General features: G+C 67.6%; 54 protein-coding genes, 4 tRNA genes and 1 riboswitch (2 of these 59 only partly in view). Of the genes, 27 read left to right on the top strand and 31 right to left on the bottom strand.

Annotated elements, in window-relative coordinates:
- The 3 genes in view from ACK8HH_RS03805 to ACK8HH_RS03795 are tightly spaced (at most 51 nt apart) and all read right to left on the bottom strand, a layout consistent with a single transcriptional unit that may run on beyond the window.
- On the bottom strand, positions 1-140 hold the 5' end (the start) of the coding sequence (locus ACK8HH_RS03805; RefSeq protein WP_006894582.1) for a phosphatase PAP2 family protein. 514 nt of this gene lie to the left of the window's left edge; only the first 140 of its 654 coding nucleotides appear in the window; it begins with the start codon at positions 138-140; the stop codon falls past the left edge of the window.
- 51 nt (positions 141-191) lie between these two features.
- A complete protein-coding gene (locus ACK8HH_RS03800) occupies positions 192-2984 on the bottom strand; it encodes a sacsin N-terminal ATP-binding-like domain-containing protein (protein WP_006894580.1) in 2793 nt (930 codons plus the stop codon).
- Entirely contained in the window at positions 2965-3747 is a 783-nt protein-coding gene (locus tag ACK8HH_RS03795; protein WP_039866704.1) for a DUF3027 domain-containing protein, read from the bottom strand. The genes ACK8HH_RS03800 and ACK8HH_RS03795 overlap by 20 nt, the downstream gene beginning before the upstream one ends.
- 142 nt (positions 3748-3889) lie before the next feature.
- On the opposite strand from ACK8HH_RS03795, the gene ACK8HH_RS03790 reads away from it, so the two are divergent.
- Complete coding sequence (locus ACK8HH_RS03790) at positions 3890-5686, top strand: MFS transporter (protein WP_062367385.1); 1797 nt, start codon at positions 3890-3892, stop codon at positions 5684-5686.
- Between the two features lie 76 nt (positions 5687-5762).
- On the top strand, positions 5763-6350 hold the full coding sequence (locus ACK8HH_RS03785) for a DUF2771 family protein (RefSeq protein WP_346074703.1): 588 nt from the start codon (positions 5763-5765) through the stop codon (positions 6348-6350).
- 22 nt (positions 6351-6372) lie between these two features.
- Here ACK8HH_RS03785 and ACK8HH_RS03780 read toward each other — a convergent pair whose 3' ends face one another.
- Positions 6373-6792 (bottom strand): cold-shock protein, encoded by a 420-nt coding sequence (locus ACK8HH_RS03780; protein ID WP_006894574.1) that lies wholly within the window; start codon positions 6790-6792, stop codon positions 6373-6375.
- A 116-nt stretch (positions 6793-6908) separates the two neighbouring features.
- Between ACK8HH_RS03780 and ACK8HH_RS03775 the strand changes: the two genes are divergently transcribed.
- The 3 genes from ACK8HH_RS03775 to ACK8HH_RS03765 all read left to right on the top strand — a co-directional run bounded on the left by ACK8HH_RS03775 (position 6909) and on the right by ACK8HH_RS03765 (position 8742).
- Positions 6909-7118 (top strand): hypothetical protein, encoded by a 210-nt coding sequence (locus ACK8HH_RS03775; RefSeq protein WP_006894572.1) that lies wholly within the window; start codon positions 6909-6911, stop codon positions 7116-7118.
- A complete protein-coding gene (locus tag ACK8HH_RS03770) occupies positions 7115-7645 on the top strand; it encodes a flavin reductase family protein (RefSeq protein ID WP_006894569.1) in 531 nt (176 codons plus the stop codon). Before ACK8HH_RS03775 ends, ACK8HH_RS03770 begins: the two co-directional genes overlap by 4 nt.
- Positions 7646-7908: 263 nt before the next feature.
- Positions 7909-8101: riboswitch (cyclic di-AMP (ydaO/yuaA leader) on the top strand.
- Between the two features lie 8 nt (positions 8102-8109).
- On the top strand, positions 8110-8742 hold the full coding sequence (locus tag ACK8HH_RS03765; protein ID WP_006894567.1) for a transglycosylase family protein: 633 nt from the start codon (positions 8110-8112) through the stop codon (positions 8740-8742).
- Positions 8743-8889: 147 nt separating this feature from the next.
- Here the strand turns inward: ACK8HH_RS03765 and ACK8HH_RS03760 are convergent, their stop codons facing one another.
- Complete coding sequence (locus ACK8HH_RS03760; protein ID WP_006894566.1) at positions 8890-9072, bottom strand: hypothetical protein; 183 nt, start codon at positions 9070-9072, stop codon at positions 8890-8892.
- 46 nt (positions 9073-9118) lie between these two features.
- Between ACK8HH_RS03760 and ACK8HH_RS03755 the strand changes: the two genes are divergently transcribed.
- The 5 genes from ACK8HH_RS03755 to ACK8HH_RS03735 all read left to right on the top strand — a co-directional run bounded on the left by ACK8HH_RS03755 (position 9119) and on the right by ACK8HH_RS03735 (position 15571).
- Positions 9119-11458: a helicase-associated domain-containing protein gene (locus tag ACK8HH_RS03755; RefSeq protein ID WP_412475553.1), complete on the top strand. Its 2340-nt coding sequence runs from the start codon at positions 9119-9121 to the stop codon at positions 11456-11458.
- 49 nt (positions 11459-11507) lie between these two features.
- The gene (locus ACK8HH_RS03750) at positions 11508-13160 is read left to right on the top strand and encodes a DNA repair helicase XPB (RefSeq protein WP_006894564.1); all 1653 of its coding nucleotides are present in this window, start codon (positions 11508-11510) and stop codon (positions 13158-13160) included.
- Positions 13161-13244: 84 nt separating this feature from the next.
- Positions 13245-13697: a hypothetical protein gene (locus tag ACK8HH_RS03745; RefSeq protein WP_006894563.1), complete on the top strand. Its 453-nt coding sequence runs from the start codon at positions 13245-13247 to the stop codon at positions 13695-13697.
- 33 nt (positions 13698-13730) lie between these two features.
- Positions 13731-14888 (top strand): pyridoxal phosphate-dependent aminotransferase, encoded by a 1158-nt coding sequence (locus tag ACK8HH_RS03740; RefSeq protein WP_039866699.1) that lies wholly within the window; start codon positions 13731-13733, stop codon positions 14886-14888.
- A 53-nt stretch (positions 14889-14941) separates the two neighbouring features.
- Entirely contained in the window at positions 14942-15571 is a 630-nt protein-coding gene (locus ACK8HH_RS03735; protein WP_006894559.1) for an alpha-ketoglutarate-dependent dioxygenase AlkB, read from the top strand.
- Between the two features lie 11 nt (positions 15572-15582).
- On the opposite strand, the gene ACK8HH_RS03730 is transcribed toward ACK8HH_RS03735, so the two are convergent.
- The 8 genes from ACK8HH_RS03730 to ACK8HH_RS03695 form a co-directional block, all read right to left on the bottom strand.
- On the bottom strand, positions 15583-16452 hold the full coding sequence (locus ACK8HH_RS03730; RefSeq protein WP_006894557.1) for an oxidoreductase: 870 nt from the start codon (positions 16450-16452) through the stop codon (positions 15583-15585).
- 1 nt (position 16453) lies between these two features.
- Positions 16454-18181, bottom strand: coding sequence for an adenylate/guanylate cyclase domain-containing protein (locus ACK8HH_RS03725; protein WP_101841614.1), 1728 nt, complete (start codon positions 18179-18181; stop codon positions 16454-16456).
- A gap of 75 nt (positions 18182-18256) precedes the next feature.
- Entirely contained in the window at positions 18257-18811 is a 555-nt protein-coding gene (locus ACK8HH_RS03720) for a YceI family protein (RefSeq protein WP_006894554.1), read from the bottom strand.
- Positions 18812-18962: 151 nt separating this feature from the next.
- Positions 18963-20126, bottom strand: a complete 1164-nt coding sequence (locus ACK8HH_RS03715; RefSeq protein ID WP_006894553.1) for a zinc-binding dehydrogenase — start codon at positions 20124-20126, stop codon at positions 18963-18965.
- Between the two features lie 93 nt (positions 20127-20219).
- A complete protein-coding gene (locus tag ACK8HH_RS03710) occupies positions 20220-22976 on the bottom strand; it encodes a hypothetical protein (protein ID WP_101841615.1) in 2757 nt (918 codons plus the stop codon).
- Positions 22977-23200: 224 nt separating this feature from the next.
- Positions 23201-23274, bottom strand: a tRNA-Phe gene (locus ACK8HH_RS03705).
- A gap of 33 nt (positions 23275-23307) precedes the next feature.
- A tRNA-Asp gene (locus ACK8HH_RS03700) sits at positions 23308-23381 on the bottom strand.
- A 45-nt stretch (positions 23382-23426) separates the two neighbouring features.
- Positions 23427-23499 (bottom strand) — tRNA-Glu (locus tag ACK8HH_RS03695).
- A gap of 640 nt (positions 23500-24139) precedes the next feature.
- Here ACK8HH_RS03695 and ACK8HH_RS03690 point away from each other — a divergent pair.
- From ACK8HH_RS03690 to ACK8HH_RS03680, 3 genes are read left to right on the top strand one after another with little or no spacing between them, the layout of a single operon-like run.
- Entirely contained in the window at positions 24140-25378 is a 1239-nt protein-coding gene (locus ACK8HH_RS03690; RefSeq protein WP_412475552.1) for a hypothetical protein, read from the top strand.
- Between the two features lie 4 nt (positions 25379-25382).
- Positions 25383-25592 carry a hypothetical protein gene (locus tag ACK8HH_RS03685; protein WP_412475551.1) on the top strand — a complete coding sequence of 70 codons (210 nt, stop codon included), beginning with the start codon at positions 25383-25385 and terminating at the stop codon, positions 25590-25592.
- Positions 25589-25987, top strand: a complete 399-nt coding sequence (locus ACK8HH_RS03680) for a hypothetical protein (RefSeq protein WP_412475550.1) — start codon at positions 25589-25591, stop codon at positions 25985-25987. Before ACK8HH_RS03685 ends, ACK8HH_RS03680 begins: the two co-directional genes overlap by 4 nt.
- A gap of 322 nt (positions 25988-26309) precedes the next feature.
- Here ACK8HH_RS03680 and ACK8HH_RS03675 read toward each other — a convergent pair whose 3' ends face one another.
- Positions 26310-26567, bottom strand: a complete 258-nt coding sequence (locus ACK8HH_RS03675; protein WP_412475549.1) for a helix-turn-helix domain-containing protein — start codon at positions 26565-26567, stop codon at positions 26310-26312.
- Between the two features lie 109 nt (positions 26568-26676).
- Here ACK8HH_RS03675 and ACK8HH_RS03670 point away from each other — a divergent pair, with 109 nt between their 5' ends.
- The 4 genes from ACK8HH_RS03670 (at position 26677) to ACK8HH_RS03655 (ending at position 28348) form a co-directional block, all read left to right on the top strand.
- The gene (locus ACK8HH_RS03670; protein WP_412475548.1) at positions 26677-26973 is read left to right on the top strand and encodes a hypothetical protein; all 297 of its coding nucleotides are present in this window, start codon (positions 26677-26679) and stop codon (positions 26971-26973) included.
- A 22-nt stretch (positions 26974-26995) separates the two neighbouring features.
- Complete coding sequence (locus ACK8HH_RS03665; RefSeq protein ID WP_412475547.1) at positions 26996-27361, top strand: hypothetical protein; 366 nt, start codon at positions 26996-26998, stop codon at positions 27359-27361.
- Between the two features lie 565 nt (positions 27362-27926).
- Positions 27927-28229, top strand: a complete 303-nt coding sequence (locus ACK8HH_RS03660) for a hypothetical protein (RefSeq protein WP_412475546.1) — start codon at positions 27927-27929, stop codon at positions 28227-28229.
- Positions 28226-28348, top strand: a complete 123-nt coding sequence (locus ACK8HH_RS03655; protein WP_412475545.1) for a hypothetical protein — start codon at positions 28226-28228, stop codon at positions 28346-28348. Before ACK8HH_RS03660 ends, ACK8HH_RS03655 begins: the two co-directional genes overlap by 4 nt.
- A 115-nt stretch (positions 28349-28463) precedes the next feature.
- Here ACK8HH_RS03655 and ACK8HH_RS03650 read toward each other — a convergent pair whose 3' ends face one another.
- On the bottom strand, positions 28464-29864 hold the full coding sequence (locus tag ACK8HH_RS03650; RefSeq protein WP_067476669.1) for an IS1380 family transposase: 1401 nt from the start codon (positions 29862-29864) through the stop codon (positions 28464-28466).
- A 270-nt stretch (positions 29865-30134) separates the two neighbouring features.
- Positions 30135-31157 carry an IS30 family transposase gene (locus ACK8HH_RS03645; protein WP_412475205.1) on the bottom strand — a complete coding sequence of 341 codons (1023 nt, stop codon included), beginning with the start codon at positions 31155-31157 and terminating at the stop codon, positions 30135-30137.
- A 680-nt stretch (positions 31158-31837) separates the two neighbouring features.
- Here ACK8HH_RS03645 and ACK8HH_RS03640 point away from each other — a divergent pair.
- The 5 genes from ACK8HH_RS03640 to ACK8HH_RS03620 all read left to right on the top strand — a co-directional run bounded on the left by ACK8HH_RS03640 (position 31838) and on the right by ACK8HH_RS03620 (position 37792).
- Positions 31838-32047 carry a hypothetical protein gene (locus ACK8HH_RS03640; protein ID WP_412475544.1) on the top strand — a complete coding sequence of 70 codons (210 nt, stop codon included), beginning with the start codon at positions 31838-31840 and terminating at the stop codon, positions 32045-32047.
- A gap of 93 nt (positions 32048-32140) precedes the next feature.
- Positions 32141-34279 carry an AAA family ATPase gene (locus tag ACK8HH_RS03635; RefSeq protein WP_412475543.1) on the top strand — a complete coding sequence of 713 codons (2139 nt, stop codon included), beginning with the start codon at positions 32141-32143 and terminating at the stop codon, positions 34277-34279.
- Positions 34280-34674: 395 nt separating this feature from the next.
- Positions 34675-35454: a hypothetical protein gene (locus ACK8HH_RS03630; protein WP_412475542.1), complete on the top strand. Its 780-nt coding sequence runs from the start codon at positions 34675-34677 to the stop codon at positions 35452-35454.
- 243 nt (positions 35455-35697) lie between these two features.
- On the top strand, positions 35698-36330 hold the full coding sequence (locus ACK8HH_RS03625) for a recombinase family protein (protein WP_412475541.1): 633 nt from the start codon (positions 35698-35700) through the stop codon (positions 36328-36330).
- Position 36331: 1 nt separating this feature from the next.
- On the top strand, positions 36332-37792 hold the full coding sequence (locus tag ACK8HH_RS03620; protein ID WP_412475540.1) for a tyrosine-type recombinase/integrase: 1461 nt from the start codon (positions 36332-36334) through the stop codon (positions 37790-37792).
- Here ACK8HH_RS03620 and ACK8HH_RS03615 read toward each other — a convergent pair.
- The 3 genes from ACK8HH_RS03615 to ACK8HH_RS03605 form a co-directional block, all read right to left on the bottom strand.
- Positions 37773-38540, bottom strand: a complete 768-nt coding sequence (locus ACK8HH_RS03615) for a DUF4145 domain-containing protein (protein ID WP_412475539.1) — start codon at positions 38538-38540, stop codon at positions 37773-37775. The two genes, ACK8HH_RS03620 and ACK8HH_RS03615, sit on opposite strands and share 20 nt — an antisense overlap.
- Before the next feature lie 3 nt (positions 38541-38543).
- Positions 38544-38616, bottom strand: a tRNA-Lys gene (locus ACK8HH_RS03610).
- A 70-nt stretch (positions 38617-38686) separates the two neighbouring features.
- On the bottom strand, positions 38687-39577 hold the full coding sequence (locus ACK8HH_RS03605) for an alpha/beta fold hydrolase (protein ID WP_006894489.1): 891 nt from the start codon (positions 39575-39577) through the stop codon (positions 38687-38689).
- Between the two features lie 110 nt (positions 39578-39687).
- On the opposite strand from ACK8HH_RS03605, the gene ACK8HH_RS03600 reads away from it, so the two are divergent.
- A complete protein-coding gene (locus ACK8HH_RS03600; RefSeq protein ID WP_006894488.1) occupies positions 39688-40623 on the top strand; it encodes an alpha/beta fold hydrolase in 936 nt (311 codons plus the stop codon).
- Here the strand turns inward: ACK8HH_RS03600 and ACK8HH_RS03595 are convergent.
- Together ACK8HH_RS03595 and ACK8HH_RS03590 are read right to left on the bottom strand one after the other, a co-directional pair.
- Positions 40620-41528 carry a copper resistance D family protein gene (locus ACK8HH_RS03595; protein WP_412475538.1) on the bottom strand — a complete coding sequence of 303 codons (909 nt, stop codon included), beginning with the start codon at positions 41526-41528 and terminating at the stop codon, positions 40620-40622. The two genes, ACK8HH_RS03600 and ACK8HH_RS03595, sit on opposite strands and share 4 nt — an antisense overlap.
- Before the next feature lie 5 nt (positions 41529-41533).
- Positions 41534-42067, bottom strand: coding sequence for a copper resistance protein CopC (locus tag ACK8HH_RS03590; protein WP_006894484.1), 534 nt, complete (start codon positions 42065-42067; stop codon positions 41534-41536).
- A 100-nt stretch (positions 42068-42167) separates the two neighbouring features.
- On the opposite strand from ACK8HH_RS03590, the gene ACK8HH_RS03585 reads away from it, so the two are divergent.
- Entirely contained in the window at positions 42168-44189 is a 2022-nt protein-coding gene (locus ACK8HH_RS03585; RefSeq protein ID WP_006894483.1) for an NAD(+) synthase, read from the top strand.
- A 26-nt stretch (positions 44190-44215) separates the two neighbouring features.
- Positions 44216-44686 carry an FABP family protein gene (locus ACK8HH_RS03580; RefSeq protein WP_006894481.1) on the top strand — a complete coding sequence of 157 codons (471 nt, stop codon included), beginning with the start codon at positions 44216-44218 and terminating at the stop codon, positions 44684-44686.
- 118 nt (positions 44687-44804) lie between these two features.
- On the opposite strand, the gene tuf is transcribed toward ACK8HH_RS03580, so the two are convergent.
- From tuf to ACK8HH_RS03555, 5 genes are all read right to left on the bottom strand, one after another.
- The gene (gene tuf, locus ACK8HH_RS03575; RefSeq protein WP_006894480.1) at positions 44805-45995 is read right to left on the bottom strand and encodes an elongation factor Tu; all 1191 of its coding nucleotides are present in this window, start codon (positions 45993-45995) and stop codon (positions 44805-44807) included.
- Positions 45996-46196: 201 nt separating this feature from the next.
- Positions 46197-48302 carry an elongation factor G gene (fusA, locus tag ACK8HH_RS03570; protein ID WP_006894479.1) on the bottom strand — a complete coding sequence of 702 codons (2106 nt, stop codon included), beginning with the start codon at positions 48300-48302 and terminating at the stop codon, positions 46197-46199.
- 97 nt (positions 48303-48399) lie between these two features.
- The gene (rpsG, locus tag ACK8HH_RS03565; RefSeq protein WP_006894478.1) at positions 48400-48870 is read right to left on the bottom strand and encodes a 30S ribosomal protein S7; all 471 of its coding nucleotides are present in this window, start codon (positions 48868-48870) and stop codon (positions 48400-48402) included.
- A 5-nt stretch (positions 48871-48875) separates the two neighbouring features.
- Positions 48876-49247 (bottom strand): 30S ribosomal protein S12, encoded by a 372-nt coding sequence (gene rpsL, locus ACK8HH_RS03560; protein ID WP_006894477.1) that lies wholly within the window; start codon positions 49245-49247, stop codon positions 48876-48878.
- Positions 49248-49601: 354 nt separating this feature from the next.
- Positions 49602-50279: a FadR/GntR family transcriptional regulator gene (locus tag ACK8HH_RS03555; RefSeq protein ID WP_045537598.1), complete on the bottom strand. Its 678-nt coding sequence runs from the start codon at positions 50277-50279 to the stop codon at positions 49602-49604.
- A 57-nt stretch (positions 50280-50336) separates the two neighbouring features.
- Here ACK8HH_RS03555 and ACK8HH_RS03550 point away from each other — a divergent pair, with 57 nt between their 5' ends.
- On the top strand, positions 50337-51599 hold the full coding sequence (locus ACK8HH_RS03550) for a CynX/NimT family MFS transporter (RefSeq protein WP_045537600.1): 1263 nt from the start codon (positions 50337-50339) through the stop codon (positions 51597-51599).
- Here ACK8HH_RS03550 and ACK8HH_RS03545 read toward each other — a convergent pair whose 3' ends face one another.
- From ACK8HH_RS03545 to ACK8HH_RS03525, 5 genes are all read right to left on the bottom strand, one after another.
- Entirely contained in the window at positions 51600-52325 is a 726-nt protein-coding gene (locus tag ACK8HH_RS03545; protein ID WP_045537602.1) for an anti-sigma factor, read from the bottom strand.
- Entirely contained in the window at positions 52318-52872 is a 555-nt protein-coding gene (sigK, locus tag ACK8HH_RS03540) for an ECF RNA polymerase sigma factor SigK (RefSeq protein ID WP_045537604.1), read from the bottom strand. Before sigK ends, ACK8HH_RS03545 begins: the two co-directional genes overlap by 8 nt.
- 65 nt (positions 52873-52937) lie before the next feature.
- Positions 52938-54242, bottom strand: a complete 1305-nt coding sequence (locus ACK8HH_RS03535; RefSeq protein ID WP_009680155.1) for a class I SAM-dependent methyltransferase — start codon at positions 54240-54242, stop codon at positions 52938-52940.
- 1 nt (position 54243) lies between these two features.
- On the bottom strand, positions 54244-55023 hold the full coding sequence (locus tag ACK8HH_RS03530; protein WP_009680156.1) for a DUF1365 domain-containing protein: 780 nt from the start codon (positions 55021-55023) through the stop codon (positions 54244-54246).
- Positions 55020-56309, bottom strand: a complete 1290-nt coding sequence (locus ACK8HH_RS03525) for an NAD(P)/FAD-dependent oxidoreductase (RefSeq protein WP_009680157.1) — start codon at positions 56307-56309, stop codon at positions 55020-55022. The genes ACK8HH_RS03530 and ACK8HH_RS03525 overlap by 4 nt, the downstream gene beginning before the upstream one ends.
- A 97-nt stretch (positions 56310-56406) precedes the next feature.
- On the opposite strand from ACK8HH_RS03525, the gene ACK8HH_RS03520 reads away from it, so the two are divergent.
- Positions 56407-56810, top strand: the 5' end (the start) of a protein-coding gene (locus ACK8HH_RS03520; protein ID WP_045537615.1) for a cryptochrome/photolyase family protein. The gene runs 1039 nt beyond the window's last position; 404 of the gene's 1443 nt are visible here — the first part of the coding sequence; its start codon is at positions 56407-56409; the stop codon falls past the right edge of the window.

The raw sequence follows: 56810 nt of genomic DNA, 5'->3' as shown, positions 1-56810 counted from the left end.
ACCAGCACCCCGATGACCACCAGGACCACCGTCAGGGTGTCACCGAGGACGGTGAGGAACTGCATAACCGAGGTCAGCGGTTCGTGCCGGGAGTGCACCACCCAGTCGGTGATGCGTTCGTCGATCGGGAACTGCTGCACTACTGCCTCGCTGGTGTCTCTGGAGGGAACTCGTCGTTCGCGGCTCGCCGCTCACGGTACTGGCTCATCGTCCGCCCGCCCCCGACATCGGCTCAGATGCACCGTCCCGTCGTCGTCCACCCACAGGGGCACGCGCCGCCGGTCGTCGGTCTCACCGGTCACCGTGACATGGAGATCGTCGTGGAGCCGCACGCGGTGGGGCGCGGGCAGTCCGGCCGCCGCGGACAGCCGGACGGCGTCGGCGGAGTCGGGGTCGACGGACTCGCCGCCCTGGTCCGGGATCACCCGGTAGACCTCGGCCGCGGTAGGTGCATCGAGGAGATCGGCCAGCAGAGCGGCTGAATCGGCGTCGGGCGGGATCGCAGGCAGGACGGCGCGACCGGCGGGCACCACGCTCATCCACCACGGCGCCCCGACCACCACGGGATCGTCGGAGACTTCGCCGGAGACCGTCCGGGCGCCTCGGGGCGGTTCGACGTCGTCGACCGCGAACGCCCCGGAACGCACGGCACTGATCAGCGCGGCATGGGCACGGACTGCGACGCCGGGTGCGACCGTCCGTGCCGGATCGGCGAGCCTTGCCAGCCAGTCGGCCGCGTCGTCGGCGTCGTCCGGCTCACCGGCGGCGAGGAGTCCGGCGGCCGCCACGGGCACCTCGACGGGGTCGAACAGCCCGCGCAGCGACGTCTCGTCGACCGATCGGAGACCCCGTAGCGCCGTGCCGTCGATCTCGGCGTATCGGCGCAGCCACCACCGCGTGTACCCGCCGGTCAGCGCGGACGCGGTGTCGGGGTCGTCGGCCAGCAGCGCGAGAGCGGCCGGCCACTGCCGAGGGTCGACGAGGTCCAGGTCGCGAACGGCGATCAGTTCTTCGGGCGGCACCTCGTGCTCCTCCCACCATCGCTCCTCGTCGGGCAGGTCGTGATCCGGCGCGACGGGCGCGTCGTCGCGCACGAGCGTGAATCCCCATCCGACGCCGAGTCGGCGCAGAGCCGTCGGCCCGTACGTCTCGACCACCGAATCGGCGACGGTTCCGAACGGAGAGTCGTCGACCAGCACCTGCGCCAGCGGGCTGTCGGGCAGCAGGAGTTCGTCCGCCGGCCACCGCTCGCCGTCGGCTCCGAGCAGTTCCAGACCGCCGAGTTCGGCCGGCGCGCGACCGGCGTCGGGCAGTCCGAGGATCCTGAGCACCACGTCGGTCACGGCGTCCGGGTCGGCAGCGCGGTCGTCGGAATCGGGGCCGGCGTCGAGCTCCGCGATCAGCTCGGGCAGCGCCAGAGCCGCCGCGGGCGAGATGCGCGTGAGTCCGAGGCGGTCCAGGAGCGGGTCGTAGGCGGCGGGATCGACGGTCGGCACCCAGCTCGGGACGGGCGGATCGTCGAGCCCGTCCAGCCCGTCGATGAGAAAGAGCCCGCGGCACCCGACGTTCATGCGGCCGTCGGCGCGCGGAACCGGCAGCGTTCCCAGTTCCTCGGCGGTCCGTGCGTCCGGGACCATCGGCGCCAGCGCCGCGTAGAGCCGCGACCACCATGCGGTGTCCTCGCCGCCGGCACCGGACAGCAGCTCGGCCAGATCGGCCAGGCCGAGGCGCCGAGCGCCCAACCCCACCAGCAGCGACGCCGTCACCCGGTCACTGACATCCGGATGCGCCAACGGTTCGAGAAGGTCGCCGAGCAGCGCCGCGAGGTCGGCCGTCAGGCCCGGGAGCACCCACGCCCGTTCGGGCGAGAGCGCCTCCCCGGTGGCAGACGGCAGCCACCGGGCAGTGCGCAGCCGGTCCCGGACCGCCTCCCGGAGCACCGCGTCCACCCGGCCCGATGCGAGCGCCGGCGGGGGAATCACCGCTTGCTTCTGGTCGTCGGGAACCAGTGCCGCGAGTTCGGGATAACCCGCGGCCGCCGCCTCGACGTCGGCGTCGGGATGCAGTTCCCGGCGATCGGGCGTCAACGGCAGGTCGGCGATCACGCGCGCGGGAAGGGTCAGTTCGATATCCGTGGCGTTGGGGCTGCGCAGCGCGTCGCCCGACAGCGGCCGTATCCGTCCGTCCCGGATCGGCACCAGCCATCGGGCGGTGGCGGCTCGCGCGATCAGCCAGCGCCGGTGCTCGGTGCCGTCGCGGGTGATGACGACGGTGTCGCCGTCGGCCAGACGCTCGTAACTCCGCCCGGCGACGTCGATCCGCGCGAGCGCCTCCAGTTCGAGCAGGAGGTCGGGCGCCTGGTGCTGCGCCGCCGACACGATCGCGGCCGCGGCCTCCTCGTCGGCCGTCTCCAGCACCACCTCGGTGTCGAATCCCGCAGCGGGCTGGGCCGCCGAGGGCCAGGCCAGTCGCTGCGCGGGGACCCGATCAAGATCCAGCTCCGAATCGGGATCGTCGATCAGCGCGCGGATCTGTCCGCGAGTCCGATCGGCGTCGAACTCGATCGATCCGCTGCGTGAGGCGAGGGTGACGCGCGCGGCGAGCGACGTGGCACGGAAACCCATGCCGAAGCGGCCGACGGTGGTCCCGCCGTGGATCAGCGGGCTCTTCGGCGACACGCGCAGCGCCGTGAGCGACCGGACTCCGGCGGCCGTCAGCGGCGCACCGGTGTTCGCGACGTGGACGGTGGCGCCGTCGGCCCACACCGCCACTCGGCCGTCGATGCCGGCCAGGCTCGCCGCGTCGGCCGCATTGGCCGCGAGCTCGGTGAAGAGGCGGTCGCGGTAACCGATCTCGAGAAGTTCCGCCTCGGCCGCAGCGTCCTCGGCCAGACGGGTGGGCGACGACAGCCAGCCCTGCAGGGTGCTCCGGCGCAGGTCCGCGGTCCCGAACGGATCCGCGGGATCAGTCTCCGGCCGGGGCATCGCTCGCCGGAACGGCCGGCAGCGTCACGACCTCGACGGCACCGTCGTCGAAGGCGTCGTAGGCCGGGCTGCCATTGCCCGGTGCGGGCCGTACGTCCGAATGCGCGCCGCAACCGTACTCCGCGGAGACCGCGCGGCCGTCGGCGGACAGCTCGTTGGCGCAGACGCCGAAGGCGCCGTGGAGCGCTCCGGCGAGGGGCAGGTAGAAACCACAGGTCCCGCACGAGTGCCGGGCGTTGCGGGCCATCGCCGAATCGGGACCGAATTCGCCGTCGTACCAGCGCTGGGCGGCGTCGGCGCGGCCCTCGAAGGAGAGCAGGCGCTTGCGTCCGAGGCCGATCTCCGCCGAGACCTGCCCCACCTGATCCCGGTCGATGGGATCGACGTCGAGGGTGTCGATCTGCCCGGGGACCAGCCGCGGATCGTCGGCGGGCGCGGCCAGCAGATCGCCGGGACCGAGATCGCCCGGCGCGACGCGATCCACCCAGGGAACCCATTCGGGGGCGAGCAGAGCGCCGTCGCCGGGGAGCAGGACGGTCTCGCTGACCGTCAGTTCCCTCGACTCGGGCGCACCCGCGACGACGACGCACCACTGCCAACCCCGGTAGCCGGGGACTTCGGCGGCGAAGTAGTGGGTGGCGGCGTACTCGCCCTCCGAGCGCGCCCCCAGATGCTCACCAGGCGTTTCGCCGTCGGCGATCAATGCTTCGCGCGCGAAGGCGACAGCATCCACCAGGGCGCCGTTCTCGAATGCAACACTCACCCTTCCAGTGTGCAATAGCGGCCCGGGGTAATGCACGTCAGGCACCTTTCGCAGACGATTCGCGGGATCGGCGAGGCACGCACGAAGCATCGGGCGCCGCCTGTTCCCAGCCTTGTCCGCGTCATAGGGAACAATTGATGACGTGAATCCTCGTCAACCCGGTGACAACCGCCCCCACGGCGGTGACCGGCAGCAGTCTCCGCGGTCTCCGCGGCGGCCGGCGCCGCATCCCGGCCAGGCGAACTACCCGGCCGACCCGCGACCGCGCGTGCCCACCCGACCGTTCGAGTCCCGCGAACGTCCGGCCAGCGAGGGCTATCTGCCTCCGCGCACCCGCAACCCGCATCTGCCCCCGCTCGACCCGCAGACCGAACCCGTCGACCAGCCGACCACCCGGATCAAGCCGGAGGCCGGCGCGCAGGACCGTCGCCGCGGCACCGAATACGTTCCACCCGAGAAGGTCACGGTGGTCCGGGTCTTCGCGCGGCGGTCGAAGTACTTCACCGCCCGCGGCGTGAACATGGTGCATCGCGCGGCGACGGCCGACGGCGCCGACCGGTCCGGACTCACCGCGCTCACGCTGCCGGTGATCGCCAACAGCGCCGTCGACGCCGCGATGGCGGTCGCGCTGGCGAACACGCTGTTCTTCGCCGCGGCCACCGGCGAATCGAAGGTCAACGTCGGCCTGTACCTGGCTTTGACGATCGCACCGTTCGCGCTCATCGCACCGCTGATCGGGCCGCTTCTGGACCGGCTGCAGAACGGGCGGCGAATCGCGATGGCCGCGACCTTCGGCCTCCGCGCGGTCCTCGGGTTGCTCATCATCGTGAACTCCTCGTGGGACTCCTCATCCGGGCAGCTCACGTACAAGCCGTGGGTGCTCTATCCGTGCGCCCTCGGGCTCATGGTCCTGTCGAAATCGTTCGGGGTGCTCAAATCGGCCGTGGCACCGCGCGTGCTGCCGCCCTCGATCGATCTGCCCCGCGTCAACTCCCGGCTCACCACGTTCGGCCTGATCGGCGGCACCATCGTCGGCGGCGGCATCGCGGGCGCGCTCGAGATGGTGCTCGGCAAGTTCCTCCCCTTCCACGTTCCGGGCGCGATGATCTGGCTGGTGCTGGTCGCCGCGATGGGCGGCTACTACTGCATGAAGATCCCGTCGTGGGTGGAGGTGACCGAGGGCGAGGTCCCGACGACGATCACCTACCGCGGCAGTCCGGACGCCGAGGCCCCCACCGAGCGGGCCCACAAGCCGAGCCTCTCGAAGCGGTTGGCGGCCAAGATGCGCCAGCCGCTGGGCCGTTCGGTGGTGACCGGACTGTGGGGCAACGGAACCATCCGCATCCTGACCGGGTTTCTCACCCTGTACATCGCCTTCTACGCCAAGGCGCAGGACCACCTGGGTTCCGGCTGGGCGCAGCTGATGATGCTGGGTGCGGTGGGTGCCGCCGCCGGCGTCGGCAACGCCGCCGGAAACGGCCTCGGCACGCGGATCGAGCTGCGCAATCCCACCGCGATCGTCGTGTGGTCCACCGCGGCCACATTCGTCGGATGTCTGCTGGCCGCGATCTTCAACTCGCTGATCTTCGTCGTCGTCGCAGGCTTCATCGGCTCGGCGACCAGCGCCATCGCGAAGGTCTGCATGGACTCGAGCATCCAGGACGATCTACCGGAGGAGTCCCGGGCGTCCGCATTCGGCCGGTCGGAGACGGTGCTCCAACTCTGCTGGGTCTTCGGCGCCACCCTGGGTGTGCTCCTGCCCACCGAGCTGTGGATCGGCTTCACCGTGGTCACCGTGTTCGTCGGCATCGGTCTCGTCCAGACCTTCCTGACCAGCCGCGGTTCCACGATGGTGCCGGGCTTCGGCGGCCGCCGCCCCGATCACGCGGCCCCGACGATGCCGATCGAAGTGCCCGACCATCTGCGCGCACCGCGCTGAGCCGCGGCCGACACGCCCCTGATCGAGCCCGCACATCCCCCAGCCCCCGCCCCCCTAACCGAAGGACGTATTCGACGTGTTGCAACCGGGAGACAAGAAGGCCCTCGCGATCATCGGAGCCGTGGTGGTCGCGGCCCTGGTGATCATCGCCGGCGCCACCACGCTGCTCGTCCGGGGACACGAGAAGCCGCTGCCGACCATCTCGTTCCAGGCCGGCGACCACCTGACCCGGGCCGAACCGTCGTACTGGTGCTCGGTGAAGATGGACGACTGCCGACTCGTCGACCGGAACGGCAAGTTCAAGCTCCGCACCTACGACCACCCGGTCGCCATCGGCGAGCGGGTGACCCTGAGCGTTCCGAAGGAGATCTCAGACGGGCCGTGGACGCTCATCGCCGAATACGCGACACCACGGGGCATCGCACGCGTGATGTGGCTGCACCTGCCGGGCACCACTTTCACGCAGATTCTGCACAGCGAACCCGATCGGGTGCTGATGGGCGTGGAGGTGTCGTCGATCTCGGCGTACCGGGAGAAGACACCCGGCCAGGACAACGACTCGCTCGACGTCGACCTGTCGATCCGCGGCACCTTCTCGATCCGGACTCTGCCGGTCGACTTCCGCATTCCGAACACCGCGACGCTGCCCGACCAGCGCGGCTAGCTCGGCCGGACGGAGGCCCGCCTCAGCGGTCGAGTTCGCGTGTGACGCCGCGGACGACCTCCGAGATCCGCTGGGCGGTCTTCCGGTCGGGATAGCGGCCGTTGCGCAGATCCGGCTGCACCTTGCCTTCGAGCAAGGTGATGAGATCGGCGATGAGCCCGTGCAGTTCGTCGGGCGAGAGACGCTTCGCGTCCCGCTCGCGGCGTGCCGCCTCGCGCGTGTTGCGCGCCACACTGGGCGCCGGTTCGAGGACCGTGACACGCAGCGCCTGCGGGCCGCGGCGTCCCGCCGCCATGTCGAACTCCACCTTCTGTCCGACCTTCAGCTCCGAGACGTCCGAGGGCAGCGCGTTGGCCCGGACGTACACATCCTCGCCGTCGGTCTGCGACAGGAACCCGAAGCCCTTCGCGGAGTCGTACCACTTCACCCGGCCGGTCGGCACAGTGCTCACCTTCACAACTGATCTGGTCTGCCACAGACAAAAGCGCCTTGGCCCGATGGCAGTCCGAGCGGAGGCGCGCTGCAACAGATTCTAGCGTTCGGGCTACCGTTGACGCCATGCAGACCCAGAAGTCCTCACGCTTGCTCGGGGTCGCCGTCGTCATGTTCGGCATCGGGATGATCGCGAGCATCGCCCTGCTGTTCCCGGCGGTCCGGGACACCGGGACGGCCGTCGTCACGACCGTCTACGTTCTGGCCATGGGCGCACCGCTGGGATTGCTGCTCGGGATCGTGTTCGCCCTGCTGTCCGGCCGGCGCAGCCGGTGAACCGCATCGACCCGGACCGGCCGCTGCGGCCCGTCAGCGACGAGACCGAACTCAAACGAGCTTTCAGTTGCTTCCCGTCCGGCGTGGTGGCCGTGTGTCGCACGGGCGACGATCCAGGGGGCGACCCGATCGGGATGTCCGCCAGCGCCTTCACCACCGTCTCGCTCGATCCGCCGCTGGTGTCGGTGTGCGTCCGCAACGGCTCCACCACCTGGCCCGCACTGAGGGGCGGCACCGTCGGCGTGAGTGTCTTCGCCGCGCACCAGGGCGACGTCTGTCGCAGGCTCGCGGGGCCGCCGGAGGACCGGTTCACCGGGGTACGCCCCATCGCCGACGACTCGGGCGCGGTCTTCATCCCCGGCGCCGCCGCCCACCTGGCATGCACGGTGTTCTCAGAGATCCCCGCGGGCGACCACCTCGTGGTGCTTCTGACGATCGACGCCCTGCGCTGCGACCCGAACGTCGAACCACTTGTCTTCCACGCCAGCAGCTTCCGCGCGCTCGAAGCTCGACGCGCGCAATCCTGACATACCGGCGTGTCGGAACTCTCAATCAGGATGTGACCTTTGTCACATAACAACCCGATAACAAACGGGATACGGGACGGGTATCAGTGCCGTGAGCAGCACGGACGTGCCACGACGCCCGATCGGCCGCTTCACGCCACCTCAGAGCACCTCTTCGCATCAGATGTTCTCGCGGGCCCGACGACGTAGTGTTCATGACGGCCGCCACCCAGGCGACCACCCGAACGCCCGTTCCGCCGGTCGCGCCCAACCTCGCTCCGCCGGCAGGACACCCGCTGATGCAGTTTCAGGAGCGAGGACGGGGGACCCACAATCCTCCGGGAACCGGTCGATCACCTCGGTGGTCGGCCTTGGGGTTAAGCCCGGCAGACGTCGCACCCAGTGACGCGAGCCGGACCGGGCACCTCTCAGCCCGAACCCGACAGCTCACCTCGTAGGCGCGTGGAGAGAGGAAACGAAGACATATGTCCGGACGTCACTCGAAGCAGACGACCAATACCAAGACTTTCGCGAAGATCGCCCTCACGTCGGCCATCATCGGCGGCGGCGCGGCCCTGATGGGCGGCGGTCACGCCTCGGCAGCGACCGATTCCGAGTGGGATCAGGTCGCACAGTGCGAGTCCGGCGGCAACTGGGCCATCAACACCGGCAACGGCTACCAGGGCGGCCTGCAGTTCAGCCCGAGCACCTGGGCGGCCCACGGCGGCACCCAGTACGCACCGAGCGCCGACCAGGCCACCCGCGAGCAGCAGATCGCCGTCGGCGAGCGCGTTCTCGCCACCCAGGGCAAGGGCGCATGGCCCACCTGCGGCGGTCCCCTCTCGGGCCCCACTCAGCGCAGCGCCCCGGCCACCCCCAAGCCGGCCAACCCGCTCGCACCGAAGCAGCAGGACGCCCCGAAGACCGGCCTGGCCAAGTCTGCCGACGCCAAGAACACCGAAGAGGCCAAGCAGCAGATCGACAAGGTCGTCAACGACTCCAAGGTGAGCCCCGAGGTGCGCAGCGCCTGGAAGGCCGCCAAGGACTCCGGCTACCAGCTCACCCCGGACCAGCTGAAGCTGTACAACCAGAACAAGGGCCTGATCAACCTCCCCTGATCACCCGAGAAGTTCATCCGAGAAGACCTCCGCTTCGGCGGGGGTCTTCTCGCATTTCGCGACCGCCCCCGCACCGACGTGATACATGGCGCACGAAAACCGGCCGGACCACACGGTCCGGCCGGTCTCGGCAGAGCTCAGGTCAGGTCAGCGGTTGACGACGGTCTTCGACTGGATGTACGGCAGGCTGTCGACGGGCTGCGGCAGCTCGTAGTAATCGCCGAACGGCGAGAGCGCACCCGCCAGGTGAGAGGTGAACTCCGTCACCGCGTGCTGCTCACCGATATCCGTCGGCCAACCGTTGTCCACGTATCCACTCTTCTTAGCCACGGCCTCATTGTGCCATGCCCGCTGAACCGGCGGTACAGTTGTCCGAATGAGTCCCGACCTGCCGCTGCGCGGGTTGGCCGACGATCTCGCCGAGCGGTCCGACGATGCGCTCGTCGAGTTGCTGATCGCCCGGCCCGACCTCGCTTCTCCCCCGCCCCGCGGCACCGGTGTCCTCGCCCAGCGCGCGCTGTCGGCGGCGTCGATCTCCCTGGCGGGCGAAGGGCTCGACCTTCTGGCGGTCGCAGTGATCGAGGCCTTTCTCGACGCGTCCAGTGCGATCGGCGAACGCAAGGAACTCCTCGGGCCGGTGAGCCGGGACGCGATCGTCGCCCGTCTCGGTCGGCGGGCGCGGCGCGGCGACGTCGACGCGCGTCTCGACCAGATGGTCACCCGTGCACTGCTGTGGGGCACCGGGCCGCGTCGACGCGGCAGGCACACCGACTGGATCGCCGGGGCGCATCTGCCCGCCGCCCTGCCGTGGCGGGCTCACAATCTGCTCGGCCCCATCGCGGAGTCGACTCCCGCGCAGATCCGCGAGCGCATCGAATCGGCCACCGAGCGGCCCAGGGAACTGCTCACCACACTCGCCCAGGGGTCGTCTCTCGGGCGCAGTCGCGACGCCGCACCGGATGCCGATCCGAGCGCGCCGGTGCCCACCCTCATCTCCCTCGGTCTGCTCGCACGGATCGATGAGCAGACTGTGGAGCTTCCGCCCCAGGTGGGACAACTGCTTCGCGGTCAGCCGCCGCTCGAGACCGCGGTCCTGCGGGAACCGCCACTCACCGGTGCGGACGGCCCCGGGCGGTTCGACGCGAAGGCCGTCGACGCCGCGGGGGCGGGCGAGGCGCTCGAACTGCTCCGTCACTCCGGCGATCTGATCGAGGCGCTCGGCACCGCGCCGGCGGCCCTGCTGCGGTCCGGCGGCCTGGGCATCCGCGAACTCCGGCGCCTCGCCAAGACCACCGCCCTGAGCGTGAGCCGCGTCGGCCTGCTCGTCGAGCTGCTGGCCAGGCAGCGGCTGCTCGACGCGGGTGCGCCCGACTCCGACGCGGGCGACCACCTCGCCGACGACGTCTTCGCGCCCACCGGCGCCGTCGACGCCTGGGCGCATCTGAGTTCCGGGCGACGATGGCTCGGCATGGCGCGGGCGTGGCTCGATCTGCCGCGGCAGCCCTGGCAGATCGGCGACACCGACCGCGAGGGGAACACCCTCGCGGCGCTGTCGTCCGAACTGTTCGACGCCACCGCCGCGGCCTCGCGCCGCGCGGTGCTGGCTCCGCTCGCCGACGCCGAGCCCGCCCACCCGGTGTCCCCCGAAGCGCTGACCGCGGTACTCGGATGGCGTCATCCGCGCCGTCTCCGCCGGCTCAACGTGCACGTGGTGTCCGAGACCCTGCGCGAGGCGACCGAACTCGGACTCGTGGCGCACGGCTCGCTCACGACCGCCGGGCGGCTGCTCCTCGACGTTCCCGCCGACGCCGAGTCGGCGGCCGACGTGCTCGCGGCGATGGACGCGTCCCTGCCCGACCTCATCGACTACTTTCTGGTCCAGGCCGACCTGACAGTCGTGGTGCCCGGGCCGCTCGATCCGGACGTGGCCGACCGGCTCCGGTTGATCGCCGACCTCGAATCGGGCGGTGCCGCCTCGATGTACCGGATCACCGAAGACAGTGTGCGGCGCACGCTCGACACCGGCCGCACCAGCGCCGAGATCGCCACGTTCCTCCACGAGCACTCACGGACGCCCGTGCCGCAGTCGCTGACATATCTGATCGACGACGTCGCCCGCAGACACGGCCGGCTGCGCGTGGGCGTGGCGGCGTCGTTCATCCGCTGCGACGACACCGCGACGCTCACCGAGGTGCTGCGCAGCGAGGCCGCGACCGAGCTGGCCCTGCGCGCCCTGGCCCCGACGGTCGCGGTGTCGGCGGCACCGCTGCGCGATGTGATCGACCGGCTGCGCGCATCGGGGTTCAGCCCCGCGGGCGAGGACTCCTCCGGAGCGCTGATCGACCTGCGCAGCCGAGGCGTCCGCGTCCCGGCCCGCGGTGCGGCGTCGTCCCCACCGCATCGACGCGCCGCTCTCGGTCCCGGTCAGGCGCACGCCGTCGTCTCCCGGATGCGGACCGCCGACCGCGCCGCCGGACCGGTCGCCGCGGCCTCGGCGTCGGGTGCCGCCGGCGAGACCGTGTCCACGCTGATCCAACTGGCCCTGCGCACCGGGAGGCGCCTGCGCATCGGTTATGTGGACGCGCAGGGCGCGGCGAGTCGGCATGTGGTGCACGCCCGTTCGCTGGCCGCCGGACAATTGGTGGCCGACGAGGAGGGCGGCGAGCCCGACCTCCGGTTCGCGCTGCACCGGATCACCCGGGTCGAGGTGCTCTGACTCCCGACGGCAGGTGGCCGCACCGCGCCCGAACCTGGACAATGGACCGGTGACCGACGGACCTCTCATCGTGCAATCGGACAAGACCCTCCTGCTGGAGGTCGACCATCCGGGGGCGGCCGCCGCGCGGGCCGCGATCGCACCCTTCGCCGAACTCGAGCGCGCTCCCGAGCACGTCCACACCTACCGGGTCACTCCGCTGGCACTGTGGAACGCGCGGGCCGCCGGCCACGACGCCGAGCAGGTGGTCGACGCCCTCGTCACGCACTCGCGTTTCCCGGTTCCGCAGCCGCTGCTGGTCGACATCGTCGACACGATGGGCCGCTTCGGGCGGCTCCAGCTGATGAAGAACCCCGCGCACGGGCTCACCCTCGTGAGTCTGGATCGCGCCGTGCTGGAGGAGATCCTGCGGAACAAGAAGGTCGCGCCCATGCTCGGCGCGCGGATCGACGACGACACCGTCGTGGTCCACCCGTCCGAGCGCGGGCGCCTCAAGCAGATCCTGCTGAAGGTCGGCTGGCCCGCGGAAGACCTCGCCGGTTACGTCGACGGCGAGGCGCACCCGATCGAATTGGAGCAGACCGACTGGCATCTGCGCGACTATCAGGAGTTGGCGGCCGACTCGTTCTGGGCGGGCGGTTCGGGCGTCGTGGTCCTGCCGTGCGGTGCGGGAAAGACCATGGTCGGCGCCGCGGCGATGGCCAAGGCCGGCGCCACCACGCTGATCCTCGTGACGAACACGGTCGCCGGCCGCCAGTGGAAGCGCGAGTTGGTGGCCCGGACCTCCCTGACCGAGGACGAGATCGGCGAGTACTCGGGCGAGCGCAAGGAGATCCGGCCCGTCACCATCGCCACCTACCAGGTGATGACCCGCAAGTCGAAGGGCGAGTACAAGAACCTCGACCTGTTCGACTCGCGCGACTGGGGTCTGATCATCTACGACGAGGTGCATCTGCTTCCGGCCCCGGTGTTCCGCATGACCGCCGACCTCCAGTCGCGACGGCGCCTCGGCCTCACCGCCACGCTGGTCCGCGAGGACGGACGCGAGGGCGACGTCTTCAGCCTCATCGGCCCCAAACGCTACGACGCCCCGTGGAAGGACATCGAGGCGCAGGGCTGGATCGCTCCGGCCGAGTGCATCGAGGTCCGGGTGACGATGACCGATTCGGAGCGGCTGCAGTACGCCGTCGCCGAACCAGAGGAGAAGTACAAGCTCTGCTCCACCGCCCACTCCAAGATCCGCGTGGTCCGGTCGATCCTCGAACGCCACCGGGACTCCCAGACCCTCGTCATCGGCGCCTACATCGACCAGCTCGAGGAGTTGGGCCGGGAACTCGACGCCCCGGTGATCCAGGGCTCCACCCGGAACGCCGAACGCGAGAAGCTCTTCGACGCCTTCCGCCGGGGAGAGTTGCAGACCCTGGTGGTCTCGAAAGTCGCGAACTTCTCCATCGATCTCCCCGAGGCCTCGGTGGCGGTTCAGGTCTCGGGTACGTTCGGTTCTCGCCAGGAGGAGGCCCAGCGCCTCGGCCGTCTGCTGCGGCCCAAGGCCGACGGCGGTCAAGCGCACTTCTACTCGGTCGTCTCGCGCGACAGCCTCGACGCCGACTACGCCGCGCACCGCCAGCGATTCCTCGCCGAGCAGGGCTACGCGTACCGGATCGTCGACGCCGACGACATCGTCGGACCGCCGCTGCCGTGAGACGCACGTAACACTCGTCGTCTGTTCGTGCGACATACCGGTTGTCGGGGGTTCGAACACCATCGTCGATTCCAAGGGGGAACCGTGAACCGTCTCGTCACCGGAACTGTCGTCGCTCTCGCAGCGGGAGCCGTCGTCGCGGGAACCGCGGCCGGGGCCGGCGCGGCCGGCGCCGACATCGAGACCAGCGAGTACGTCGCGCAGAACTGCATCGGCCTGTCACCGAACATCATCGATAATCCCTACTACGGCGGCGTCACCGTCTACCCCGACGGCAATGGGCGCATCAGCGTCACCTGGGGCAATCCCAGCATCTGGGGCTACCGCACCGACGGCACCCTGACCTGGAAGAACCTGCGCACCGGCCGGAGCGGCCAGAGCAATGCCCACTTCACCCACGACGCCGAGGGCGCCGGGTTCTCGGCGGAGATCGCCACGGGTCCGGGACCGGTCCGGATCACCACGCGAGCGATGAACCGAGGGCCCTTCCTCACCCTGGCCGCGCCGACGTGCACGGGAGTGGCGCACGTCCGCTGACCGCATGGGTCGGGTGTGTGCCAACCTGGAGCCATGCCATTGGTCGACCGCATGCGCCCGTTCACGTCCACCGTCTTCGCGGAGATGTCGGCCCTCGCGGTGAAGCACGACGCGATCAACCTGGGTCAGGGGTTCCCCGACTCCGACGGGCCGGCATCGATGCTGGCGGCGGCCGTCGACGCGATCGAATCAGGCGGCAATCAGTACCCGCCCGGGATCGGTGTGCCGTCGCTGCGCCACGCGATCGCCGCACATGAGCGCGATCACTACGGCATCGACCGCGACCCCGATTCGCAGGTCCTGGTGACCGTCGGCGCCACCGAGGCCATCGCCGGTGCCCTGCTCGGGCTCGTCGAGCCCGGCCGCGAGGTGGTGATGATCGAGCCGTACTACGACTCCTATGCGGCCTGCGTCGCCCTTGCGGGCGGTGTCCGGCGCACCGTTCCGCTGGTGCGCGACGGCGACGGATTCGTGCTCGACCGATCGGCGCTGGCCGCCGCGTTCGGACCGAATACCGCTGCGGTGCTGGTCAACTCGCCGCACAATCCGACGGGCACGGTACTCACCGACGACGACCTCGCCCAGATCGCACGGTTGACGATCGAGTACGACGCCGTCGCCATCACCGACGAGGTGTACGAGCACCTGCTCTTCGACGGCCGCGGCCAGCACCCGCTCGCGTTGCTGCCCGGGATGGCCGAGCGCACCCTGCGGATCTCGAGCGCCGCCAAGACCTTCGCGTGCACGGGGTGGAAGGTCGGCTGGATCACCGGTCCCGCCGATCTGGTGGCGGCGGCGCGTGCGGCCAAGCAGTTCCTCACCTACGTCGGCAGCGGACCGTTCCAGCCCGCGGTAGCGCACGCGCTGCGCACCGAGATGGACTGGGTGCGGGCCAACGCCGCCGACCTGGCGCGCAAACGGACCGTCCTGTCGAACGCGCTGCGCACGGCCGGGTTCGACGTCCACCGCAGCGAGGCCGGGTACTTCGTCTGCGCCGATCCGCGCCCTCTCGGGTATTCGGACGGATTCGAGTTCTGCCGCGAGATGCCGGCGCGGATCGGGGTCGCCGCCGTGCCGGTCAGCGCATTCGTCGACGACGATCAGCCGTGGCGGCACCTGGTCCGCTTCGCCTTCTGCAAGCGCGACGAGGTCATCGCCGAGGCCGCCGAGCGACTCGGCAGTCTGCGATGACCGCGCGCCGTTCGTACTAGAACATACGTTCGATACCCTGGTAGGCTCCAGCCATGGGCACTGGAGTTCAGGCCTCGTTGTTCGACTCGGCTGACGCGGACGTCGGCCTGGCCGCACTGAGCGCGAGCACCGTACGACACCCGCTCTCCGACGGCGCCTGGGTCGATGTGCGCCCGGGCTGGGTCACCGGGTCGATGCACCTGTTCGACGCCCTACGCGCCGATGTGCCGTGGCGAGCCGAACGCCGGCAGATGTACGAGTCGGTAGTCGACGTCCCGCGACTGCTGGCCTTCTACGATCAGCGCAGCGCGCTGCCGCACGAGATCCTCGAACGGGCCCGCGGTGCACTGACGCACCACTACCGACGAGAACTGCCCGAGGGCTTCGCCACCGCGGGTCTGGCATTGTATCGGGACGGCTCCGACAGCGTCGCCTGGCACGGTGACCGGATCGGTCGGGGACGGATCGACGACACCCTGGTCGCGATCGTCTCCCTGGGCGCTCCGCGCACCCTTCTGCTGCGCCCGCGGGGCGGCGGACCGTCACGGAAATTCATCCTCGGTTCCGGCGATCTGTTGGTGATGGGTGGCTCATGCCAGCGCACATGGGATCACGCGGTCCCGAAGACGCCCGGGGCCGGCCCGCGGATCAGCGTCCAGTTCCGTCCCGCCGGGGTGCGTTGACCCGCGCGCTCTCAGACGTCGAAAGTGACGCCCGTCAGTTCCTCGGACGCCGACCAGAGGCGGTCGCGAACCCGCTGATCGTCGGCCGCCGCACGATAACGTGCACGCGACGGTGTACCGCGCAGCACCCGGTTGGGCCCCCAATAGCTGCCGTTCGGGACGTCGGCCGTCGCCGCGAACAGTGCGGGCAACGCCCCCTGAGCCGCAGGCTGCCCCACGCGAAGCATCGCGCCCGCCTTCATCAGGTAGTCCACGGGCGTCTCGGATTGCCCCATCAGACCGGTCGAGGTGTAGCCGGGATGAGCCAGGACCGCCCGCACGGGGGATCCCGACTGGGTGAGCCTGCGCGCCAGCTCTCGTCCGAACACGGTGTTCGCCAGCTTGGAGTCGCCGTACGCCGCCCATCGGTTGTAGCGCCGCCGCTCCCAGTTGAGGTCGTCGGCGTGGATCCTTCCCCAGTTCTGCGCGAGCGAGGACATGATGACGATCCGCTCGCGCACTCTGGGCAGCAGCAGTCCGGTGAGGGCGAAATGCCCCAGGTGGTTGGTGCCCATCTGCATCTCGAAACCGTCGGCCGTACGCCTGTGCGGCAGTGCCATCACTCCGGCGTTGTTGACCAGGACGTCGAACGGCTCGACGCCGGCCGCGAAATCGCGCACAGAGCCCAGATCGGCCAGATCGAGATGCGCGACGCGCGCCGACGCGCCGATCCGGCCCGCCACACGTTCGGCTTTGTCCAGGTTGCGGCAGGCGAGGGTCACGTCGGCGCCGGCCGCCGCGGCAGCCCTGGCGATCTCGGCACCCAGCCCGCTGTTCGCGCCGGTGATCACCCAGGTGCGGCCGCTCTGGTCGGGTAATCCGGCTGTCGGCCGATCGCTCATGTCACTGCTCCTTCGCGGCCGCACGCGGCGAACGCTCACGCGGTATGGCGAACTTCACCAGGTCAGCCAGCACACTACCGAGCGACGGCGGCTCGGCGCGGATCAGCAACTCGCGCGGCGCGAAGATCTCGGTCGGCTCCGGCCGACCGCGCAGGGTCACCCGATCCACGCGGCGCCACTTCGCCACCTCGTCGGCGCCGGCACGGTCGATGGCCGCGCCGCTGGCGTAGACGGGCGAGTATCCCTCCTTGGCCCGGTCGGACAACCGCGCGCACTCGTTCACCGGGTCCCCGATCACGGTGTACTCGTACCGGGTCCGCGCTCCGATGTTGCCGGCGAACACCGGACCGTAGGCCACGGCCATCCCCCACTCCAGCGGGAGCTTCTCACCGAGCGCCACACCGAGTTCGCGCGCGGCCCCCAACGCCGATTCGGCGGGATTGTCCAGTGGCGCGGGCACACCGAATACGGCGAGCGCCGCATCGCCCTCGAACTTGTTGATGAAGCCGCCGTGCCGTTCCACCACCTCGGCGACGATGGAGAAGAAGGCGTTGAGAACCACCGCGGTCTCGCGCGGGTCGCGCCGTGCCGCGAACGACGTCGACCCGGTGATATCGACGAAGATCACCGCGACCTCGGTGTTCGATCCGACCAGATCTCCGCCGTGTTCGAGAGCCAGGTCGGCGACCCCCACTCCGACGTGGCGGGAGAAGATCTCGCGCATCCGGTCACGTTCCTGAAGGCCGTCGAGCATCCCGTTGATGCCATGCTGGAGCACACCGATCTCGGAGGAGTCGTAGACGGCGACGCGCCTGGTCAGGTCGCCGTCGCGAGCGGATTCGATGACATCGCTCATCTCGTTGAGGGGATCGCGGATCGCACGGCCCACCAGTCCGACGACGCGCCCGCCCGAGGCGAGCGCGATGAAGGCCAGAAACGCGATCGGCCAGTCGAAACGATCCTCCACCTGCGGGACCAGGCCGAGTACCCGCCCGACGATGATCGTGACCATCCCGACCATCGGCACCGCCGAGGAGACCAGCCAGATCACCGCCATGCGCTCGCGCACGCCGTGCATCGCGAACCGCATCGACCGCCCGCCGAAGGCGAGCACCGTCAACGGCCGGACCGCGCTCTCGATGAACATGTAGTTCAGGCACGCCGAGGTTATGGCGGCGAGCATGAACGCCACGAGCATGGCGAGCAGGAACACCGGCTCGGCGTCGGAGAGCACCACGTACATCAGGTACGCGGCGAGCCAGCCGACCAGGTCGGCGTACACCACGCGGGTCGGGATCACCTGCACTTGTCTTCGACGGTCGTCGTCGGCGGGACCGCCGCTGACGAACCACGCGAACTGCGGTTTCAGGAACAGCAGCGAGATCGCGAGACTGACGATCAGTCCGACCAGCGTCGAGAACAGTACCGCGAGCATGCCGGGATCCTCGGAACCCGAGTGCAGCGTGAGTTCGCCGCCGCTGAACGCGAGGAACACCGCGATGAAGGTCTCGATGCTGATCAGGATCTTGGCCCCGCCGAGAATCGCGCTTCCGAGCACCATGGCCCGGGCGACGATTCCGCGGCGGGTCGCCACGTCCATCGCCCGCCACTCGGTGGCGACGCGTTCGCTTCCGCCTTCCACGAGCCGCCCGCCGAAGTAGGCCAGTTTCAGCCTGCGGTCCACCCATTCGGCAAAACGGTGCAGCTCAGTGCGAGTCTCGCCACGCACAAGCAATCACCTCCCGGCCCAATGGAATCTCACTGAGATTACCGAAGACCGGGAGGTGATGTCGGGGTGGAGCGATCAGGCGGTGTGCGTCGCCTCGATCTCGAGCGTGATGGTGATCTTGTCACCGACCACGGTTCCACCGGTCTCCAGCGGCATCTCGATGTCGATGCCGAAATCCTTGCGGTTGATCACGGTCGAGGCCTCAAAGCCCGCGACCGGGCCCTGGCCCATTCCCGCGTTGACGCCGTTGTACTCCATCTTCAGGGTAACCGGCTTGGTGACGCCCTTGAGCGTGAAGTCGCCGGTGAGCTCGTAGTCCCCGCCCTTCTCCACGACGGAGGTGGAGGTGAAAGTGGCGGTCGGGAACTTCTCGGCGTCGAAGAAGTCGGCCGACTTGATGTGGCCGTCGCGCTGTTCGTTGCGGGTGTTGATCGAGGTGACGTCGATCTCGGCCTGAACCGACGGCGTGCCGTCCTCGGCGATGGTGATGGTGCCGGTGAAGGCGTCGAAGGTGCCGCGGACCTTCGAGACCATCAGGTGGCGGACCGAGAAGCCGATGGTCGAGTGGACCGGGTCGATGGTCCAGGTGCCGGGGGTCAGGTCAGCGGGGGTGACGGTTGCTGCAGTCATGACGGTTCTCCTTGCGGAAGCGATCTCGATGGCGTCTGTGGTTCTGCGGCGGCGTGTGCCGCACACACACAGAGCATAACCGGACCGTGGTCCGGATAATTCCGGTTGTGGCGCCAATCACGGAAAGTACCGTCGGATCACGTCCGGACGCTCAGACGTCCACGACGTCGCTCGCCGGATCGATGAGGATCTTCGCGTGACTGCGTGCCGAGGCGAGCGCCTCGAATGCCCCCGCGGCACCGCCGAGCCCGACTGTGCCGGTGAGCAGCGGCCTCGGCTGAACCGTCCCGCGCGCGATCATGTGCAGCGTGGCCCGGAACTCGGCGGGGTCGTAGCCGAAGACGAAGCGCAGGTCGATCTCCTTGTTGCCTGCCATCGCAGGCTGGAAGACATCCGGCTCCATGCACACTCCGACCACCACGACCCGCGAGCGGAAGGGCACGTGCGCGACGAGGTCGTCGATCATTCCGGGAACGCCGACGCATTCGAAGACCACGGGCCCGCGCGGCGTGAGCGACAGCTTGTCGGCGACGCTCATCAGCGACCACCACGGCGTCCGGGGAATGGTCTGAAGTGCGTGCATGGCGTCGAACGCCACCGAGAACAGATCTCCGACGCGGGTGAAGTGCTTCCTCTGTTGCGGCGCCGCGTCCCACGGACTGTCGACGGCGGGGTCGACCACGACGTCTGCTCCGCACTGACGGGCGAGGTCGCGGCGCAGTTCGGAGAGGTCGGCGGCGACCACCGTGCGCACTCCCGCCGCTTTCAGCATCAGGATCACCGCGAGGCCGATGGGGCCGCAGCCGACCACAACGGCCACGTCGCGCCGGCCGATCTCACTGCGCCGGACCGCGTGATGCGCCACCGCGAGCGGCTCGGTCAAGGCCGCGAGTTCCACGTCCACACCGTCGGGGACGGGCATCGCCAGATCTTCCTGGACCACCATGTATTCGGCGTACGCCCCGGGCGCCTGCGCCGAGAGCCCCACCATTTCGACCTCGCCGTCGTGACGGATGATCGGCAGCGCGACCACCGCTGTGCCCGGCTTCCACCGTTTGCGGCATTTGGGACCGTACGAGACCACCTCCCCGACGAACTCGTGGCCCATCACCACCTCGTGGGCGGGGCGCATGAAGTGGTCGTAGCCCACCTTCTCCCCGATGTCGGCGGCGACGTCTCCGTGAACCCGCGCATGCAGGTCGGACCCGCAGATCCCGGCGCGGAGCACTTTGATCAATACGTGGCCCGGACCGGGGCGGGGAATCTCCATCTCGCGCACGTCGAGCGAACCTTCGTGACACACCACAGCTTTCATGCGTCCACTGTAGGGCCGGGTGCGTGCCGGCATCAGGACGCACAACGGCATCCGAGGGAACATTCCCCTCGGATGCCGTCGTGCCTACTGATCTCAGTCGGGACTGCGGTGGCGCGCCCGGCGAACGGTGTACGTCGGGTCCACCTTGACGCGCGGCCGCGTCTCCTCGGATTCGGAGCCGGCGAAGCCGTGGTCCGGGTGCTGCCCGGTGCCGGCGTCCACCCAGTGATGCCTGCCGGTGTCGGGCTCGGGCTGGACGTACTGCGTCTCGCCGCCGGTCGCCGGCTCCGGCTGGTCGTGGGTCACGGTCCGGACGGTGTCCTCGGACTCCTCGACGTAGGTCTCCACCGGCTTCTCGACCACCTTGCGGACGATGACCGGCTTCTCGACCACGACGATCTGCTCGATGGGCTTCTCGACCACCTTCTCGACCTCGACGTAGACCGGCTTCTCGACCACCTTCTCCACGATGTGCTCGACGGGCTTCTCGACGATCCGCTCCACGACGTGGTCGAACCGCTTCTCGATCACGTTCTCCACCAGGACGGGGGTCTGCACGTTCTTGTCGAACTCGCGGCGGACTTCCTGCTCGACCACCTTCTCGATGATCTCCGGCCGTTCGACGATCTTCTCCACGACGTGCTCCACCGGCTTGTCGACGATCTTCTCGACCACGTTGGGCTGTTCCACCACGCGCTCGACGGTCCGGTCCACCGGCTGCTCGATGACCTTCTCGACCACATTCGGCCGCTCCACCACCCGCTCCACCACGCGGTCAACGGGGCGCTCGACGACCTTGTCGATCACGTTGGGCACTTCGACGACGCGTTCCACCACGCGGTCGACCGGCTGCTCGATGACCTTCTCGACCACGTTCGGTCGCTCCACCACCCGCTCGACCACATGGTCCACCGGCTGCTCGACGATCTTCTCGACCACATTCGGTCGCTCCACCACCCGCTCGACCACATGGTCCACCGGCTGCTCGACGATCTTCTCGACCACATTCGGCCGCTCCACCACCCGCTCCACCACGCGGTCGACGGGCCGCTCCACCACCTGCTCGATGACGTTGGGGATCTCGACCACCTTGTCGACGACACGGTCGACGGGCTTCTCCACCACGTTCTCGACGACGTTGGGCACTTCCACAACCCGTTCCACCACGTGCTCGACGGGCTTCTCGATGATCTTCTCGACCAGTTCGGGCTTCTCGACCACGCGCTCCACGGCGTGTTCGACGGGGTTCTCGACGATCTTCTCGACCACGTTCGGCTTCTCGACCACCCGCTCGACCACATGGTCCACCGGCTTCTCGACCAGTTTCTCGGTGACGTTGGGGATCTCGACGATCCGTTCCACCTCACGGTCGACGGGCTTCTCGATCACCTTCTCGACCACGTTCGGCTTCTCGACGATCCGCTCGACCACATGGTCGACCGGCTTCTCGATCGGCTTGTCGACGATCTGCTCCACGATCACCTCGCGCGGCACCTCGACGGTCTTGATCTCCGCCTTCTCTACGACGAGTTCGATCTCCTTCTCGACGACCTTCTCGACCGTCTTGTAGACGATCTTCTCGACCGGGACCTCGATCTCCTTCTCGACCGTCGTCTCCGCCGCCGATTCCTCGGTCGCGTCGACGTGCTTCTCGACGACCTTCTCGACGGGCTTGTAGACGATCTTCTCGACCGGGACCTCGATCTCCTTCTCGACGATCTTCTCGACGGGAACTTCGCGGATCACCTCGACGATCTTCTCGACGGGCTTCTCGATCACCTTCTCGACGACCGACTCGACCGGGACCTCCACCACCTTGTCGACGATGGTGACGATCGGCTTCTCCACCATCCGCTCGACGCTGATGGGCTTCTCGACGACGTCGTCGGTGATCTCGACCAGCAGCTTCTCCACCATGCGCGAGACCTCGGTGGGCCGCTCCACGATCTCGTCCACCACAGTCACGAGCAGCTTCTCCACGAGCCGCTGGATCTCGATCGGTTTGTCGACGATCTCGTCGAGGATCGTGACGATCGGCTTCTCCACCAACCGCGGGATGTCGATCTCGTTGTCGACGATCTCGTCCTTCACCGTCACGATCGGCTTCTCGATGACGCGCGGCACGTCGACGGGGGTGTCGACGATCTCGTCGACGAAGGTGACGACGGGCTTCTCCACCAACCGCGACAGCTCCACCGGCTTCTCAGCGATCTCATCGACCACCGTCACCACCGGCTTCTCCACCAACCGCGGCAACTCCACCGGCTTCTCAGCGATCTCATCGACCACCGTCACCACCGGCTTCTCCACCAACCGCGGCAACTCCACCGGCTTCTCAGCGATCTCATCGACCACCGTCACCACCGGCTTCTCCACCAACCGCGACAGCTCCACCGGCTTCTCAGCGATCTCATCGACCACCGTCACCACCGGCTGCTGCACGAGTCGCTGGAGTTCGACCGGCATCTCGATGATGTTGTCGACCACCGTCACCACCGGCTTCTCGACCCGGCGATGGATGTTGACGGGCTTGTCGACGACCTCGTCCTCGATCGTCACCACCGGGCGTTCCACGGCGCGGCTGACGCTCACGGGCTTGTCGACGATCTCGTCGACCACCGTCACAACGGGTTTCTCGATCAGCCGCGAGACCGTCGCCGGCTTGTCGATGATGGTGTCGACGGTGTTGACCACCAGCCGTTCCACGATCCGCTCGAGCGTGACCGGCTTATCGATGACCTTCTCTACCGGGTTCTCCACCAACCGCTCGACGGTGTACTCGCGGTCGACGACGTTGTCGACAATGTTCAACGCCGGATCGTTCTCCTGCGGCGTCCCGCCGTTGGCCATCGCCCCTCCTTGTGCGCGCTGCTATCACCGAAACCCTTCCACAGGGCGGCAGAAACTTCCTAGCTGGACCCTAAGGTTACGCGGCAGCCGAATGACATGGACACACAGTGAACTCGATCCGGTTCGCACCATCCGCGGGCCTGCCGGAGATGTTCAGACGACGAGAGATGTTCAGACGAAAAGGATCAGAGGCCCACCGTTGCCGGTGGGCCTCTGATCGAATGTGGCCAGAGTCGGGATCGAACCGACGACCTTCCGCTTTTCAGGCGGACGCTCGTACCAACTGAGCTACCTGGCCGGACGGTGCCGGTGAAAAACCGAAACCAAAAAGCGACCCTGACGGGACTCGAACCCGCGACCTCCGCCGTGACAGGGCGGCGCGCTAACCAACTGCGCCACAGGGCCATATTCAATTTGTTGCCTTGAGAACCTTATCAGACTCTCACCGCGTACCCCCTACGGGATTCGAACCCGCGCTACCGCCTTGAAAGGGCGGCGTCCTAGGCCGCTAGACGAAGGGGGCCGGTGTTCCTCGTTGGGAGCGAGACAAACTTTATGGCACTTCGTCGACAGAACGCAAATCGTGTGGTCAGCGACGTTTTTCGGCTATTCACACGCACATCGAGGGTGATCGGCGAGCGCCGCGCCGACAGCCGTCGGAGACCGGAAGCGAAGAAGCCAGGCCGGAGATGTTCTCCGGCCTGGCTTCCACCAGTGCCCCCAGTAGGGCTCGAACCTACGACCTGCGGATTAAAAGTACGCACGTCGGGTCATTCTCCGAGTAACGCCACCAGCACCGATCCTGCGACGCTCGACGAATCGACGCAGGTCAGAGCGCATGAATGACTACCAGCGGCGTACTGGTGGCTACCGCTGGATCACCGCCGGATTCCCCGCAGTGGCCGGGGTGGTGCCGGGGTGGCGTCCCATCGGACGGTGGGTTTACGGTGGCAGCCATACCGCCGCGCACCGGGCAGCGCCCGCAGCAGGTGGCCGCTCGCACCGCAGCTCGAAGCTAGGCAGGTTCGCAGAGCGCAGCAGTAATACGGGATCGGGTTGAGTTCGTCTCCAAAGTGAATAAGTCCGTTCGGTCAGCGACCGACGTTCGCCGGCGAGTGTCGGCGATTTCTCGTCAGTCATCCGCACCGAATTGGAGCACTCACATGAGCATCACCCGCCCGGCCGACAATCGGCCCTGGAACACCCACCCATTCTTCTCTCGCCCCTCCCGCGAGGACGCCAGCGCCTTGGCGGTCCTCGACGTCGACGAGCTGTTCGCCTTCGGAGGCGATTCCGGCGCTCGCGGCTACAGCAGCCAGGGCGACGTACTCGTCTCTCAAACCAGCGACGGCGTCGACCTCAACCGACTGTGGGACGACGCAGCCGCCGCGATGAGCAAGTGGAATCAGAAGCGGTCCTCGCTGGCCGCACTCGTTTCGTATCCGACCGTGAACGCCGCCGACGCCATCCCACAGACGCTCGGCGGTGACCATTTCGAGGAAGCATCCGAGTTCGGCGAGCCGACGGGCCTGCGCGCCGAGCCGAACGCCACGATCCTCGGCTACGACTTCACCGACTACGACCTGGCAAGCCGCTTCACGTGGAAGTTCCTCCGCAGCGCCTCGGCCGAACAAGTCCGCAGCGTCGTCAATCGCGCCTTCGAGTCGGATAACCGCCTGGTCACCGGCAGCATTCTCCGACGCCTGTTCGACCCCGCAGAGAAGCTGAACGAGGTCGGCCACAAGGTCTACGGCCTCTACAACGGCGAAGACGGGATGGTCCCGCCGTCGCACGCGGGTCAAGACTTCCCCGCCGAGACCTCGCACTACCTCGTGTCGGGCAACGCCGTCCTCGATCCCGGCGACCTCGTCGACGCGATCAACGCGGTGCGCAGCAAGGGATTCGGAACCGACGGCAGTTCGCGGCTCATCGTCCTGTGCCACCCGAACGAGGGGGAGATCATCTCCACGTTCCGCGCAGGAATCGAGTCGGGCGGCGTCGAGAGCAAGTACGACTTCATTCCGAGCGCGAGCGCCCCGGCGTACCTGGCAGCCGAGAACGTGGTCGGCAAGGTCGCGCCCGGCGAGTTCGGCGGCCTGGAGGTGCTCGGCTCGTACGGTCCAGCCTGGATCGTCCCGAGCTACTACCTGCCGATCGGCTACGTCGCCGTGGTCGCCACCGGCGGACCGAACAGCAACCTGAATCCGGTCGCATTCCGCCAGCACCCCAACGCCGCCTACCAGGGCCTCCGCATGATCCCCGGACGCGATCAGCGGTACCCGCTGACCGACTCGTTCTTCCAGCGCAGCTTCGGAACGGGCGTCCGCTATCGCGGGGCAGCGTGCGTGGTGCAGGTCAAGGAGATCGGCGACTACGAAGCTCCCGCCTGGGACTGGAAGTAACGACATGTCGGCGAGCGCGCGCACCACGCAGCGCGACCACGACGGGCCGGGCGAGTACTCCTGGGGACCGGGCCTGACCCCACCCGATCTTCAGGACGCCCGGCCCGACGAGGGCGGCCTCTACCGCGGTAAGTCGCCGGCGATCCCCGACGATCCAGCGATGCGCGCCCTGGCCGACGAACTCGCCGACCGCGCAGAGTGGGGGCGAGGATGAGCCGGATCTACAAGCGCGATCGTCTCGGGCGCTTCGCGGGAGCCGGGACCAAGCTGTCGGCGTCCGCGAAGGGAGCCAAGGCAGCCGCCACCAAGGCCACCAAGTCCGGCGCGAATAAGGTGGGCGGCAAGGTCGGCGACGCCTACGTCGAGGGCAGCTTCACCAAGCACCTGGAGGTCGGCCAAGGCGGCGACTACAAGGGCGTCAAGGTGGGAGCCGAGTTCAAGACGCCGAAGGGCCGAGGCGTGATGGTGAAGGCGATCGCAGGCGTCCACGGAAAACCGAACCGACGCCTGGACGTGACCCCGCGCCTGGACAAGTCGCAGAAGAAGCTCACGGTGACCGCGAAGCCGAACCCGACTCGACCCACCGCGGGAAAGAAGATGCGTCGATGAGACGCCCGAGCTCCGATCTACTGCGTTGAGATGCGGGCGCGGCCACCGCCAGCACCGCGCAGCCCGCCGCCCGAGAAGCCGGACGCCAGCGATAGCCCTCCGGGCAGCGCTACAGCTCAATGCCACGGCCCGCAGGGCCGACCAGACTTGGCAGGGCCTCCCGTCCCTGCCGAGAAAGAGGAACGTAGACCTGTCCGTTCCGAGTGAGGCTTGACTTGTCGCCTTGCGAGCCGTGATCCGCACGCTCTCCGGCAGGGCGGGTCACAACCCCGAACCCCGTCGAGGTCTCCGGTATCCCCATGCCAGCCTCGGCGGGGTTCGGCTATGCGCCTTCGGGTTCCACCGTCGGCAAGCCGTCCATCAGCGCTCCCGGCGTCGTTTGGAGGCCAGCGGCGATCTTCAGGATCGACTCAATGCGGCTACTGCGCTGTCCGCGCTCTACTCGTCCGAGTTGTGTCCAGTGGATACCGATCTGGTCGGCGGCGTACTCCTGACTCCACCCGAGCTCTTCACGCCGCAATCGTACACGCTCGCCAAACTCGCCCAAGGTTGGGCTGTTCGGAGGCTTGACTGTCGGCACGAGTACCAAGCCAATCGGCTCTAGACCAGACCGACCAGAGCCAAAGAGTCATACCACCTGACAGGTGGGCTATTGTTCGCGAGACGAAACCTCGCAGACAGGACACCCAATGGAATCCCTGATTCTCCCCTTCTTCATCGTCAGCGCCATCGTGTGCGCCTTCATCGCGAACCGCATGGCCGGACAAAGGGGCCGCAACCGCGACCTTTGGATCTTTCTCTCCATTCTGTTCAGTTGGCTGGCCATCCTCGTCCTCGCGACCATCCCCACCCAAACTCCAACTCCCGCAGGAACCCGGCGCATCTACTGCCCACGCTGCAACGCCGAGCAGAACGTGGCGCACAACGCGCCCTCTTACGAGTGCTGGCAATGCCATCTCGTTACTGATCTCAACGTCAAGCACTAAGCGAACTCAGACAGGACACCTCATGAAACGAACTCTCACGACATTGCTCGGTGGAGCCGCTGCCCTGGCCTTCCTCGCGGGATGCGGCAGCGACGAGGCCGCGAGTGACACAACGAGCCGGTCTGCACAGCAAAGCGCAGCGGCCGAAAGTGATTCAGCTAAGGACCGTCGTTACATCTCGGAACTAGTCAGCCAGGGAATCATCTCCGAGATAGATGGACAACTCGCTCTTTCGATTGGCCCGAGTTATATCGACATCTCGCTCGCTAGGCAGTTCTGCGACTACGCAGCCGAACACGGCGTCACCGAAGCCACTTCAAAGCTGAGCACGTTCGGCGTCAAGAAACTGGCTGTCGCACAAAGCGTCTATTGCCCGGACGTCAGGTAAGCAGCACCGAGCCACCTAGGAGTACGGCGATCAGCTTCGGCTGGTCGCCGTTCTTTATGTCCGAAGTTAGCTGCTCGTTGACTTCAGTCACCCGCCACCGAACGACCCCGAAGCCCGTTTCTCTCGACAGCAGCCGAATCAGGCCGCAAATCAGACAGTTGTCGTGGGTGTCAACTAGCGCGTTGTCGACGCATCACCGCAGGTCAGGCATGGCGCGGGGCTTGCGTAGCGGCGGCAGCCTATGCCACTATGGGTGCGTGCCCGGTAGTTGGGCACACCACGAGCCACAGGATGGTTCGAGGAACACAAGTCTCGCTCCTACGAGAGTGAGATTTCCTGGAGGATTTCGGCCCCACGGTCGGCGGAAAGCAGACTTCACCGCACGGTGAAGAATCCTTCAGTAGTCGTCGTAGCGAGAGATGCCGCGCCAGCCTGGCGCGTAGACATCGGTGGCATTGAATCACTTAGCTGGCGGACGGCGCATGAATCCCACCGCGGGAGACGTGCGTAGTCAGAGCCAGCTGTTTCTGTTTCTACGGACGTCTCCGATAACTCAGGAGACCTCATGAGCCAGGTTCAGACCGCCCAGAGGGCGACAGCCACCGCCCCGTCCCAGCCGCGTCGTTCGCGACAGCTTCGCCGAGAAGACTTCTCCAATCTCCCCACCCGTAAAGGCCGCGAGGGAGCCAAGGCATTCTACGCGGAGATCGGCGTTCACAGCATCACCGATTCGCGGCTCCGCCATGCAACGGAGAGCGGCGAGCTGAAGCGATTCAAAATCGCGTCGCACAACTGGTACGCCGACGCGGACCTGTTCGACTTCCTCATGTCCCTCGCCAGCGGTGGCCGAGGCGGTGACGCAGCGTGAGCATCGAGAAGCCGACCGCTCAAGAACTACACATGGCCGACCAGATCGGAATGATGCTCGAAGAGGTCGAGAAGTACGCCAGCCCCGGCCTAGCCCCGCTGATTCACGGGCCGGTGTGACTGCTGCTGTCGGGTGACGGCGGGCTTGTTTTCGCGTGTGGGCGTGCGTGTGTGCCGGCTGGCGCTGCCGGTGGGCGGGTCTCCGGGTGGTGATGTCGTGGGCGGGCAGGTGAGGTCAGGCGGGTTTTGGGATCGCGGCGATCGTGTTGAACACTGCGACGATGGCGGTGGCCCACGGCCATGTTTCGGGAATCTTCACGCGCCGCCGCCGGCCACTACGGACCAGTCGGGCTGCCACGTGAAGGAAGCGGTAGCGCAGCGCTTTGGGCTCGCACAAGGCCAGAACTGCGGCGTCGCCGGTGCAGGCCAGCATCCGAGTCCACGCCACCAGATCTGCGGCGATCATCACCGCCACCAGCCAAGCCTGGTTGAGAGCGAACTCCCGCGAGGGAAGCCTGCCCAGGCCGGTGTCTTTGGCGTGGCGGATGCGGTCCTCGACCCGGGCGTGAGCCCGATGCCTGGCTTCAAGAAACTGCAGCTGGCCGGTGGCGGTGTTGGTGACAAAAGCCTGGTAGCGCCATCCATCGATCTCCTCGAACATCGACAACTGGGCGCCGGGGTGGGGCCGCTCGCGGCGTACGATCACCCGCATCCCGTCTGGCCACTTTGCGAGCATCCCGGGAGCGAGGAACCCGGTCAGCTCCGCGATGTCGGCCCCGTCGCGGATGTCCCCGTTGGGGTTGAGCGCTGGTCCCCACGCGGCTTCGGGGCAGGTCGCGATGGCCCGGCGAATCGGGGCAGTGATAGCGAAGCCGACCGAGTACTCCACCTGTCGACCACGAACGCGGTTCTGCTCGGTGATCCACTCCAGCAAGTCGTGGGAGGCGCCGGCACCGTCGGAGCGGATCAGCAGATCACGCCGATGACTGGCGGGGATCTGCGCGATGGCCTGGCCCAGGACGTCGATGTGGTCGGCAGCGGTGTTCGACCCGGCGTTGCCCGGGCGCAAGCTCGCGGCGAGAAACTCTTCTGTGTTGTCGCACCACACGCCGATCGGGTGGTACCCGAACGTGCGCTTATATGTCGGAGTTGCATGTTCCTTCTCGCTGTGGGTGACCACGATGGTGGCATCCACATCGAGCACGACCGTCGATCCCAGATCCCGCCCCGCACACGCCGATGCGGGTACTCCGCCGGGCAGTTGGGACCACACGTGCCGCCGCGTGCGGGCACGCGCGACCTGGATCTTCTTGCGCTTGCCGGCAGTGACCTCATCGAGTGTGCGCCACACCGTCGGCGCCGAGGCGACCGGGCCCAGGGCCCCGGATTGGTGGCGCAGGACGCCGATGTCGGAGATGGACTCGCCGCCATCGGCGAGCATCACCGCGGTGTCGATCAGCACACGGCCGCGGTCGTGGATCGGGATGAATTGTCGGCGAGCCATGGCCCCTGACAGCTCGGCGGTCAGACCGACCTGATCAGCCAGAAGTCGAGGCACGATGGCCCCGGCGTGGGCGATCACCCCGACACCATCAGCAGTAACGGACAGACCGGCCGACCACGAAGTACGCTTCACCTACCGAGTGCTTTCTGCTGGAGAACATGGAACCTTAGACAAGTCCCAGTTTCCCCTGCTCAGGAAGCACTTCGGTCTATTTTCGCCCAGCGATCCGCAGATCCCCATGAAACACCCAGGCTAGAGGGCAACGATGCTGCCCGAGAGAAGCTCGCCGAAGTCCTCGACCAACATCGTCTGGCAGTGTCGCGCGGCCCCAAGTTTGACGGGGGCTCGCACCTCGGCGCAACGGAGAATCTCAGCGTTCTACCCAAGGTGCCGGGGGCGGTGTCAACTCGTGGAAGCAACGTTGTCCTTCAGTAGGCGTTCGAAGACTTCCCGTGGAGTGTAGAAGCCCAGGCACTGCCGTGGCCGCTCGTTGAGCTCGCGGGCGATCGCTTCGAGGTACAGCTGATCGGATGGGATTTCGGTGCCCTTGGGCAGGTACTCGCGGATCAGGCCGTTGGTGTTCTCATTCGTCGGGCGTTCCCATGGCGAGCGGGGATGAGCGAAGTAGATCGGCAACTCGGCGGCCACGGTGACGCTGGCGTGCTCGGCCATCTCGGTGCCTTGATCCCACGTCAGGCCCTGTCGCATGAACTCCGGCAGTCCTCGCAGGTGATCGATCAGCACATCAGCAACGCCGGGTGCTTTCTTCCCGTCCGGCAGACCCAGGATCAGCGTGTACCGGCTGGTGCGCTCGACCAAGGTCACCGCCGCGGACTGGCCGGCCTTCCCGACGATCAGATCTCCTTCCCACCAGCCCGGCACCCGCCGATCGGCCGCGGTCTCGGGGCGGTCGTCGATGCTGACCATGCCCACGATCCGCGCCGACCGCTCACCGACTGACTTGCGGGGTTTACGCGCGGTGCGCTTGGACTGCAACAGGATGCCCTGAGCAGCCAACTCTCCCTTCGGAAGAGCATAAATCCACCGATAGATCGACTCGTGTGACACGCGGCGGCCCTGCGCGTTCGGTGAACCCGTCATGGGATCCACTGTGGGGTCTTGGGCCTCGAGCTTCAACCTCCCCGCGATCTGGCGCGGCGTCCGCGACCTGCGCAGGTCGGACCGTACCCGGTCGGCGAGCACCGAGTCAGCATCGATCGCCCTCGTCTGCGGACGGGCCCGCCGTGCGCGGGCGTGCTTGTCGGCGTGCACCACCTGATACGCGCCCGTCTTGGTGGCATTGCGTTTGATCTCGCGAGACACCACCGACTTGTCGCGCCCGATCTGCTCGGCGATCGCCGTGACCGTCATCCCCGCACGCCGTCCGACCGCGATCTCCGTCCGGTCCGCCACCGTCAACATCATCCGTCCCAGCCCCACCCAGGGTCTCCTACCGCGCTACCCGCAACCCCTCGTGGCCTGCAGTGTTGCTACGACGGTATGACACCGCCGGGGCTAGATACTCCGGTGCCGCGACCGCCATTCAATCGGCACAACCCCGAACACCTCCTCGCACCGATCGTTATCCCGGCCTGGGACTTGAGCTATCCCGTTGTTGTTCGGGATGGCATCACCGTCAGCGACGTCCTCCGTGAACGCCTGCTCCCCGAAGATACCGATTTGGACCGATCACATTGCTACTGGCATGACGGTCCCGGTCGCGGTGGCAAGCGCTCGCGACATCCGAAGCTGCTCACGCAGACGAGCGGCCAGTACGTCGTCGTGTGGTGGGCGTGCCCCTACTGCACCGAGCGACTGAAAGCAGAGCTCGGCGACGTCCGGGTGTACGACGTGAACCTTTGGGTGGACACGCCACACCTGCCCGCGTAACGGCAGCGCTGCATCCCGCCACCCTGCGCAGCACCGCCCATCTGACAGGGCTGAGCTCTTCGAGCTCGGGCCAGCGGCGGCCTTGGGCCGAGTTACCCGACCAGCCCACATCTCAACGGCAAATCGCCGCCCGCCACCCTCTAAACGCTTCGAGCCCCCGACCTGAGGAGTGGCCGGGGGCTCGACGAAGCAGAACCAGTACGAAGGAGTTCAGCGTGACCTATCTTACCCCATCTGACCAGGCAAAACAACCCTCAGATGATCGAGAACCGTTCCCGCGCAAGGGAACCCGCGACACATCACTCTCCACGATCCGTCCCCGACTTGCGGCGGCAGAGCTGACCGCGCTCAGCGGCTCGGTCCTGTTCGCCGATCGGGTCCGGCGCGACCTTGAAGCCCAAGCCCGCGAAGGAGAAGGCGCATGACGGGCTGAACGCGAAGACGCCCGCTACGGCCTCGCCTCCGTAGCGGGCGTCGTCATCGTCACCACAACGATCGCACCCAGCTCAAGGAACAAGATGCAGCCGAACGCTACCTCGCCCACCGAGGCGCAACCTTCGTTGAAGTCGCTGTCGCGCAACGACTCTGATTCGAATCTGACAACCTTCCAGTTCCCCCGTCCGGGACTTCGCGTCCCCGATGTATCCGGGCTCAGTCTCTACAAGTCCGCCTTGGCGTACGCGAACGCCGGATGGTTCGTTCTGCCGGTCGCACCGGGAACGAAGAATCCTGGCAGCGTGGTCGGCGGTTCGTGGCAGTCGCAGTCCAGTCGGCAAGCCGAGCAGATCGCGGCTTGGTGGGACGAGAACCCCGACTACGGCATTGCGCTGCATGTCGGACGAAGTGGTGCCGTCGCGTTCGACTTGGACTCGGCCGCACTGGAAGAGGTTCCATCGAACATCGCCGACGGACTGCGCCAAGGCGTTGTGCAGCTTTCGCGGCGGGACGACGCCGACCGGGGACACTACTTGTTCCGGACGGACGAGCCAGTCGGGAACGGGGCAGGCGCGTTCCGTCCGTTCGGAGAGGTACGAGGTAAGAACGGCGTCATCATCGCTGAGCCCACACGGCATGTCCGAGAGGACGGTGAGTACCGCTGGATCGCCGGCGAATCGGTTCTGCCGAAGTTGCCCGCAGCGCTACGCGAATGCCTTTCCGCCTCGAGCGAGGTCGATCCCGAGCCGATGAACGACGCGGAACTCGCCGCGTTCCTGAACGATCCTGCGCACACCCGCAATACCCGACCGAATGCGATTAAGGGTCCTCTCCAAGCGTTCGAGAACGACGTGCGCAACGGAGGCAGCAGCCACGAAGCTCTCGTCCAGGCTCTACCGTGGGCGTTCCGCGAAGCCGCCGCCGGGTGCTACCCCGCCACCGACGCCTTGGCGCTGCTGCAGGACGCGTTCCACGAGTCGTTTGAATGGGAGGGGCGTAGTCCGGACGGGCGTTCGCGGCCCGGTCCTGACGAGTTCTACCGAACAGCGAGGTGGGCGGCAGCGCACGCAAAGCTCGCCGATCCCGCCGACACCCTCGCTCGTCTGGACAGAGGCAAAACTCGGCCCGACGCCAAGCGGTTTGAGCTCGTCCCGGCGTCCGCACTGGCCGAGCCGGTTCCGCCGATGGAATGGCTGATCAAAGGCGTGTGGCCGAGAGGCTCGTTCGGTCCGATGGGCGGCGAGAAGAAGACCCTTAAGTCGTACAACCTCATGTCCATCGCTCTCGCCGTGGCGAGCGGGCGTCCACTGTTCGGCGAGTTCGAGGTGACGACGCCCGGACCCGTCGTCTACTACGTCGGCGAAGGCGGGCGCGGACCCTTCATGCGGCGACTGCAAGCCATCGCCCGATCGTACGACGCCGATCTGGCCGACCTACCGATCTACGCGGTCTTCGACGTCGGACCGTTGGACGCACCCGAGTTCACGACTGCGCTCACCGCCGCGTTGGACGACGTACGCCCAGAGCTGGTGATCATCGACCCGCTGTATGCCTTCCATCCGGCGGGCATCGAGGCGCAGAACCTCTACGAACGAGGGCGGATGCTTGCTGGCCTGTCGGGTCTGGTTGCAGGCAAGGCCGCGTTGATCATCGCCGACCACTTCAAGAAGTCGGGCGGCGCCGATCTCGACCTCGACAGCATTTCGCAGGCTGGCATGGGCCAGTGGGCCGACAGCTGGATTCTGCAGAAGCACCGTGAGAAGGCCGATCTGGACAACGGCGCGTATCGGCTCGCGGTGGAGTTCGGGTCTCGGCAGTGGGGCGGCAGTCGGTGGGACGTGGACTGGCAGCTACCGGCGTTCGGAGACCTTGATGACGGCGACGCCGAGACGGCAGCGGTGTCGGTGACGGTCGCCAGGGCGGGAGGCGGCAGCGGAAGCGCATCGTCGGGCAGGCGCGACGACAAGGCCGCGAGGCGACGAGCGATCGTGGACCTGGTCCGCGACAACGACTTCGTCTTCACGGAGTCCGCGCTGGCGAAGACTGTGGGCGGCAACGCTGGCGCGGCGCGAGACCTCATCACCGAGCTGCTGACCACCCGAACGCTGGTCGTCGAGAATCGCGCGGCGAGCGAGCGCGGACGGATGGTCAAACGCGATCGTGTCGGCATTGGGCCGGGATTCCAGTTCAGCGTCGAGCGCAAGGCTACCGAGAATGCCTAGCGATCAGAGGGTGCGCGGGGACGGTCGACGGACAGATGAAGACCGTTGTGCGAGCGGCAGGCCGGAGGCAACTCGGTCTCGCCTCAGCAGGTTCAACAGCCTCACCAGTATCACGAGGGCAACTCTGTCTCGGCGGCGCGGCGGGCTGGACGCGGTTGGTCAAGGTTGCTTAAAAGCGCAGGTAGATCCGATATCCAACTCTGACCACGGTTGGTCAGAGTTGCCTGACCCCGGCAGCGGTAGCGGGCCGGGTGGGGGCAACCTTGCCCACCCCGGCCCCGCCTAAGGGACGTGGTTGCCAGACGCGGTTGCCCACGGGCCGTTTGTCGACAGCGCCGAGAACGTTCCACAGCAACAGATTCCACCAGAGAAGCACAGAAATCGAGAGGCACGACATGACCGAGAATCCTTCGACAGCAGCCGATCCCATCACGGGAGTGGACGAACATGCCGCCCTGGCAGACACCGGACGCGGCCACTGGGAGACCGACCCCGAGGACCCCGAGTTCGAGGTGTGGGTAGTCGATCCACCGAGGACCACGCCGGAGGCCGCAGCCAAGTGGGACGCCATGCTCGAAGAGAACGACTCCGCGCGCTGCGTCGCTCACAAGAAGACGGGCGAGAGATGTAGGAGGTTGGCTATCAAGGGGGCGACAGTCTGCCGGGTCCACGGTGGGGCCAGCGGGCATGTACGTAGGGCTGCTCGTGCCCGCCTGGAGATGGCGGCGGATCGGATGGCGAAGGAGCTCCTGAAGATCGCTGTCAGCGACGAAGCCCCCGACCACGTGAAGCTCGCCGCGATCAAGGACGCGCTCGACCGCGCGGGCCTCAGCGCCAAGACCGCCGTCGAAGTCTCGGTGGACCCCAAGCCCTTCGAGGGAATCTTGGAGGCCGTGATGTCCGGCGGCTCGCGGGCCGAGAGCCGAGCACGCCGAGGCGACACGGCCAAGGACCGCGCGCCCGACGCCGCCCCCGACTGGATCGACGCCGAACTGGTCGAGGTGCAGCACCACGACGACACCCCAACCATCACGCCTCGGCTCACTCCACGCCACCACGACGAGCCGCGTCCAGTCGCCGGCGAAGGCAGCTCTGCCGAGACAGGGATGCTCGACCTGGCCGACGCCCTGGACCAGTTGCACGGCCACACGCCACCGCGCAAAGGCCAGCGGTAGCGCATCAGACCGGCCTCAGCTCTCGCTCACGGCCCTAACAGGCCGCGCACGGCGCAGGGCTGAGGCAGGCCCATCTCAACCGCACATCCGAAGCCAGCCGCGCTCCGTCAGACAGCTCTCTGACCTGCTATAACGCCAGTAGCTTCGAACGTACGTGCGAGCTAGGGTGAGGCGTAAGGCGCAAACGGACGTTTACGCCCCAACGGGAGAAACGGGAAAGCAATGACAGGCAGGGAACTCGTGATGATCGGCTACATCCGGTGCAGCACGGAAGAGCAAGCAGACAGCCGCCTCGGCATCGAAGCGCAAGAGGCAGCCCTCCACGCCGAAGCCGACCGGCGCGGTTGGCAGCTCACCATCGTCCGCGACGAAGGACTCAGCGGCAGTCAGGTGAACCCCGGCCTCCGGGAAGCGTTGGAGCAGTTGGCCGCTGGCCTCGCGGACGGCCTCGTAGTGGCGAAGCTGGATCGTCTCGCCCGCAGTGTCGTTCACGCCGCCGACATCATGGAGCGCGCCCGCATCCAGAGGTGGAGCCTGATCATGCTCGACATTCAGGTCGACACCACCACGGCCAGCGGCGAAGCAATGGCGAACATGCTCGCCACGTTCGCGCAGTACGAACGCCGCATCATCGGCGAGCGCACCAAGGCAGCTCTCGCGGCAAAGAAGGCCCAAGGCGTCAAGCTCGGCAGACCCCGCCTGGTCCCGACGACCGTCGCCCTGCGCATCTCAGGGATGCGGGCCGACGGCCTCAGCTACCGCGCCATCGCCGACAAGCTCACCGCAGACGGAATCCTCAGTCCCGCGGGTCGTCCCACCTGGCAGGCGTCTACCGTCCGCCGCATCTTCAACTCAATCGACACAAAGGCAGCCTGACATGGCTTACATTCGCGCTCACGAGACCACCGTCAAAAGCAAGGGCCGCGCCGTCAAGCGCTACGAAGTCGTCTGGCGTGAGCCGGTCCGCGACGAGTACGGCCTGCCAGTCAAGACCGCGAGCGGCAAGCCCAAGCTCCGCGCCCGTCAGGAGAGCTACCCGACCCGAGACGCCGCCGAAGCCCGTCGCGACGAGCTGAACGCGGCCAAGCACTCCGGCACCGCTTCCGCCCTCGCGGACCAGAAGATCGCCGGCGATCTACCGTTCGGGCACTACGCCAAGGCGTGGATCGACAGCCAAGCGCTGAAGGTCGTGCAGGGCCGACTGAAGCAGCGGACCCTGAACGATTACGAGAACGTCCTGCGGCTGTACTCGCTGCAATCGTTCGGCGGTAAGGCAATCGGCAGCATCACGCCGCACGACTGCGAATTGTTCCTCGCGGGCCTGGTGAGCCGCCAGTCTCGCCAATCGGGCAGCGGAGCCCTGAAGCCCGCGACAGTGAAGCACGCTTGGGGCGCGTTCCGTCGAGTGATGAAGTACGCGACGCAGCAGGGCGCGCTCACGTCGAACCCCTGCGACCGCGTGGACTTCGGGACAGGCAAGGCGCAGGCCACCGGCGACGCCGAGCAGTTCGAGGCGCACCCGCTCACCGCGCAGCAAGTAGCGCAGGTGTCGGCGGCTGTCGCCGGCGAGATCGGAGACCTGCCCGCGTATCCGATCTACGCGCTGATGGTCGACTTCCTCGCCTACAGCGGTCTTCGCGCCGCCGAGAACGCCGGACTGGAAGTGCGCGACCTGCACTTCACCACCCGCCCCGGCTCTGATTCCAAGCCGACCGTCCGCTGCTCGGTGAAGGTGGAGCGGACCAAGACCCGCCGGAACCGCGAGTGGATCACTGGGACGCCCAAGTCGAAGAAGTCCCGGCGGACGGTCCCTCTGCCTCAGTGGCTCGCGGAGCGGCTGCACGCCTATCTACGAGACGACCACCCTCGCGCTGACGAACCCACCGCGCCGCTCTGGCCGAACCGACGCCTCGGCGGCGGACACCGCGTCAAGGGCGAGCGCTTCGCTGCTCCGCACGACTGGTCGAATCCCATCACGATGGACGCCTGGTACCGAACGATCCTCAAGCCCGCACTGGAGGCCGTCGGCTTGCCCGCCAGCCGCCCCGCGACCAAGGACCAACCCGCACAGCTGGGATGCCGCGTCCATGACCTACGTCACACTTTCGCCACCATGCAGCTGTCGTCCGGCGTCCACTTCATGCAGGTCTCCAAGTGGCTCGGACACGGCTCGTTCGTGCTGACGTTGGATACCTACGGCGACTGGATTCCAGAAGAAGACGGCGGCGCGATGAACAACCTTCCCGAGCCGACCGCCCCGGCGTCCGCCATCTCCACCTCGCAGACTACCGAGGACGCCGACGCGCCCCCGTCCAACGTCATTCAGTTGTTCGGGTAGCAGCCTCGTCATCTGCTTCTGTTCCGATCATCGCGGGCAGTTCGTACGCGAGGTGGATCAGCTGCCGGGTGAACTCGGCGACGTCCATCGCCTCGTCTTTTGTCACCACGACAAGTTCGTGGTTCACCTCGTTACCCACATCCTTGACGCGGTCAACCCATGGCCGCATTCGCTTAGTGAACACACCTTCCTCTTCGAGATGATTCAACGCGGCGTAAAAATTCGGCGCTCGTCCGTTGTCCAGCTTCTCAGGAAGTCCGTGCGCAACCGCGATGTGAAAGAGCAGCTTCCTGCACATCATCGTCGCAGCGGTGAAAGCACCGACCGACAGACAGGCTCGAACTTCGGTCCACGCATCCAAATCGACCCCAGTAAGCGATTCCGGGGTGTCAAGCGGCATCGTCGCAGGGCTGACCGCATCCAAGTTGGACACCGCACCGCGGTAGCAGTTGACACAACGCAGCCATTGGACGTCTGGATCACTTCTCGTCGTGGCAATCACAATCATCTGACTGCCGCCGCAAAAGGCGCACGCAGCTCGAGCCCAACTCCGCGCATCCGATTGATCAAAGTTCGCGTATCTGTCGCCAATGATCCAGAGATCGCTTGTAAGCCCCATGCGTTTGATCATCTCACGCGCCTCCGACATTCCAGGCGCATCCCCCGCACGCGCCGGGGTAATGCCGGGGTGGAGCCCACCAACAGAAAACGCCAGGCCAGGGAAACCATCCCTGGCCTGGCGTTTCACCAGTGCCCCCAGTAGGGCTCGAACCTACGACCTGCGGATTAAAAGTCCGTAGCTCTACCAACTGAGCTATAGGGGCGTCGCGTGCGGTGCACGACTTGTGGCAGTCTACCGAACCGCCGACCGACGCTCCGGCACGACCTCTCGTGTCAGACGGTCAACGACTGGCGCTCGACCGAACGGACGGCCGCCGTGAACTCCGGAATGAACTTCTCCGCGCCCAGCACACAGCACGCATGGCCACCGGCGACATCGAAACGCTGAGCGCCCGGGATGCCGTCGACGAGCAGTTGCTGCCGTTCGGGTTGCACCACCTTGTCGAACGTCGAGACCACCACCGAGGTCGGCACATCGATCTCACCGAGCCAATCGCGCGAATCGAATCGGGCCATCGCCTCGGCGAACACGCCCTGCAGACCGAGTCTCGTGGAGGTGACCTGTGCCAGACCCCATTTGACCGGATGAGCGGTCGGGTCGTCGAGGATCCGTTCCGACGGAGTGGGGAGAACCTTTTCGACGACGCTCAGCGCCTTGCCGAGACGCTGCTCGAGCGCCAGCCGAGCGGGATCGATGCTGGAGAAGTACGGGCCGGTCGAACAGAGGACGAGCCCGGCCACCCGGTCGGGGCTGCGGCGCCAGGCGAGCTGTGCGATGCCTCCGCCCATGGAGAATCCCGCGGCGATGAACGAGTCGATCCCGAGGCTGTCGGCGACGGCGACCACGTCGTCCGCGCAGTCGTCGAGTGAGAACGTGTCGGACTCGATCCCGCGACCGTGCAGACGGTGGTCCATGGTGATGACGCGGAAGTCGCGTTCCAGGAGCGGGATCACCGGATACCAGCAGAGCAGTCCGGTGGTGCTGACCGAGTGAAGCAGAAAGACGGCCGGACCGTCGCGCCGCCCGGAGTCGGTGACGAAGGTCTCCCCGCGTCCCGGAAGCTCGAGCCGCCGGCCCGACGGGACCCCGGTGACCGGATGGGGACGCATGGCGTGACCGATGCCGCGGCGCATGGTGGCGAGACGACTGCTCAGTGCTGGCATCCCTCCAAAATACACCCGCCCGAGAGGGTCGTCCCTGCTCACAGGCTCCTCTTAGACAAATATGAGAATCCATCTCGTGCGGGCAGCGCGCATCTGACATACTCCGCGACGTGATTCCGATTGACCGCCCGAAGCTCGAGGGCTCCATCGCCGTCGGCGACAAGCGACGCCGACGCATCGGCTTCTCCGAGTTCGGCTCCCCCGGCGGCCCGGCCGTCGTGTGGCTGCACGGCACCCCCGGAGCCCGACGGCAGATCCCGACCGAGGCGCGCGAATACGCCGAGACGCGCGGCTTCCGCCTGATCGGGCTCGACCGGCCGGGCGTCGGGTCGTCGACGCCTCACCGGTACGAGTCGATCGCCGACTTCACGCTCGACTTCCAGACCGTCCTGAACACCCTCGGCGTCGACCGCTTCTCGGTGATCGGACTCTCCGGCGGCGGCCCGTACTCACTCGCCGTGTCGCGCTTCCTGCCCGACCGCGTGGTGTCGACCGGGATCGTCGGCGGTGTGGCTCCGGTCAACGGACCCGACGGGATCCGCGGCGGCGCCGTGGACCTCGCACAATTCGCCGTTCCGTTGCTCAATGTGGCCAGCCGACCGATCGGGTCGGTGCTGAGCACGGTCCTGGGCTTCGCGCGGCCCATCGCCGACCCGGCGATCAGCCTCTACGGCCGCCTCTCCCCCGAGGCCGACCGGGAACTGCTCTCACGCCCGGAGTTCCGGGCGATGTTCCTCGACGACCTGCTGCACGGCGGCAGCCGCCGCATGGAGGCTCCGTTCGCCGACCTGCAATTATTCGTCCGCGACTGGGGATTCCGGATCTCCGACGTGGACGCCTATGTGCACTGGTGGCACGGCGACGCCGACAACATCATCCCGTTCGCCCACGGCGAGCACATGGTGAAACTGCTCCCGCACGCCGAACTCCATCCGCTGGCCGGCCAGAGCCACATCAGCGGCCTCGGCCACAGCATCGAGATGCTCGACATCCTGCTCGCCGCCTGGGATCGGCCGGCGGCGGGAAGCGGCGACGCCGGCCGCTAACCGGTCCCGGTGGTCGCCAACCCGGCAGCCAGACCCAGAATCAGTGCCAGCACCAGCACTTCGGTGCCGGCCCGGACGATGGACTCCCGCTCGCTCACTCCGTGCCGTCGTGCGCGCGGCAGCCACGACCGCCGGTGCCACCACGCCAGCGCCAGCGCCACCGCCAGCAGAACCGCCTTCGCCACGAGGATCCGGCCGTAGCCGGTCTCCCACAGCTGCGGACCCACACCGAGCTGCACCGCCGCGGCGACCACCCCGGTGACGATCAACGCGCCTACCGCGGGCATCGCCCATCGGGAGAACTCCGGAAGCGTCCGGGCCCAGCCGCCTTTCCCGCGCATCGTGACGACCAGCGCGGCGAGCGTGCCGGCCCACCAGGCCGCACAGATCGAATGCACGGCGAGGAACACCGGGGTCCAGACCGACTCACCGCCGTGGCCGGTGACCGAGACCGCCAGCACGCCGAGGCCCGCGATCACGGAGACCAAGAGCACCGGCGGCTCCGCCCGGAGCGCGGCATAACCCCAGCCCAGGACGGCCAGCGATCCCACGGCGCCGACCAGCACCGGCAAGCCGGTCTGCACGCCGGTCGTCAGATCACCGACACCCACCTCGAACGGCGAGACCCCGATGCGGTCGGCCACCTGCAGCCATCCGCCGATGACGCTGGCGACTCCCCACATCGCCCCGGCGCCGACGATCACCCGGACCGAGGGCTCCGCGCCGATCAGCGGCAGTGCACCGAGGCCGAGCAGCAGCGAGAGCGAACCGATCGTCACCGCGCCGGCCCACGCCGCCGGCTCGGGTGCGGCCAGCGCCTGGCAGATCGCCACGCCCACCACCGCCAGAGCCGCCGCGGCGATGGCGAATCCGGCGCGCAGTCGCACCGTCTCGGCTCCGGGCATGCGGGTCAGCGTCGGCGACGGGCCAGCAGCAGCGCCAGCACACCGGCTACGACGATCACCACGACCACACCGCCGACGATGAACGGCCACACCTTCACACCGTTATCGGTCTCCGGCTGCCAGTCGTCGGCGACGGCGCCGGGGGTGCCGTTGCCCGCAGCCGTCAATTCGAAGGTCACCTGGCCCTCCACCGGGTGGCCGTCGGCCGACGTCACGCGGTAGTTGACCTTGTACTCACCGGCCGGCCCCAGTCCGTGCAGGGCAACGGATATGTCGCGACCGTCGACCGTGGGCTCGCCCTGCTGCCAGAAGTGTCCGTCGGGGCCGACCACCTTGAGCACCGCGTACGAGGACTTCAGGTTCTCGTTGAAGGTCAGCGTCACCCGTTCGGGAGCCGTCGCGACCTTGGCCCCCTGCTCGGGGTCGGAGCCGACCAGCGCCGAATGCGCCGACGCCGGGCCCGCCACCAGCCCCACCAGGAGAGCGGCGGTGGCCGCGAGGACCGCGAAGACAGAAGAACGTGCGAGGAACCTGGACATGCGCAGAACACCTGACCTTGAAGACGTTACGGACACAGACGAGGCGGCCCGCGCCGACTCCCCTCCATCGTGGCACGCAGCGACGCATTAGCCTGAAGGAGTGTCGGTCTACTCACACGGTTTCGCCCGTCTCGCCGCTGCCGTCCCGCAGGTCGCCCTGGCCGACCCGCGTCAGAACGCCTCGCGCACCGTCGAACTGATCCAGCAGGCCCATCGGGAGTCGGTGGCCGTCGTCGCCTTCCCCGAGCTGGGCCTCTGCGGCTACAGCGTCGACGACCTCGTCCAGCAGGATGCATTGCTCGACGAGGTGGAGGCCGCGCTGGCCGCCGTGGTGGCCGCGACCGCTGAGACGACGCCCGTGGTGATCGTCGGCGCTCCGCTGCGGGTGGACGACGCCCTGTACAACTGCGCGATCGTGATCCACGGCGGCCGCGTGCTCGGCGTCGCACCGAAGTCGTACCTGCCCAACTACCGCGAGTTCTACGAGCAGCGCTACTTCGCCGCCGCACGCGACGCGGTCCGCGACACCGCCGTCATCGGCGGACAGCGCGTGCCGTTCGGCGCCGACCTGATCTTCGAAGCAGACGACCTGCCCGGCCTGCGAATCCACGTGGAGGTGTGCGAGGACGGATGGGTGCCGATCCCACCGAGCACCTGGGCCTCGTTCGCCGGGGCCACCGTACTGGTCAACCTCTCGGGCAGCCCGGTCACGGTGGGCAAGCAGGCGTACCGGCGGTCGCTGGTGACCGGCCACTCGGCGCGCTGCATCGCCGCGCAGGTCTACGTCTCGGCCGGCTTCGGCGAGTCGACCACGGACCTGGCCTGGGACGGCGACGCACTGATCGCCGAGAACGGCACCCTGCTGGCGCGCACCGCGGGCTTCTCGATGGAACCGCAGCTGATAGTCAGCGATGTGGACCTCGACCGGCTGCGGCAGGAGCGGTCCCGGATGATCTCCCTGCGCGACCAGGTGGGCGATTTCGCCGAACGCTCGCGGGCGATGCGCCGCATCTCGTTCGACCTCGACGTCCCCGAGACCACCGGGGCTCTGCGCAGGACGGTCGCGCGTTTCCCGTTCGTTCCCGCCGACGCCGCCGACCGAGACGAGCGGTGCCACGACGTGCTGAACATCCAGGTGCAGGGGCTCGTCGCGCGGCTGCGCTCCACCGGAATCGACAAGGTGGTCATCGGCGTCTCCGGCGGTCTCGACTCCACCCTCGCGTTGCTCGTCGCCATCCAGGCCTTCGACGCGATGGGATTGCCGCGCACCAACATCCACGCGTACACGATGCCCGGCTTCGCCACCGGCGGCGCCACCCTGGCGCGCAGCCACGTCCTCATGGACTCGCTCGGCGTCACCGGCAACGAACTCGACATCCGGCCGTCATGCATGCAGATGCTCGCCGACCTGAAGCATCCGTTCGCCGACGGGGAACCGGTCTACGACGTCACCTTCGAGAACGTCCAAGCAGGAGAGCGCACCTCCCACCTCTTCCGGCTGGCCAACCACCTCGGCGGGATCGTGCTGGGCACCGGCGACCTGTCGGAGCTGGCGCTAGGCTGGTGCACCTACGGGGTCGGCGACCAGATGTCGCATTACAACGTCAACGGCAGCGTCCCCAAGACGCTGATCCAGCATCTCATCCGCTGGAAGATCAGCACCGCCCGCTACGGACCCGAGACCGTCAGCACCCTGCAGGAGATCCTCTCCGACGTGATCTCACCGGAGCTCGTGCCCGCCGACGCCGAGGGCAACATCCAGAGCACCGAGGACCACGTCGGCCCGTACGAGCTGCACGACTTCTTCCTCTACTACCTCACGCGGTTCGGCTACCGGCCCAGCAAGATCGCCTACCTCGCCCGGCAGGCGTGGGGCGACCGGAGCCGCGGCGCGTGGTCGGATCTGATGCGCGACGACGAACGCAACGAGTACGACGAGGCCACCATCGACAAGTGGCTGACGGTCTTCTTGAAGCGGTTCATGTCGAGCCAGTTCAAGCGCACCGCGATGCCGAACGGCCCGAAGATCGGGTCGGGTGGATCGCTCTCGCCGCGCGGCGACTGGCGGTCGCCGTCCGACGCACCGTCGTCGTCCTGGCTGCGCGAACTGCACCCGGACTGACCCCGGTCGGGGTCTAACCTGGCAGCATGTCCGATTCACAGCGCAACCCCCTCGGCCCGCTCGCTGCCTTCGCCGGTCTCTGGCGAGGTACCGGCGCCGGACACTATGCGACGATCGACAGCTTCACCTACGACGAGGAGATCGAGCTGTCGCCGAGCGGACGGCCCTTCCTGTTCTATCGATCGCGCACGCGCGCACCGGGCGGCGGCCGCCCGATGCACACCGAGACCGGCTTCCTGCGTCTGGCGGGCAAGCAGCACGCGGAACTGTTGGTGGCGCAGCCGACCGGCTTCGTGGAACTCCAGCGCGCCCCCGCTCACCACGCCGTTCTCGAGTTCGCCCAGCACACTCTGGGCGTCTCCCCCGACGCGAAACAGGTGCACGCGGTGAAACGCCGTTTCGAACTCGCCGGCGACACCCTCACGTACGACCTGTGGATGGCCTACGCCGACGTCCCCGTCTCGCACCATCTGCACGCCGAGCTCCACCGAGCCTGAGGCGGCGCCGACGCCGGTTCGGGTTCGCCGACGAACTCGACGTACGCCTGGAGCCCCCGGAACAGCAGAACGCCCGCCCCGCATCAGCGGGACGGGCGTCCTGAGTCGTCAGACTAGATCACTTGATGATCTTGGTGACGCGGCCGGCACCGACGGTGCGGCCACCCTCGCGGATAGCGAAGCGCAGGCCCTCGTCCATGGCGACCGGCTGGATGAGCTTGACAGTCATCTCGGTGTTGTCGCCCGGCATGACCATCTCGGTGCCCTCGGGGAGGGTCACGACGCCGGTCACGTCCGTGGTGCGGAAGTAGAACTGCGGACGGTAGTTGTTGAAGAACGGGGTGTGACGGCCGCCCTCGTCCTTCGACAGGATGTACGCCTGGCCCTCGAACTCGGTGTGCGGAGTCGTGGTGCCCGGCTTGACGATGACCTGACCGCGCTCGACGTCCTCACGCTTGAGGCCGCGGAGCAGCAGACCCGCGTTGTCGCCGGCCTGAGCCGAATCGAGCAGCTTGTGGAACATCTCGATACCGGTGACGGTGGTCTTGGTGCTCTTCTCGCGGATGCCGACGATCTCGACTTCCTCGTTCACGTTGACCTCGCCGCGCTCCACGCGACCGGTGACGACGGTGCCGCGACCGGTGATGGTGAAGACGTCCTCGACGGGCATCAGGAACGGCTTGTCGGTCTCACGGACCGGGTCCGGGATCGACTCGTCGACAGCGGCCATCAGGTCCTGGATGGACTTGACCCACTTCTCCTCGCCCTCGAGCGCCTTCAGCGCCGAGATCGGGACCACCGGAGCGTCCTCGTCGAACTCCTGGGCGGCCAGCAGTTCGCGGACCTCCATCTCGACGAGCTCCATGATCTCCTCGTCGTCGACCATGTCGGCCTTGTTCAGTGCGACGAGGATGTAGGGGACGCCGACCTGGCGAGCCAGCAGCACGTGCTCGCGGGTCTGCGGCATCGGGCCGTCGGTGGCAGCCACGACCAGGATCGCGCCGTCCATCTGAGCGGCGCCGGTGATCATGTTCTTGATGTAGTCGGCGTGACCCGGAGCGTCGACGTGAGCGTAGTGACGCTTCTCCGTCTGGTACTCGACGTGGGAGATGTTGATCGTGATACCACGAGCCTTCTCCTCAGGCGCCTTGTCGATCTGATCGAAAGCGAAGCTCTCGTTCAGGTCCGGGTACTGGTCGGCGAGCACCTTGGTGATGGCCGCCGTGGTGGTGGTCTTGCCGTGGTCGACGTGACCGATGGTGCCGATGTTCACGTGCGGCTTGGTCCGCTCGAACTTCGCCTTCGCCACTTGTGTCCTCCTGGACTGTTGCTGCCGGGTGGTTCCCAGCAGTGGGTTTCTTACTTCCTGCCGTCGGCAGGAGCGGTCTTGCTGAACCGGTGTCCGGCCGGCCCGGCGTCGTGCCGGGACCTGGCCGTCCACCTTATTCGTTTGTGCGCGCGGATTCGATAGCCGACCCCGGCGCGAGCTCCGCCAAGGCGGAGGGCGAGATCACTCGCCCGTTGCCTTCGCGATGATCTCCTTCGACACGTTCGCCGGAACTTCAGCGTACGAGTCGAAAACCATGGAGTAGTTAGCCCGGCCCTGAGTCTTCGACCGCAGGTCTCCGATGTAGCCGAACATCTCCGACAGCGGCACCTGAGCCTTGACGACTCGTGCACCGCTGCGCTCCTCCATGGCCTGGATCTGGCCACGGCGGGAGTTCAGGTCGCCGATGACGTCGCCCATGTAGTCCTCCGGAGTCGTGACCTCGACGGCCATGATCGGCTCCAGGATGACGGGCTGAGCCATCTTCGCAGCCTCCTTGAGGGCCTGCGAACCGGCGATCTTGAAGGCCATCTCCGACGAGTCGACGTCATGGTACTGACCGTCGAGGAGGGTGACCTTCAGGTTGACCAGCGGGTAGCCGGCCAGAACGCCGTACTGCATCGCGTCCTGCGCACCGGCATCCACCGAGGGGATGTACTCGCGCGGGACACGACCGCCGGTGACGGCGTTCGCGAACTCGTAGGTCGCGCCGTCCTCGGCGTCGACCAGCGGCTCGAGCTTGATGATGACCTTCGCGAACTGACCCGAGCCACCCGTCTGCTTCTTGTGGGTGAACTCGTGCTTCTCGACGGTCTTGCGGATCGTCTCACGGTAGGCGACCTGCGGCTTGCCGACGTTGGCCTCGACCTTGAACTCGCGCTTCATGCGGTCGACCAGGATGTCGAGGTGGAGCTCGCCCATGCCGCCGATGACGGTCTGGCCGGTCTCCTCGTCCAGGTTCACCGAGAAGGTCGGATCCTCTTCGGCGAGCTTCTGGATCGCGGTGCCCAGCTTCTCCTGGTCGGACTTGGTCTTCGGCTCGATCGAGACGTTGATGACCGGGTCCGGGAAGGTCATCGACTCGAGGACGATGGGGTTCGCCGGATCGCACAGGGTGTCACCGGTCGTGGTGTCCTTGAGGCCGATCATCGCGTAGATGTGGCCGGCCACCGCGTCGTCGACCGGGTTCTCCTTGTTGGCGTGCATCTGGAAGAGCTTGCCGATGCGCTCCTTCTTGCCCTTGGTCGCGTTCATGACCTGGGTGCCCGGCTCCACACGGCCCGAGTACACGCGGACGAAGGTGAGCTTGCCGAAGAACGGGTGCGCGGCGATCTTGAACGCCAGTGCCGAGAACGGCTCGTCCTTGCTGGGCTTGCGGGAGATGATCTCTTCCTCGTTGCCCACGACGTGGCCCTCGATCTCGCCGATGTCCAGCGGGTTCGGGAGGTAGTCGATGACGGCGTCGAGCATGGGCTGCACGCCCTTGTTCTTGAACGCCGAGCCGCACAGCACGGGGTAGATCTCGGAGTTGATCGTCATCTTGCGGATGGCGCCCTTGATCTCGTCGATCGTGAGCTCCTCGCCGGCGAAGTACTTCTCCATGAGGGCTTCGTCCGACTCGGCGACCGTCTCGAGCAGCTTCTCGCGGTACTCGGCGGCCTTGTCGGCCAGATCCGCGGGGATCTCCTCGATGGTCGGCTCGGCGCCGATCTCGACGGTTCCGCGCCAGGTGATGGCCTTCATCTCGAGCAGGTCGACGACGCCGTCGAAGGCATCCTCGGCACCGATCGGGAGCTGCATGACCAGCGGCTTCGCGCCCAGGCGATCGATGATCGTCTGCACGGTGAAGTAGAAGTCCGCGCCCATCTTGTCCATCTTGTTGACGAAGCAGATGCGGGGGACGTCGTACTTGGTGGCCTGGCGCCAGACCTGCTCGGACTGCGGCTCGACGCCCTCCTTGCCGTCGAAGACGGCGACGGCGCCGTCGAGGACGCGGAGCGCGCGCTCCACCTCGACGGTGAAGTCGACGTGACCGGGCGTGTCGATGACGTTGATCTGGTTGTTGTTCCAGAAGCAGGTCACGGCGGCGGAGGTGATGGTGATACCACGCTCCTTCTCCTGCTCCATCCAGTCGGTGGTCGACGCGCCGTCGTGGGTCTCACCGATCTTGTAGTTCACACCGGTGTAGTAGAGGATGCGCTCGGTGGTCGTGGTCTTGCCGGCATCGATGTGCGCCATGATGCCGATGTTGCGGACCTTGGTGAGGTCGTTGAGCACTTCCTGTGCCATTAGGTTCCCTTCGGGAAGTTTTTGGAACTGAGTCTGTCAGTGTGCGAGCGCATCGGACCGGGCTCGCGTGCGCATCCCCCGGTCCGATGCGGCAGCCTCACCAGCGGTAGTGAGCGAAGGCGCGGTTGGCTTCGGCCATCTTGTGAGTGTCCTCGCGACGCTTCACCGATGCACCGAGACCGTTCGAGGCGTCGAGCAGCTCGTTGGCCAGACGCTCCACCATGGTCTTCTCGCGACGCTGACGGCTGAAGGTGACCAGCCAGCGCAACGCGAGGGTGTTGGCGCGGCCCGGCTTCACCTCGACCGGAACCTGGTAGGTGGCGCCACCGACGCGACGGCTCTTGACCTCGAGGGTGGGCTTGACGTTGTCGAGCGCACGCTTGAGGGTGACGACCGGATCGGTGCCGGTCTTCTCACGGGCCTGCTCGAGGGCTTCGTACACGATGCGCTCGGCGGTCGACTTCTTGCCGTCCAGCAGGATCTTGTTGACGAGCTGGGTGACGAGCGGCGAACCGTAGACGGGGTCGCTGATCAGGGGGCGCTTGGGAGCGGGTCCTTTACGTGGCATTTAGATCAGTTCCCCTTCTTGGCGCCGTAACGGCTGCGAGCCTGCTTGCGGTCCTTGACACCCTGGGTGTCGAGCGAGCCGCGGATGATGCGGTAACGAACACCCGGGAGGTCCTTCACACGACCGCCGCGGACGAGCACCATCGAGTGCTCCTGCAGGTTGTGGCCCTCACCGGGGATGTAGGCGGTGACCTCGACGCCACTGGTCAGGCGCACACGGGCGACCTTTCGCAGAGCGGAGTTCGGCTTCTTCGGGGTGGTGGTGTACACGCGGGTGCAAACGCCCCGGCGCTGCGGGCTGCCCTTCAGAGCAGCCGTCTTCTTGGCGGACGTCTTGTCCTTGCGGCCCTTGCGGACCAGCTGGTTAATGGTTGGCACTGAGTTCTTTCTCCTTGAGGACCGGCTCCCGCCGGGCCTTGTTCGTATTCGTTGCGGTTGGTGCTCCGGGCAAGCGGTCCGCCACGCTCACGCGTGGACAGATACTTCCGCAACTCGCCCCACCTGCACGTTTATGCAGGTCAGGTTGGAATCGTGCACCCGTTGTCGGGCGTGTCGCACGCCCTACGCCGATCCACGACTCCGCCCTCTCGGCGCCCGCTCGGACGCCGGAAGGTGAGCAGCACCCAGCTTGGCAAGGCGCCGACGAAATACTTTACCGCCCGGATTTACCACGGTCAAAATGATTGACACCGCTGCGCGAACCGCACCGAAACAGTTCACTACCGGCGCCGATCATCCGGATTCGCCGACGCGGGTGAGCAACTGCCGAGCGGCCGCCCGGGCGCCGTCCACATCCCCGCCGATCACCGCCTCGACGACCTCGACGTGGAGCGCCTCGTACGACCGGTGCGCGCCGACACCGTGTTCGGCGATCGACTCTCGCAGCGCCGGCAGCAACGAGTCGTAGAACTCGAGATACACCTCGTTGTGGCTGGCGGCGACGATGGCGCGGTGCAGGTGCGCATCGGCCTCGACCGCTGCCGAGTGTACGGACTCGGCAGCGTCGGCGCCGTCCCAGAACCCGTTGCGCTGCGCCAGCAGTCGACGCAGCGCGGCGATGTCATCGTCGTCCCGACGGCGGGCGGCCAGTCCGGCCGCAGTCACCTCCAGCGCCTCGCGCAGTTCCAAGAGGTCTTGCCGCCGGGCCGCGGCGAAGAAGTCACCGAGCGCCACCTCCTGCTCATCGGTGGCGATCACGTAGGTGCCCGAGCCCTGCCTGCGTTCCAAAAGCCCTGCGTGCACCAGCGACTGCACGGCCTCGCGAACGGTGTTGCGGGCGGTGCCTGTCATCTCGCACAGCGCGGGTTCGGTCGGAATCCGCTCCCCGATCGCCCAGCGGCCCGCGGAGATCTCGTCGCGCAGCTGCTGCGTGACCTGACCGATGAGCGTCTGCCGTTTGACCGTTTGCACGGCCGCAGTCTAAATCACTTTGCGCCGATACGACCATTCATCCTACGATTTTGTTCCATGACGGCCGAGGCGACGACAGTTCGCGACATCACCCCTCCGCGACCGACGCGCGCAGGCAGGTGGCGCGGGCGGATCATCGTGCTGGCCGCGATCATCATCTTCTCGCTGAGCCTGCGCACCGCGGTCACCTCCATCGCGCCGCTGCTCACGCGCATCTCCGACGAGGTCGGCTTCGGCACGTCCACGATCGGCGTGATCGGCATGCTTCCGACGCTCATGTTCGGTGCGGCGGGTGTCTTCGCACCCGCCCTCGGTCGACGTTTCGGCATCGAGCAGGTGACCCTCGCGGCGGTCGTGCTGACCGGCGTCGGCATCGCGACGCGGTCGCTGGTCCACGACGTCTGGCCGTTCCTGATCCTCTCGTGCGTCGCCCTGTTCGGCATGGGCGTCGGCAACATCCTGATCCCACCGCTGGTGAAGCGATACTTCAGCGATCAGATCGCCGTCATCAGCACCGCGTACATCACTTTCGTCCAGCTGGGCACGGCCATCCCCGCCGCGATCGCGGTCCCGGTCGCCGACGCGGCCGGCTGGCGGATGTCGCTGGCGATGTGGGCGCTGGTCCCGCTGGTCGCCCTGCTCCCCTGGGTCTGGGTGGTCCGCGAGCGCCGTCGCACCGTGCGCGCCGAGGCAGACCTGCCCAAGAAGGCGCGCCCCGCGAGCGAGGTCGCCGCACGGCTGCCGGTCTGGCGCACCCCGATGGCGTGGGGCCTCACACTGATGTTCGGCATGACCTCGCTGATGACCTACTCGCTGTTCACCTGGCTGCCGTCGGTCCTGCACGACGCGGGCGGCTCCGAGGCGCTCGGCGGCGCGATGGTCGCGTTGTTCTCGGGCATCGGTTTCGCCGGGACGCTCATCGCGCCGGTGCTGTGCACCCGCTTTACCAACCCGTTCGGGTTCGCCGTGCTGTTCGCGGCGTCGTGGCTGATCGGCTTCGCGGGTCTGCTGTGGGCTCCGCTGACGCTCACCTGGCTGTGGGTGGTCCTCGTCGGCATCGGCCCCACCACGTTCCCGATGGCGCTGACGCTGATCAACCTGCGCACCCGGACCAGTGCGGGCTCGTCGTCGCTGTCGGGCTTCGGCCAGGGCGTCGGCTACCTGTTCGCGTGCTCGGGTCCGACGCTGTTCGGCATCCTGCACGACGCGACCGACTCGTGGGCGCTGCCGTTCGCATTCCTCACGGTGACCGTCGGCATCATGCTGGTCGGCGCGTGGGCCATCTGCCGTCCGCGGTATCTGGAGGATCAGCTGAGCTGATCACGACAGCGGGAGCTCTGCCACCGGGGCGGAGATCATCTTGTCCGGGGTGGCCGAGTCGCCGACGGTGAACGCCACGGCCGTCACACCCCTCATGTCACTGATGATCGCGGTGGTCGACGGCGAGACGTCGGCGTCCGACATGGTTCCCGCGAGCTTCGGCCCGCTCGGACCGATCAGCCACATCTGGTAGATGGTTCCGGGCGCCGGTCGCGGGACGTCGTTCATCACCAGGACGCCCTCGCCCGCTGACGGGGAGTAGGTGACGGTCGCCTGGCCGCCCGCGACCGTTCCGGTGGTCGTGCGGACATCCGGCGCGGCGAAGATCTGTTCGGCCTGCGACGGCGGACTCTGCTCGTTCCGGTCGGCGACTGTGTAGCCGATGACGCCGCCGACGCCGAGCACCACGGCCGCAGCGGCCGCGGCGACCGCGAGGCGCAGTCGGCGACGATCGCGCGCGGGGGATCCGAGCGCATCGCCCCGTGCCGACGGGTGTTCATCGAGTCCTGAGAAGATCCTGTCCCGGAGCTGATTCGGCGGTTCGACGGCGGTCGCCTCGCTCATGCTCACGAGCGTCGCGCGCACGGCCGCCAGCTCGTTCTCGAACACTCGGCGGTCGGCCTCATCTGCCTGAGCCACCGCTTTCAGGATGCGTGCGCGCTCCACGTCGTCGACGGCGTCCAGGGCGATGAGCGACGCCAGGTCGCGCAGGTCGTCGTCACTCACGTCCCAGGCACCCCCTCAATCGCTTCAGGCCGTCACGGATCCGGCTCTTCACGGTCGGCAGCGCCACCGTCAGCCGATCGGCGACCTCACGGTAGGTGAAGCCGTCGTAGTAGGCCAGGCTCACTGCCTGCGCCTGCAGCTCGGTCAAAGTGGCGAGGCAGTCGCGCACCCGGCGTCCCGCGTCTCGCGTCAGGACCTCGTCGTCGACGCCCGCGACCACCTCGGCGAGGCTCCTCAGGCCGTATCGGTTCTCCCGGGCACTGGCCGAACTCTCGGAACGGACCCGGTCGACGGCGCGACGATGCGCGATGGTCAGCAGCCACGACATGGCACTGCCCTGCGCGGCGTCGAACCGACCGGCGTCTCGCCAGATCTGGAGGTAGACGTCCTGGGTCACGTCCTCGCTGTACCCCGGGTCGCGCAGAACGCGCAGAACCATGCCGTACACGCGCGACCCGGTGCGGTCGTACAGGTCTGCGAAAGCTGCGCGGTCACCGGCTGCCACGAGTGCGAGCAGATGTTCCAGCTGATCCGCATCGACAGTCATCGGCCGCTCGCTCGCGGATCGGAGGATGTCATCAAGTGACAGCCTAGCCGGAGCGAACGCGACAGTCATGACAGACGGGGCGTCTGTGACACCGCGGGCTTCGCGAAGCCGAGCTGGTACACGTCCAGGTAGCCGGACCGGAAGCCGGCCTCGGAGTAGGCCAGGTAGAACGTCCACATCCGACGGAACACGGAGTCGAACCCGAGGTCGGCGATGACGGCGTCGCTACGAACGAACCGCTCGCGCCACAACCGCAGCGTCCGCGCGTAGTGGCATCCCATCGCCTTCTCATCGACCAGGTCGAGTCCGGTGTGGGCGGTCGTGACCTCGCGCAGCGCTTCGATCGAGGGGAGCTGGCCGCCGGGGAAGATGTACTTGTGCACCCAGGTGTACGTGCCCTCGGACGCCAGCATCCGCGCGTGCGGCATGGTGATCACCTGGACGGCGGCGCGACCACCGGGCACCAGCACCCGATCGAGCGTGCGGAAGTACGCCGGCCAGAATTCGCGACCGACCGCTTCGAGCATCTCCACCGAGACGATCGCGTCGTACTCGCCGTCGACGAGCCGGTAGTCCAGCAGGTCGACGCTGACCCGATCGGCGAAGCCGGCCGCGGCGACGCGCTCGAGCGCCAGCTCGCGTTGTTCGCTGGACAGGGTCAGCGATCGGACGTGCGCACCGCGCGCGGCAGCGCGGAGGCAGAGTTCGCCCCATCCGGTGCCGATCTCCAACAGCCGGGTTCCCTCGCCGACGCCCGCCTGGTCCAACAGGCGGTCGATCTTCGCGCGTTGCGCGTCGGCGAGCATCGACCAGTCCGCCGTCTCCGCAGCCGAATCCGAGCCGAAGTAGGCACTCGAATAGCTCAGCGTCTCGTCGAGGAAGGCTCCGAAGAGCTCGTTGGACAGGTCGTAGTGCCGGGCGATGTTGGACCGCGTGTTCGCGACGGTGTTCTGCTCGTCATCGGGGTGGCCAGGCAGCACCAGCGAACGGAGTCGCTGGAGCGGCGCGGGCACCAGTTCCGCGACGCGTTCGGCGAACGGGGTGAGCACGCCGACGAGGTCGTCGGTGGTCCAGTCCCCCGCCATGTACGCCTCACCGAATCCGATGAGCCCGGACGTGCCGAGCCGGTGGAACAACGACTCGGGGTCGCGCACGATCATCCGCGGAAGCACCGCGTCGGACGCGGCACCTCCCAGCCGTCCGTCGGGGTATTCGACCGAGATCGGGAGACGTCGAGTGGCGGCGGCGAAGAGTCGACCGGCGGCGAGGGCGCGGAGGCGGGACGTCGGTCGGTGTGCCACATCGGGCCACGCCCGAGGGTCCACGTGGATGTCGGCGGGCGAGTACGGGAGGCGGTGATCGGTGGTCATGTCACGAGTCCTTCGGTCGGCGAAGTGCATGCGGGGGGTCGGCGGGAATCGGGTCAGCGGGTCGATCGACGATGCGCAGGCCTCGCGCCCACAGCCACACACCGTGGATGCGGATGCGAGCGGCAACGAGCCACGGGGCGAGCGGGGCGGTGAGTTGCGCGGTGATCACCGCACCGACGGTGGCCGCTCGCGTTCGGCCGACGAGCGTCGCGGTGAACGGCGCCTGACCGGGCCGGTCCAGAATCACCGAGAGCCGGACGCGGCCCGCGGGATCCGGTTCGGGCAGCGCCAGACGGTAGCGGCCGGAGACGTCGTTGAACGGCGAGACGTAGAACTCCTTCTCCACCTCGGCACGACCGGCCGCGTCGGTGCGCACCAGGTAGCAGTGCCGACCGCCGTACGTGTTGTGCACTTCAGCGACGACGTACTGCAGGGCGCCCGCCGCGTCGTGGCACCAGAACACGGTCAGCGGATTGAAGACATAGCCGGCCACCCGCGGTGAGAGCAGCGCGGTCACCGCTCCGGTCGGGCGGGCGACGCCGACATCATCGAGGTGGGAGTCGAGACGACTGCGCAGGGTGTCGCCCGATTGCGCGGGCTGAGGGAAGTGGTCGGCCGCCCGGAAGCGCGCCGCCCAGCGCAGGGCTCGCGGGAGTTCCGGGAGCTCGTCGATGTCGACGAACCAACTCAGACTGCGGTGCGCGAACCGGTGGTCGACGGGCTCGCGCCGTACATGGTTGATCCGCGTCGCGACGAGTGACGGGGTCGAAGGCGCGGTCATCGCGCCGCCACCGCCTGGGTCTGCGTCGACGTGGGCCAGGTGCCGCCGAGGAGCTGCGCAGCGCGCGCCCCCGAGGCCGCGCCGTCCTCGTGGAAGCCCCACCCGTGGTAGGCGCCGGCGAAGACGACGGCCCGGGTGTCGATCTGCGGCAGTCGCTGCTGCGCCGCCACCGAGTCGAGGTCGTAGATCGGATGCTCGTAGCGCATCTCCGCGAGGACCGTCGTCGGGTCGACCAGGTCGGTACGTCCCATCGTCACGAGGTGGCGTGGACCGTCGCCCGGCAGTCGCATCAGGCGGGTCATGTCGTAGGTGACGGCGATCCCGCTGCCGTCGGGCACGCTGTCGTCGCGGATCTGGTAGTTCCAGGACGCCCGCGCGTTCATCGCGACGGGGAGCAGGCTCTCGTCGGTGTGCAGGACCGCAGGCTTCCCGACGTAGCCGATGGCGCCCAGCACGTCGGCCTGCAGCGTCGTCGGCGCCCGGAGCATCGACAGCGCCTGGTGCGGGTGCGTCGCGACCACGGCGGCGTCGAACAGAGAGGTGGTTCCGCCGGCGGTCACCGCGACACCGGAGCCGATCTCGGCGAGGTCGTCGACGGGGGCGGACAGTCGGATCTCGCCGCCGTGCGCACGCACGTGGTCGGCGACCGCGCGAACATAGGTCGCCGAACCGCCGACCACTGTGCGCCACTCGGGTGAGCCGTGGACCGACAGCATCCCGTGATGGTCGAGGAAGGTGAAGAGATACCGGGCCGGATAGCGGGCGGCCGTCTGCTCATCGCACGACCACACGGCGGCCACCAGCGGCAACAGGAAGTTCTCGCGGAAGTAGCCCGACAGGCGGCTGCGGCGCACGAAGTCGTCGAGGGACTGGTCGTCGCCGGGATCGTCGAGCACGCGGCGCGCCAGCCGATGGAACCGACTGACCTCCGCCAGCATCAGCAGGTAGCGGCCGCGCACCAGATTTCGTGGGACAGGGAACAGACCCGACAGGCCGCGCGCGCCCGCGTACTCGAGACCGGTCAGTTCCGAACGGACCGACATCGACATGTCGGTGGCCTGGGTCGCGACGCCGAGGTCGTCGAAGAGTCGGCACAGGGTGGGATAGGTGCGGTCGTTGTGGACGATGAAGCCGGAGTCGACCGGCATCGGCGAGCCGTCGGCGGCGGTCACCTGGTGCGTGTGGGCGTGCCCGCCGAGGCGGTCATCGGCCTCGAAGATCGTCACCTGAGCGCTCGGTGCCAGGAGGTAGGCGGCCGTCAATCCGGCCACGCCGCCGCCGATCACCGCGACTCGTCGTGCCGTGGGCTGAAGGTCATTGGTTGCAGTCACGGAAGCCATTCGGAGCCACCGCGCGAGCGGATGGGTGGGCACACTGGAAACCATGAACTCACCGTCCATCGTCTGGTTTCGCCGCGATCTCCGCCTCTCCGATCTGCCGTCGCTGTCGGCCGCGGCTGACCGCGCGGAGTCGGCGCTCGCCGTCTTCGTGCTCGACGACGCCCTGGTGCGTCCGTCGGGTGCACCGCGGACCACCTTCCTCGCCGGATGCCTGGAGGCTCTCGACGCCGATCTCGGCGGGCGGCTCCTGGTGGTGTCGGGCGATCCGGTTCAGGTGATCCCCGAGCTCGTCGACGTTCTGTCCGTCGACTCGGTGCATGTGAGTGAGGATTTCGGCCCGTACGGGCGTGCCCGGGACGAGGCGGTGGAGGCGGCCCTGCCGGCCTCGGTGCCGCTGATTCGGACCGGCTCCCCGTACGCGGTGTCGCCCGGGCGCGTCCGCACCAA

It is taken from the genome of Gordonia sp. LUNF6, from assembly GCF_047041125.1.
Lineage (GTDB): Bacteria > Actinomycetota > Actinomycetes > Mycobacteriales > Mycobacteriaceae > Gordonia > Gordonia sihwensis.
Note: the sequence above shows the minus strand (reverse complement) of the source record. Positions and strands in the feature narration are given on the sequence as shown.

Bases quoted from the DNA above. Each gene is read 5' to 3' on its own strand.
- ACK8HH_RS03590 (WP_006894484.1), bottom strand. From the start codon at position 42,067: ATGTCCAGGTTCCTCGCACGTTCTTCTGTCTTCGCGGTCCTCGCGGCC.
- ACK8HH_RS03710 (WP_101841615.1), bottom strand. From the start codon at position 22,976: ATGGCCAACGGCGGGACGCCGCAGGAGAACGATCCGGCGTTGAACATT.
- ACK8HH_RS03580 (WP_006894481.1), top strand. From the start codon at position 44,216: ATGTCCGATTCACAGCGCAACCCCCTCGGCCCGCTCGCTGCCTTCGCC.
- ACK8HH_RS03755 (WP_412475553.1), top strand. From the start codon at position 9,119: ATGAGTCCCGACCTGCCGCTGCGCGGGTTGGCCGACGATCTCGCCGAG.
- ACK8HH_RS03765 (WP_006894567.1), top strand. From the start codon at position 8,110: ATGTCCGGACGTCACTCGAAGCAGACGACCAATACCAAGACTTTCGCG.
- ACK8HH_RS03660 (WP_412475546.1), top strand. From the start codon at position 27,927: ATGAGCCAGGTTCAGACCGCCCAGAGGGCGACAGCCACCGCCCCGTCC.
- ACK8HH_RS03665 (WP_412475547.1), top strand. From the start codon at position 26,996: ATGAAACGAACTCTCACGACATTGCTCGGTGGAGCCGCTGCCCTGGCC.
- ACK8HH_RS03800 (WP_006894580.1), bottom strand. From the start codon at position 2,984: ATGCCCCGGCCGGAGACTGATCCCGCGGATCCGTTCGGGACCGCGGAC.
- ACK8HH_RS03535 (WP_009680155.1), bottom strand. From the start codon at position 54,242: ATGACCACCGATCACCGCCTCCCGTACTCGCCCGCCGACATCCACGTG.
- ACK8HH_RS03605 (WP_006894489.1), bottom strand. From the start codon at position 39,577: ATGCCAGCACTGAGCAGTCGTCTCGCCACCATGCGCCGCGGCATCGGT.
- ACK8HH_RS03775 (WP_006894572.1), top strand. From the start codon at position 6,909: ATGCAGACCCAGAAGTCCTCACGCTTGCTCGGGGTCGCCGTCGTCATG.
- ACK8HH_RS03530 (WP_009680156.1), bottom strand. From the start codon at position 55,023: ATGACCGCGCCTTCGACCCCGTCACTCGTCGCGACGCGGATCAACCAT.
- ACK8HH_RS03625 (WP_412475541.1), top strand. From the start codon at position 35,698: ATGATCGGCTACATCCGGTGCAGCACGGAAGAGCAAGCAGACAGCCGC.
- ACK8HH_RS03730 (WP_006894557.1), bottom strand. From the start codon at position 16,452: ATGAGCGATCGGCCGACAGCCGGATTACCCGACCAGAGCGGCCGCACC.
- ACK8HH_RS03620 (WP_412475540.1), top strand. From the start codon at position 36,332: ATGGCTTACATTCGCGCTCACGAGACCACCGTCAAAAGCAAGGGCCGC.
- ACK8HH_RS03740 (WP_039866699.1), top strand. From the start codon at position 13,731: ATGCCATTGGTCGACCGCATGCGCCCGTTCACGTCCACCGTCTTCGCG.
- ACK8HH_RS03715 (WP_006894553.1), bottom strand. From the start codon at position 20,126: ATGAAAGCTGTGGTGTGTCACGAAGGTTCGCTCGACGTGCGCGAGATG.
- sigK (WP_045537604.1), bottom strand. From the start codon at position 52,872: ATGACTGTCGATGCGGATCAGCTGGAACATCTGCTCGCACTCGTGGCA.
- ACK8HH_RS03595 (WP_412475538.1), bottom strand. From the start codon at position 41,528: ATGCCCGGAGCCGAGACGGTGCGACTGCGCGCCGGATTCGCCATCGCC.
- ACK8HH_RS03630 (WP_412475542.1), top strand. From the start codon at position 34,675: ATGACCGAGAATCCTTCGACAGCAGCCGATCCCATCACGGGAGTGGAC.
- ACK8HH_RS03735 (WP_006894559.1), top strand. From the start codon at position 14,942: ATGGGCACTGGAGTTCAGGCCTCGTTGTTCGACTCGGCTGACGCGGAC.
- ACK8HH_RS03670 (WP_412475548.1), top strand. From the start codon at position 26,677: ATGGAATCCCTGATTCTCCCCTTCTTCATCGTCAGCGCCATCGTGTGC.
- ACK8HH_RS03690 (WP_412475552.1), top strand. From the start codon at position 24,140: ATGAGCATCACCCGCCCGGCCGACAATCGGCCCTGGAACACCCACCCA.
- fusA (WP_006894479.1), bottom strand. From the start codon at position 48,302: ATGGCACAGGAAGTGCTCAACGACCTCACCAAGGTCCGCAACATCGGC.
- ACK8HH_RS03685 (WP_412475551.1), top strand. From the start codon at position 25,383: ATGTCGGCGAGCGCGCGCACCACGCAGCGCGACCACGACGGGCCGGGC.
- rpsG (WP_006894478.1), bottom strand. From the start codon at position 48,870: ATGCCACGTAAAGGACCCGCTCCCAAGCGCCCCCTGATCAGCGACCCC.
- ACK8HH_RS03550 (WP_045537600.1), top strand. From the start codon at position 50,337: ATGACGGCCGAGGCGACGACAGTTCGCGACATCACCCCTCCGCGACCG.
- ACK8HH_RS03720 (WP_006894554.1), bottom strand. From the start codon at position 18,811: ATGACTGCAGCAACCGTCACCCCCGCTGACCTGACCCCCGGCACCTGG.
- ACK8HH_RS03680 (WP_412475550.1), top strand. From the start codon at position 25,589: ATGAGCCGGATCTACAAGCGCGATCGTCTCGGGCGCTTCGCGGGAGCC.
- ACK8HH_RS03635 (WP_412475543.1), top strand. From the start codon at position 32,141: ATGCAGCCGAACGCTACCTCGCCCACCGAGGCGCAACCTTCGTTGAAG.
- ACK8HH_RS03645 (WP_412475205.1), bottom strand. From the start codon at position 31,157: ATGATGTTGACGGTGGCGGACCGGACGGAGATCGCGGTCGGACGGCGT.